This window comes from Vibrio sp. VPAP30, assembly GCF_001188205.1.
GTDB lineage: Bacteria > Pseudomonadota > Gammaproteobacteria > Enterobacterales > Vibrionaceae > Vibrio > Vibrio bivalvicida.
The window spans coordinates 1-57,671 of record NZ_LBLS01000010.1; the positions used below are offsets into that span (position 1 = coordinate 1).

Annotated in this window: 53 protein-coding genes, 1 tRNA gene and 1 rRNA gene (1 of these 55 running past the window's edge); 35 read left to right on the forward strand and 20 right to left on the reverse strand. The window is 45.6% G+C overall.

What is annotated here, in order from left to right; all coding sequences use genetic code 11:
- Window positions 1–135 precede the first annotated feature (135 nt).
- Together rrf and ZX61_RS01525 are read left to right on the forward strand one after the other, a co-directional pair.
- Window positions 136–251 (forward strand): 5S ribosomal RNA (gene rrf / locus ZX61_RS01520).
- Between the two features lie 31 nt (window positions 252–282).
- Window positions 283–359 (forward strand) — tRNA-Asp (locus ZX61_RS01525).
- A gap of 425 nt (window positions 360–784) precedes the next feature.
- On the opposite strand, the gene glpX is transcribed toward ZX61_RS01525, so the two are convergent.
- Entirely contained in the window at window positions 785–1,792 is a 1,008-nt protein-coding gene (gene glpX, locus ZX61_RS01530) for a class II fructose-bisphosphatase (RefSeq protein WP_049842967.1), read from the reverse strand.
- A 313-nt stretch (window positions 1,793–2,105) separates the two neighbouring features.
- Between glpX and zapB the strand changes: the two genes are divergently transcribed.
- Entirely contained in the window at window positions 2,106–2,348 is a 243-nt protein-coding gene (gene zapB / locus ZX61_RS01535) for a cell division protein ZapB (protein ID WP_049842968.1), read from the forward strand.
- Window positions 2,349–2,414: 66 nt separating this feature from the next.
- Here zapB and metF read toward each other — a convergent pair whose 3' ends face one another.
- From metF to ZX61_RS01550, 3 genes are all read right to left on the reverse strand, one after another.
- Window positions 2,415–3,305 carry a methylenetetrahydrofolate reductase gene (gene metF / locus ZX61_RS01540; RefSeq protein WP_049842969.1) on the reverse strand — a complete coding sequence of 297 codons (891 nt, stop codon included), beginning with the start codon at window positions 3,303–3,305 and terminating at the stop codon, window positions 2,415–2,417.
- Window positions 3,306–3,530: 225 nt separating this feature from the next.
- Window positions 3,531–5,942: a bifunctional aspartate kinase/homoserine dehydrogenase II gene (locus ZX61_RS01545; protein ID WP_049842970.1), complete on the reverse strand. Its 2,412-nt coding sequence runs from the start codon at window positions 5,940–5,942 to the stop codon at window positions 3,531–3,533.
- On the reverse strand, window positions 5,942–7,108 hold the full coding sequence (locus ZX61_RS01550; RefSeq protein ID WP_049842971.1) for an O-succinylhomoserine (thiol)-lyase: 1,167 nt from the start codon (window positions 7,106–7,108) through the stop codon (window positions 5,942–5,944). Before ZX61_RS01550 ends, ZX61_RS01545 begins: the two co-directional genes overlap by 1 nt.
- Before the next feature lie 219 nt (window positions 7,109–7,327).
- Between ZX61_RS01550 and metJ the strand changes: the two genes are divergently transcribed.
- Window positions 7,328–7,645: a met regulon transcriptional regulator MetJ gene (gene metJ / locus ZX61_RS01555; RefSeq protein WP_004743257.1), complete on the forward strand. Its 318-nt coding sequence runs from the start codon at window positions 7,328–7,330 to the stop codon at window positions 7,643–7,645.
- Window positions 7,646–7,737: 92 nt separating this feature from the next.
- Here metJ and ZX61_RS01560 read toward each other — a convergent pair whose 3' ends face one another.
- Both ZX61_RS01560 and rpmE read right to left on the reverse strand, forming a co-directional pair.
- A complete protein-coding gene (locus ZX61_RS01560) occupies window positions 7,738–9,015 on the reverse strand; it encodes a malic enzyme-like NAD(P)-binding protein (RefSeq protein WP_049842972.1) in 1,278 nt (425 codons plus the stop codon).
- Window positions 9,016–9,271: 256 nt separating this feature from the next.
- On the reverse strand, window positions 9,272–9,490 hold the full coding sequence (gene rpmE, locus ZX61_RS01565) for a 50S ribosomal protein L31 (protein ID WP_004743259.1): 219 nt from the start codon (window positions 9,488–9,490) through the stop codon (window positions 9,272–9,274).
- A 283-nt stretch (window positions 9,491–9,773) separates the two neighbouring features.
- Here rpmE and priA point away from each other — a divergent pair, with 283 nt between their 5' ends.
- The 5 genes from priA to hslU all read left to right on the forward strand — a co-directional run bounded on the left by priA (window position 9,774) and on the right by hslU (window position 16,156).
- The gene (gene priA, locus ZX61_RS01570) at window positions 9,774–11,975 is read left to right on the forward strand and encodes a primosomal protein N' (RefSeq protein WP_049842973.1); all 2,202 of its coding nucleotides are present in this window, start codon (window positions 9,774–9,776) and stop codon (window positions 11,973–11,975) included.
- A 358-nt stretch (window positions 11,976–12,333) separates the two neighbouring features.
- Window positions 12,334–13,341: a DNA-binding transcriptional regulator CytR gene (gene cytR, locus ZX61_RS01575; RefSeq protein WP_049842974.1), complete on the forward strand. Its 1,008-nt coding sequence runs from the start codon at window positions 12,334–12,336 to the stop codon at window positions 13,339–13,341.
- Between the two features lie 118 nt (window positions 13,342–13,459).
- Window positions 13,460–14,002 (forward strand): cell division protein FtsN, encoded by a 543-nt coding sequence (gene ftsN / locus ZX61_RS01580; protein WP_049842975.1) that lies wholly within the window; start codon window positions 13,460–13,462, stop codon window positions 14,000–14,002.
- A 224-nt stretch (window positions 14,003–14,226) separates the two neighbouring features.
- Complete coding sequence (gene hslV, locus ZX61_RS01585) at window positions 14,227–14,769, forward strand: ATP-dependent protease subunit HslV (RefSeq protein WP_049842976.1); 543 nt, start codon at window positions 14,227–14,229, stop codon at window positions 14,767–14,769.
- 52 nt (window positions 14,770–14,821) lie between these two features.
- Entirely contained in the window at window positions 14,822–16,156 is a 1,335-nt protein-coding gene (gene hslU, locus ZX61_RS01590; protein ID WP_049842977.1) for an HslU--HslV peptidase ATPase subunit, read from the forward strand.
- 62 nt (window positions 16,157–16,218) lie between these two features.
- Here hslU and frdD read toward each other — a convergent pair whose 3' ends face one another.
- From frdD to frdA, 4 genes are read right to left on the reverse strand one after another with little or no spacing between them, the layout of a single operon-like run.
- Complete coding sequence (frdD, locus tag ZX61_RS01595; RefSeq protein ID WP_049842978.1) at window positions 16,219–16,596, reverse strand: fumarate reductase subunit FrdD; 378 nt, start codon at window positions 16,594–16,596, stop codon at window positions 16,219–16,221.
- A 12-nt stretch (window positions 16,597–16,608) separates the two neighbouring features.
- Entirely contained in the window at window positions 16,609–16,992 is a 384-nt protein-coding gene (gene frdC, locus ZX61_RS01600) for a fumarate reductase subunit FrdC (protein ID WP_049842979.1), read from the reverse strand.
- A gap of 1 nt (window position 16,993) precedes the next feature.
- Window positions 16,994–17,758: a succinate dehydrogenase/fumarate reductase iron-sulfur subunit gene (locus ZX61_RS01605; protein WP_049842980.1), complete on the reverse strand. Its 765-nt coding sequence runs from the start codon at window positions 17,756–17,758 to the stop codon at window positions 16,994–16,996.
- A complete protein-coding gene (frdA, locus tag ZX61_RS01610; protein WP_049842981.1) occupies window positions 17,758–19,602 on the reverse strand; it encodes a fumarate reductase (quinol) flavoprotein subunit in 1,845 nt (614 codons plus the stop codon). The genes ZX61_RS01605 and frdA overlap by 1 nt, the downstream gene beginning before the upstream one ends.
- A 403-nt stretch (window positions 19,603–20,005) precedes the next feature.
- Between frdA and epmA the strand changes: the two genes are divergently transcribed.
- The 5 genes from epmA (at window position 20,006) to cysE (ending at window position 24,413) form a co-directional block, all read left to right on the forward strand.
- Entirely contained in the window at window positions 20,006–20,977 is a 972-nt protein-coding gene (gene epmA, locus ZX61_RS01615; protein WP_049842982.1) for an elongation factor P--(R)-beta-lysine ligase, read from the forward strand.
- 288 nt (window positions 20,978–21,265) lie between these two features.
- Entirely contained in the window at window positions 21,266–21,700 is a 435-nt protein-coding gene (locus tag ZX61_RS01620; RefSeq protein WP_049842983.1) for a rhodanese-like domain-containing protein, read from the forward strand.
- A gap of 158 nt (window positions 21,701–21,858) precedes the next feature.
- Window positions 21,859–22,326, forward strand: coding sequence for a protein-export chaperone SecB (secB, locus tag ZX61_RS01625; RefSeq protein WP_004743280.1), 468 nt, complete (start codon window positions 21,859–21,861; stop codon window positions 22,324–22,326).
- Window positions 22,327–22,498: 172 nt separating this feature from the next.
- Window positions 22,499–23,530 carry an NAD(P)H-dependent glycerol-3-phosphate dehydrogenase gene (gpsA, locus tag ZX61_RS01630; RefSeq protein ID WP_049842984.1) on the forward strand — a complete coding sequence of 344 codons (1,032 nt, stop codon included), beginning with the start codon at window positions 22,499–22,501 and terminating at the stop codon, window positions 23,528–23,530.
- A gap of 61 nt (window positions 23,531–23,591) precedes the next feature.
- Complete coding sequence (gene cysE / locus ZX61_RS01635; RefSeq protein WP_049842985.1) at window positions 23,592–24,413, forward strand: serine O-acetyltransferase; 822 nt, start codon at window positions 23,592–23,594, stop codon at window positions 24,411–24,413.
- 196 nt (window positions 24,414–24,609) lie between these two features.
- Here the strand turns inward: cysE and ZX61_RS01640 are convergent, their stop codons facing one another.
- The 3 genes from ZX61_RS01640 to argE form a co-directional block, all read right to left on the reverse strand.
- Complete coding sequence (locus tag ZX61_RS01640; protein WP_049842986.1) at window positions 24,610–25,149, reverse strand: PadR family transcriptional regulator; 540 nt, start codon at window positions 25,147–25,149, stop codon at window positions 24,610–24,612.
- A 422-nt stretch (window positions 25,150–25,571) separates the two neighbouring features.
- Window positions 25,572–28,205 (reverse strand): phosphoenolpyruvate carboxylase, encoded by a 2,634-nt coding sequence (gene ppc / locus ZX61_RS01645; RefSeq protein ID WP_049842987.1) that lies wholly within the window; start codon window positions 28,203–28,205, stop codon window positions 25,572–25,574.
- A 431-nt stretch (window positions 28,206–28,636) separates the two neighbouring features.
- Window positions 28,637–29,773 (reverse strand): acetylornithine deacetylase, encoded by a 1,137-nt coding sequence (argE, locus tag ZX61_RS01650; RefSeq protein WP_049842988.1) that lies wholly within the window; start codon window positions 29,771–29,773, stop codon window positions 28,637–28,639.
- 153 nt (window positions 29,774–29,926) lie between these two features.
- Here argE and argC point away from each other — a divergent pair, with 153 nt between their 5' ends.
- The 4 genes from argC (at window position 29,927) to argH (ending at window position 35,198) form a co-directional block, all read left to right on the forward strand.
- On the forward strand, window positions 29,927–30,931 hold the full coding sequence (gene argC, locus ZX61_RS01655) for an N-acetyl-gamma-glutamyl-phosphate reductase (protein WP_049842989.1): 1,005 nt from the start codon (window positions 29,927–29,929) through the stop codon (window positions 30,929–30,931).
- Window positions 30,932–30,952: 21 nt separating this feature from the next.
- Window positions 30,953–31,744 (forward strand): acetylglutamate kinase, encoded by a 792-nt coding sequence (argB, locus tag ZX61_RS01660; protein WP_049842990.1) that lies wholly within the window; start codon window positions 30,953–30,955, stop codon window positions 31,742–31,744.
- Window positions 31,745–31,861: 117 nt separating this feature from the next.
- Window positions 31,862–33,076: an argininosuccinate synthase gene (locus tag ZX61_RS01665; protein WP_049842991.1), complete on the forward strand. Its 1,215-nt coding sequence runs from the start codon at window positions 31,862–31,864 to the stop codon at window positions 33,074–33,076.
- A 247-nt stretch (window positions 33,077–33,323) separates the two neighbouring features.
- Window positions 33,324–35,198, forward strand: a complete 1,875-nt coding sequence (argH, locus tag ZX61_RS01670) for an argininosuccinate lyase (protein ID WP_049842992.1) — start codon at window positions 33,324–33,326, stop codon at window positions 35,196–35,198.
- A gap of 196 nt (window positions 35,199–35,394) precedes the next feature.
- Here argH and ZX61_RS01675 read toward each other — a convergent pair whose 3' ends face one another.
- Window positions 35,395–35,655, reverse strand: a complete 261-nt coding sequence (locus ZX61_RS01675) for a DUF3624 domain-containing protein (protein ID WP_049843023.1) — start codon at window positions 35,653–35,655, stop codon at window positions 35,395–35,397.
- A 65-nt stretch (window positions 35,656–35,720) separates the two neighbouring features.
- On the opposite strand from ZX61_RS01675, the gene ZX61_RS01680 reads away from it, so the two are divergent.
- The gene (locus ZX61_RS01680; RefSeq protein ID WP_004743292.1) at window positions 35,721–36,068 is read left to right on the forward strand and encodes a RidA family protein; all 348 of its coding nucleotides are present in this window, start codon (window positions 35,721–35,723) and stop codon (window positions 36,066–36,068) included.
- Between the two features lie 64 nt (window positions 36,069–36,132).
- On the opposite strand, the gene ZX61_RS01685 is transcribed toward ZX61_RS01680, so the two are convergent.
- Window positions 36,133–36,864 carry a glutathione peroxidase gene (locus tag ZX61_RS01685; RefSeq protein ID WP_049842993.1) on the reverse strand — a complete coding sequence of 244 codons (732 nt, stop codon included), beginning with the start codon at window positions 36,862–36,864 and terminating at the stop codon, window positions 36,133–36,135.
- A gap of 172 nt (window positions 36,865–37,036) precedes the next feature.
- On the opposite strand from ZX61_RS01685, the gene oxyR reads away from it, so the two are divergent.
- On the forward strand, window positions 37,037–37,930 hold the full coding sequence (oxyR, locus tag ZX61_RS01690; protein WP_049842994.1) for a DNA-binding transcriptional regulator OxyR: 894 nt from the start codon (window positions 37,037–37,039) through the stop codon (window positions 37,928–37,930).
- Window positions 37,931–38,004: 74 nt separating this feature from the next.
- Here oxyR and ZX61_RS01695 read toward each other — a convergent pair whose 3' ends face one another.
- On the reverse strand, window positions 38,005–40,527 hold the full coding sequence (locus ZX61_RS01695; protein ID WP_049842995.1) for a penicillin-binding protein 1A: 2,523 nt from the start codon (window positions 40,525–40,527) through the stop codon (window positions 38,005–38,007).
- Between the two features lie 141 nt (window positions 40,528–40,668).
- Between ZX61_RS01695 and pilM the strand changes: the two genes are divergently transcribed.
- The 12 genes from pilM (at window position 40,669) to trpS (ending at window position 51,932) form a co-directional block, all read left to right on the forward strand.
- A complete protein-coding gene (pilM, locus tag ZX61_RS01700; RefSeq protein ID WP_049842996.1) occupies window positions 40,669–41,664 on the forward strand; it encodes a type IV pilus assembly protein PilM in 996 nt (331 codons plus the stop codon).
- Window positions 41,654–42,211 (forward strand): PilN domain-containing protein, encoded by a 558-nt coding sequence (locus tag ZX61_RS01705; RefSeq protein WP_049842997.1) that lies wholly within the window; start codon window positions 41,654–41,656, stop codon window positions 42,209–42,211. Before pilM ends, ZX61_RS01705 begins: the two co-directional genes overlap by 11 nt.
- Window positions 42,204–42,791 (forward strand): type 4a pilus biogenesis protein PilO, encoded by a 588-nt coding sequence (locus tag ZX61_RS01710; RefSeq protein ID WP_049842998.1) that lies wholly within the window; start codon window positions 42,204–42,206, stop codon window positions 42,789–42,791. The genes ZX61_RS01705 and ZX61_RS01710 overlap by 8 nt, the downstream gene beginning before the upstream one ends.
- A complete protein-coding gene (locus ZX61_RS01715; RefSeq protein WP_049842999.1) occupies window positions 42,781–43,290 on the forward strand; it encodes a pilus assembly protein PilP in 510 nt (169 codons plus the stop codon). The genes ZX61_RS01710 and ZX61_RS01715 overlap by 11 nt, the downstream gene beginning before the upstream one ends.
- A gap of 20 nt (window positions 43,291–43,310) precedes the next feature.
- Complete coding sequence (locus tag ZX61_RS01720; protein WP_049843000.1) at window positions 43,311–44,999, forward strand: type IV pilus secretin PilQ; 1,689 nt, start codon at window positions 43,311–43,313, stop codon at window positions 44,997–44,999.
- Between the two features lie 176 nt (window positions 45,000–45,175).
- Entirely contained in the window at window positions 45,176–45,694 is a 519-nt protein-coding gene (gene aroK / locus ZX61_RS01725) for a shikimate kinase AroK (RefSeq protein WP_049843001.1), read from the forward strand.
- Window positions 45,695–45,723: 29 nt separating this feature from the next.
- A complete protein-coding gene (gene aroB / locus ZX61_RS01730) occupies window positions 45,724–46,812 on the forward strand; it encodes a 3-dehydroquinate synthase (RefSeq protein WP_049843002.1) in 1,089 nt (362 codons plus the stop codon).
- 87 nt (window positions 46,813–46,899) lie between these two features.
- Window positions 46,900–48,387: an SPOR domain-containing protein gene (locus ZX61_RS01735; RefSeq protein ID WP_049843003.1), complete on the forward strand. Its 1,488-nt coding sequence runs from the start codon at window positions 46,900–46,902 to the stop codon at window positions 48,385–48,387.
- A 101-nt stretch (window positions 48,388–48,488) separates the two neighbouring features.
- On the forward strand, window positions 48,489–49,316 hold the full coding sequence (locus ZX61_RS01740; protein WP_049843004.1) for a Dam family site-specific DNA-(adenine-N6)-methyltransferase: 828 nt from the start codon (window positions 48,489–48,491) through the stop codon (window positions 49,314–49,316).
- Between the two features lie 106 nt (window positions 49,317–49,422).
- Complete coding sequence (gene rpe, locus ZX61_RS01745) at window positions 49,423–50,094, forward strand: ribulose-phosphate 3-epimerase (protein ID WP_049843005.1); 672 nt, start codon at window positions 49,423–49,425, stop codon at window positions 50,092–50,094.
- A gap of 4 nt (window positions 50,095–50,098) precedes the next feature.
- The gene (locus ZX61_RS01750) at window positions 50,099–50,779 is read left to right on the forward strand and encodes a phosphoglycolate phosphatase (protein WP_049843006.1); all 681 of its coding nucleotides are present in this window, start codon (window positions 50,099–50,101) and stop codon (window positions 50,777–50,779) included.
- 115 nt (window positions 50,780–50,894) lie between these two features.
- Window positions 50,895–51,932: a tryptophan--tRNA ligase gene (gene trpS, locus ZX61_RS01755; protein WP_049843007.1), complete on the forward strand. Its 1,038-nt coding sequence runs from the start codon at window positions 50,895–50,897 to the stop codon at window positions 51,930–51,932.
- A gap of 223 nt (window positions 51,933–52,155) precedes the next feature.
- On the opposite strand, the gene trmL is transcribed toward trpS, so the two are convergent.
- The 4 genes from trmL to ZX61_RS01775 form a co-directional block, all read right to left on the reverse strand.
- Window positions 52,156–52,632 carry a tRNA (uridine(34)/cytosine(34)/5-carboxymethylaminomethyluridine(34)-2'-O)-methyltransferase TrmL gene (gene trmL, locus ZX61_RS01760; RefSeq protein ID WP_049843008.1) on the reverse strand — a complete coding sequence of 159 codons (477 nt, stop codon included), beginning with the start codon at window positions 52,630–52,632 and terminating at the stop codon, window positions 52,156–52,158.
- Window positions 52,633–52,769: 137 nt separating this feature from the next.
- Entirely contained in the window at window positions 52,770–53,387 is a 618-nt protein-coding gene (locus ZX61_RS01765) for a superoxide dismutase (protein WP_049843009.1), read from the reverse strand.
- A 74-nt stretch (window positions 53,388–53,461) separates the two neighbouring features.
- On the reverse strand, window positions 53,462–54,847 hold the full coding sequence (cpxA, locus tag ZX61_RS01770; RefSeq protein WP_049843010.1) for an envelope stress sensor histidine kinase CpxA: 1,386 nt from the start codon (window positions 54,845–54,847) through the stop codon (window positions 53,462–53,464).
- On the reverse strand, window positions 54,847–55,542 hold the full coding sequence (locus ZX61_RS01775) for a response regulator (protein ID WP_049843011.1): 696 nt from the start codon (window positions 55,540–55,542) through the stop codon (window positions 54,847–54,849). The genes cpxA and ZX61_RS01775 overlap by 1 nt, the downstream gene beginning before the upstream one ends.
- A 184-nt stretch (window positions 55,543–55,726) precedes the next feature.
- Here ZX61_RS01775 and ZX61_RS01780 point away from each other — a divergent pair, with 184 nt between their 5' ends.
- The 3 genes from ZX61_RS01780 to pfkA form a co-directional block, all read left to right on the forward strand.
- Window positions 55,727–56,227 (forward strand): CpxP family protein, encoded by a 501-nt coding sequence (locus tag ZX61_RS01780; RefSeq protein ID WP_049843012.1) that lies wholly within the window; start codon window positions 55,727–55,729, stop codon window positions 56,225–56,227.
- 111 nt (window positions 56,228–56,338) lie between these two features.
- The gene (gene fieF, locus ZX61_RS01785) at window positions 56,339–57,247 is read left to right on the forward strand and encodes a CDF family cation-efflux transporter FieF (protein WP_049843013.1); all 909 of its coding nucleotides are present in this window, start codon (window positions 56,339–56,341) and stop codon (window positions 57,245–57,247) included.
- 258 nt (window positions 57,248–57,505) lie between these two features.
- Window positions 57,506–57,671, forward strand: partial view of a 6-phosphofructokinase gene (gene pfkA / locus ZX61_RS01790; RefSeq protein WP_049843014.1) — the 5' end (the start) only. 797 nt of this gene lie beyond the right edge of the window; 166 of the gene's 963 nt are visible here — the first part of the coding sequence; the start codon lies at window positions 57,506–57,508; its stop codon lies off the right edge, out of view.

Genomic DNA, 57,671 nt, shown 5'->3' on the forward strand with positions numbered 1-57,671 from the left:
GAGGCGTTGAGCTAACCTGTACTAATTGCCCGTGAGGCTTAACCATACAACACCCAAAGGGTTTTGATGGACTCAAAGCAAGAACAGATTGAATGTGTTAAGAACTTAAAACAGCTTTCCGAATTAAAGAATTTGCTTGGCGACCATAGCGATTTGGACCCACCTGATTCCATGCCGAACTCAGAAGTGAAACGAATTAGCGCCGATGGTAGTGTGGGGCTTCCCCATGTGAGAGTAGGACATCGCCAGGCTTTAAATTTAGACTTAGTGTCTAACCAGTGCGGAGCGGTAGTTCAGTTGGTTAGAATACCGGCCTGTCACGCCGGGGGTCGCGGGTTCGAGTCCCGTCCGCTCCGCCACTTATTTAAAAACCCAGTCTTCGGACTGGGTTTTGTCGTTTTAGAAGCCCGCTGCTAACGCAACGGGCTTCTTGCGTTTTAGGGGAAGTGGAACGGACTACGTCCTCGGGAACGTTTCACTCGAGATACGAGAACGGGCTTCGCCCTGCGAGAGGTGAGTGTTGGCTGATAGAGCCGATGGTTTACAATGAACTGAATTACCGGGCTCCCAAAAGAGCTGATCATACAAGTCTACAATCTCTATAGCTTCGGTCATTCCATAGAGTGACGGGGGAGTGAGGATGACAGTAATAAAAAGGATAGTGACACTCTAGGTATCCACCCTTCTATCGCTTTCCAGTTCTCCGTAGGACGGAGTCCCTTCCCGCATCCTAAACAAAAAAGGCCAGCAACTGCTGACCTTCTATCACTTTGATACTTGCTTGTTAAAGAATAATATCTCTGACTTCAGGATCTTTACGCTCTAGGTAGTGAGTCGATTTTATACGGCGAATAGTTCGGCATCGACCACGGATTAACAGGGTTTCCGTAGTTGCGATATTGCCTTGACGAGAGATACCTTCAAGTAGGTCACCTTTGGTAATGCCAGTTGCAGAGAAGACGACATTATCGCTGCGCGCCATATCTTCCATTTTTAGTACGACATTCGCCTTGACGCCCATCTCTTCACAGCGCTTAAGCTCTGCAGCGCCATAGATATGGTTTTCTTCGCTATCTCCTTTCACTTCGTGACGAGGGAGCAATTGACCGTGCATATCGCCATCTAGCGCACGGATTACTGCTGCTGAAACCACACCTTCTGGGGCACCGCCAATACAGTACATTACATCCACTTCGCTATCTGGCATGCAAGTAAGGATAGACGCTGCTACATCACCGTCTGGCACTGCAAAAACGCGTACGCCCATTGCCTGCATTTCTGCGATAACAGCATCATGGCGAGGCTTTGCAAGGGTAATGACCACAAGTGTATCTAGAGTCTTGTTAAGCGCTTGCGCGATATTCTCTAGGTTTTCCTTTAACGGTTTGTTGAGATCAATACAGCCCTTTGCCCCAGGACCTACAACTAACTTCTCCATGTACATATCCGGCGCTTTAAGGAAACTGCCTTTTTCACCTGCGGCAAGCACAGCTAGAGCATTAGATTGCCCCATTGCAGTCATGCGAGTGCCTTCAATTGGATCGACCGCGATATCTACTTCGTCTCCACCGATGCCGACATTTTCGCCGATATATAGCATTGGTGCATCATCAATCTCGCCCTCGCCGATTACGATCTCTCCGCTGATCTCAGTTTTATTAAGTAAGCTACGCATCACTTCAACGGCAGCACCGTCAGCAGCGTTCTTATCGCCGCGGCCAAGCCATTTGTAACCTGCTAGAGCTGCCCCCTCGGTAACTCGAGAAAATGACATTGCTAAATCGCGTTTCATGAAGACTCCAAAGTAGTAGGAAAGAGAGAAAAACAAAAACGGGCGGATCTTATCACATCATAAAGGAAACGTTTGCTTTTTTGCTCAAACAGCCATTGAACTGGATCAATCTAACGGGTTAAATTATTAAATAGATGCCGCTTGCTTGAGAGATGTAAAGCTATTGTCAATTTGCGCTGTTTTTTTAATCGAATGGCAAAAAAACTACAATATAGGGCGTGTTTATCCGCTCTCGGCTGAGTAGAATGGTTACAAATGGTTTTGGAACATAGGTGACCAAAACCTTGTCCGAATAATAGATAGGTAGGCTAAGATGTCTTTTGAAGTATTAGAACAACTAGAAGCAAAAATCCAAACTGCAGTAGATACAATTGCTCTTCTACAAATGGAAGTTGAAGAACTAAAAGAAGAGAAAGAGCAACTGGCGACAGAAGCAAGTGAATTGCGTAACAATCGTGAAGAGCTAGAGCAGAAAGCTCAACAGATGCAGCAAGAGCATTCTGCTTGGCAAGAGCGCATCCGTAACCTGCTAGGCAAGATGGATGAAGTAGAGTAATTGCTACTTATATTTGATAAGGCTGAACTAAGGTTCAGCCTTTTCGCTTTTTAATGGAAGTGAATGTTAAGCTTTAGGGCGAACGCCTAAGGTGTGGCATAGAGCGTAGGTCATTTCAGCACGGTTTAGGGTATAGAAATGGAAATCCTTAACGCCTTCACGACTGAGTGTACGTACCATATCGATAGCTTGACTGGCTCCCACTAGTTGCCGAGTCGTTGGGTCATCATCAAGTCCCTCAAATTGTTTTGCCATCCAGCCTGGAACTTTTACGTTGTTTTGCGCCGCAAAGCGCGATGCTTGCTTGAAGTTTGAAACTGGTAAAATTCCCGGCACGATCTCGACATCAATTCCCGCAGCGACACAACGATCACGAAAACGTAGGTAACTCTCAACATCAAAAAAGAACTGGGTAATTGCGCGGTTGGCTCCTGCATCGACCTTGCGTTTTAGGTTAAGCAGATCAGCTTGAGCACTTTTGGCTTCAGGGTGAACTTCTGGGAAAGCTGCGACTGAAATATCGAAATTATGGCGCTCTTTTAGCAAGGTTACGAGATCAGACGCGTACATATCGGGTTTACCGCCACCTGGTGGGATGTCTCCACGCAGTGCTACGATGCTTTGGATGCCATTTGCCCAGTAGTCGTCGGCTATTTGAATAAGCTCTTCACGAGAGGCATCAATACAAGTTAGATGGGGTGCCGCAACTAGACCTGTTTGATCTTTTATCTCTTTGATAATTGAATGCGTTCTATCACGTTCACCCGAGTTTGCACCATAGGTTACAGAGACAAATTTCGGTTGCAGAGTTTTAAGGCGATGCACCGAGTTCCAAAGTGTTTCTTCCATCTTTTCACTGCTCGGTGGAAAAAATTCAAATGACACATTGATATTGTCAGACAGCTCGGCGATATTCTGATTTAAGGCGTCGATATGACTCGCATGTGTGTATCCCATCTTACTCTCCCTGTGGCCACCTTGTGCCGATAAAGCTCTAAATTTTCAACCGACGTTTAGACGTCTATATGTCTACAGAATGTAATGAATACGATTTAATGTCAATAATGTGATTATGAATATTTTTCAACTTAATCATGAGATGGTTTCAAGTTTAGTTGAAGTTAGTTCATATAGGTGGATAAGGTAGTGAAAAGGGCGCTGAGGTTGGAGCGCCCTTATTGATTACAGTAAGCTTGAAAGTAAGTTTAAATCAGATTGAATCGCGCCAGCGGTGACTTCTCGGCCTGCACCTGGCCCTCTGATTACTAGCGGGTTGTCTTTGTACCACTTACTCTCGATGGCAAATATATTGTCACACGGTAAGAGGTTGGCGAGAGCGTGCTCTTTACTCAACGCTTCAACCCCCACAGTCGAAGAGCCATTTTTCTCTAAACGAGCCACATAACGAAGCACCTTGCCTTCGCGTTGTGCTTTCTCAAGGCGCTCTGCAAGAAGTTCGCTAAGTAGTGTACTCCTATCTAAAAACTCATCTAGGGATAGCTTAGAGAGCTCTACAGGTACTAGGCTTTCTACCTTTACCGCTTCCGGTTCAAGTGCGAGGCCAGATTCACGGGCTAAGATTACCAATTTTCGCATAACGTCTGAACCGTCTAAGTCACTTCGAGGGTCGGGCTCCGTTAAACCTTGTTGCCACGCTAGGTCTACCAGTTCTGCGAAAGGAACGCTGCCATCGTATTGTTGAAATAGCCACGAGAGGGTGCCTGAGAAAATACCTGATAACGCGATAATGTCATCGCCGCTTTCACGTAGGTCTCGAACCGTGTGGTTAATTGGCAGCCCTGCTCCAACTGTTGCGTTGTAAAGCCAGTGACGATTGATCTTAGCGAAGGCGTCTTGAACCTGATGATAGTATTGGCTAGAGGCTGAACCCGCGACTTTATTGGCCGAGATAAGGTGCATGCCCTGTTCTGCAATTTCTATGTAACGCTGGGCCAAGGTTTGACTAGCGGTGACATCCAAAACAACAAGATCATCATAACCTTGGATGGCACCGAGCTTTTCAATCCAGTCGCTTCCTTCATGGCTAATCGCTTCGTCGTCGAAATGAGCGCCGACTTGGCTTGCATCTATTCCTTTAGGGTCGAACCAATAAGTTTGGCTATCTATCACGGCCACTAACTCAAAGTTCATACCATGACGCTTTTCGAGTTCAGTTTTTTGTTCGGTGAACAGTTCCAACCAGCTTGAACCGATATTGCCTTTACCACACAAGGCAATCGCAACACGTTTCTGGGCTTGAAACAATTGGCTATGAATGGCTTTTACTAAGGGCTTTGTATCGGTTGTTCGTAAAACGGCAACTAAGCTAAGTCCAGACAATGACTCGGAAATAAATTCGACAGGTGAAGACTTCAATTGTTGGTAAAAGCCGTAGCAGTGGTTGGCATTTTTGGTCACGCCAGCCCCGACTGCAGCTACCATTGAGTACCCTTCTCTAAGCTTTATTTCCGCTTCAATTGCCGCATCTTGCAGATACTCTAGAGCACCACCGACAATTTCACTTGTGTAAGCTAGGCGGAGACATTGTTGATCGGGTTGAGACTCATAGGCAAGGGGCACAAGCTGTGCACGCTTGAGGCTTGCAAGTACTTCACTTTCAACTCGCTGGAAGTCATGACCAGAGGTGAAATATAATTGAATTAGCAGTACTTCATCGAGTGAGGAGATAATTTTTGCACCACGACCAGACGCGAGAACACGCTCAATGCGTGTTGAACCAGATTCAGGCTGGTAGCTACAGCGTAGGTGTAAGTCCATAGCGCTCTGAGCAACAGGCTGTAGCGTTCGGCTATGAAGCACTGGTGCAGCAAGCCTTGCGAGTTCACTGGCTTCATCTAAACGTAACAACGGTAATAAGCAGGCATCAGAGACTAATCTTGGGTCTGCACTGTATACGCCGGCTACATCGCTCCAAATTGTCACACGGTATGCTTCTGCAAGAGCACCAATAACGGTTGCCGAATAGTCTGAACCATTACGACCTAAGAGAACCGTATGCCCTTGGTCATCTTGAGCCATGAAACCAGTAATCACGACTCTGTGCTGGGCATGCTGGACTAAGACTTCTTTAATCAGTGGGTAAGAAGCTCCAAAGTCGACTTCAGGTTGAGTGCCTGCTTCTGCACGCAGGAATGCACGTGCATCTTGGGTGACAGCAGGTAAAGCATGTTGATTGAGCAGAGCAGCCAATAAGCGTGACGACCAAACCTCGCCATGACCTAAAATAGCGGCTTTTTCAGCATTATTAAGTGGGTAAGTAAGTTCGCCTAAAGTGCTGAATTCATCGTTTAAGATTGCAAGTAACTGCTCTTTTTCCTCGCTTTCAATGAGCGCCTCAACCAGCTCGGTTTGAAATTGACGCAATGCTTGAAGCTCTTCATGGGCGATTCGTCCATCGTTGCTAAGTGCTTCAATAAAGGTGATCAGACGGTTGGTGGTTTTGCCTGCTGCTGAAACCACGATCAGATCTTCGGCTTGGGAGTATTCTTTTAAGATATCGACTACACGACGATAGCATTCAGGGTCAGCAAGGCTACTTCCACCAAATTTATGTAGTTGACGCTGAGTAGACATTAGAAGGCTTCCTTAGCTTTCGAAAAAGCTTGTTCAAGGTCAGCAATTAAGTCATCGGCATCTTCAAGCCCGACAGATAGGCGCAGCAATTGCTGTGAGACACCTGCTTCGGTAAGGGCTTCTTCGCCCATCACCCTGTGTGTCATGGACGCTGGATGACAGATTAGGCTTTCAACTCCGCCGAGAGATTCGGCAAGAGAAAAAAGTTCTAGCTCACCAACAAAGAATTTAAGCTGTTCAAAGCTGCCTGCAAACTCAAAACTTAGCATTGAACCAAAGCCTGACTGTTGTTTCTTGGCGATCTCATGACCTGGGTGCTCCGGCAAGCTCGGATGATAGATACGACCGACTAACTCTTGCGTCTGTAAGAAGCTTAAAATTTGACTAGAGCTTTCTTCATGCACCTTCATACGTGCACCCAGAGTACGGATGCCGCGTAGTGTCATGTAACTATCAAACGGTGTCCCTGTCGCACCGATACAGTTTCCCCACCAAGCGAGCTCTTCTGCATGTTCTTCGGTTTTAGTAATGATGACCCCACCGATAACATCTGAGTGACCATTGATGTACTTGGTTGTTGAGTGAACAACGAAGTCAGCGCCGAGGTCTAAAGGTTTTTGGAACACAGGTGTCAAAAAGGTGTTGTCGACAGCGACCAGAGATCCCACTTGTTTTGCACTTTCACATACGTTGGCAATGTCGACTACGCGTACTAGCGGGTTAGATGGCGTTTCTAGCAGGATAAGTTTTGGCTTTTTGGCAATGGCAGCATTCAACGCTTGCTCATCTGACTGATCGACAAACTCAACTTTAAAGTCACCTTTATTAGCACGAGTATTAAATAGGCGATAGGTACCACCATAACAGTCGTGAGGAGCGACGATTAAGTCATCTGGACCTAAGAAAGCTGATACCCATAGGTTCAAAGCCGAAGTGCCACAGTTAGTCACTACGGCACCTTTGCCGGATTCTAGTTCAAACAGCGCTGTTTCTAGCAGCCCACGGTTTGGGTTACCTGAACGCGTGTAATCATATTTAGGAACATCCCCAAACGCAGGAAAGCCATAATTAGTCGAGAGGTAAATCGGTGGAACAACAGCGTGATGCTGGGTGTCAGATTCGATGCCAGTACGTACCGCGATTGTGGCTGGTTTGCGGGTGCTCATAAGTGTTTCCTTTCGAACTTTAGTGACTTCTATTTGGGAATACGCTATACCTTTATCGTGTTAGATATATGTTATTCCTATCCCATACCTTTCCACTTTACTTGTCATTTTTGTGGCCGTCAACACTTCTAGACGTCCGTATGTCTTTGCTTGTGGCTATAAATACCGCTAAAATTGGGGATTCTATTTTCAACCATAAAAAATAACGAAAGGTGCGCAATGGCAGATTGGAATGGCGAATACATTAGCCCATATGCTGAGCATGGAAAGAAAAGCGAACAAGTAAAAAAGATTACAGTTTCTATTCCATTGAAAGTATTAAAGGTTTTGACTGATGAGCGTACACGTCGTCAGATTAATAACCTGCGCCACGCAACAAACAGTGAGCTATTGTGTGAAGCTTTTTTGCATGCATATACCGGGCAGCCACTGCCGACCGACGAAGATTTACGTAAAGACCGCCCGGACGATCTTCCTGCTGAAGTGAAAAAACTGATGACAGAGATGGGCATTGAGTTCGAATCTTTCGACGAATAATTAAAATAATCGCACCAAATTTTCGCACGCTGACGAAATTGAAATTCAAAAAAACCGCTGTTAAGACAGCGGTTTTTTCATCATTGGTCAGATTACTCAGCCATATAGTTTTCTGGCATCTCAATGCGAGCGACACCTGAATCAACAGCTGCTTGAGCAACGGCTTTAGCAACGCGTGGCAGCAGGCGTGGGTCCATTGGTTTTGGAATGATGTAACCAGGACCAAATGACAGCGCATCAACTCCGGCAGCCGACAGCACTTCTGCTGGCACTTGTTCCTTTGCTAGCAGACGAATAGCGTCTACGGCTGCAAGTTTCATTTCATCGTTAATTTCACTTGCGCGCACGTCTAGCGCACCACGGAAGATGAATGGGAAACATAGCACGTTGTTAACCTGGTTAGGGTAATCACTACGACCAGTACCCATGATCAGATCGCTGCGTACTTCGTGAGCGAGTTCAGGTTTGATCTCTGGATCTGGGTTTGAACAAGCAAATACAACCGGTTTGTCTGCCATTAGAGCTAGTGCTTCTGGGGAGAGTAAGTTGGGACCTGATACACCAAGGAATAGGTCTGCACCATCAATCACGTCTTCTAATGTGCGTTTGTCGGTATTGTTGGCAAATAGCTGCTTGTATTCATTTAGGTCGTCACGACGAGTATGGATAACCCCTTTACGGTCAAGCATGTAGATTTTCTCACGCATAGCACCGCATTTTATCAGTAGCTCCATACACGCTACTGCTGCTGCCCCCGCACCAAGACACACAATGGTGGCGTCTTCTAACTTCTTTCCTTGAAGTTCAATAGCATTGAGCATACCCGCTGCGGTAACAATCGCCGTACCGTGTTGGTCATCATGGAATACCGGAACGTCACAACGTTCAATTAGCTGCTTTTCAATTTCGAAACAGTCTGGTGCTTTGATGTCTTCTAAGTTAATGCCACCAAAAGTATCGGCGATATTAGCAACAGTATCGACAAATTCTTCTATAGTACGGTGTTTTACTTCAATGTCGATCGAGTCTAAACCAGCGAAGCGTTTGAAAAGTAGAGATTTACCTTCCATTACAGGTTTAGAAGCTAGAGGACCTAAGTTGCCAAGGCCAAGAATCGCCGTACCGTTTGAAATAACCGCAACCATGTTGCCTTTTGACGTGTACTTGTAGACGTTGTCAGCATTTTGTGCGATTTCACGTACTGGTTCTGCAACACCAGGGCTATAAGCAAGAGCAAGGTCTTTGGCTGTTTCTGCTGGTGTTGTCAGCGCAACTTCAATTTTACCCGGAGTCGGGTAAGCATGGTAGTCCAATGCTTGCTGACGAAATTGTTCTTCAGGGGATACTTCTTGGCGATTGTCGTCTGACATAGGTGTAGGTACTCATTAATAATTATATGGAAAGGGGGAATCCATTCTAGAGTAACTAAGTCAAGCTGCCTAGGTCGGAATGCGAGCCAAAGCAATAAAAAGTAGTAAATGACTGGAGATAAGACCAGATGAACAGAGATATGGCTAGCGAATATCAAAATTAATAATAGATTACTCTGCAAAATGGCTATTGCTTGAGTGACAGGTAACAAAAAAGGACGCCTGGGCGTCCTTTTTAGATTCGGCTAAGAAGAAATTACTTCTTGCTTGATAGAGCACCGAAACGCTTGTTGAAGCGATCAACACGGCCGCCTGTATCAACGATACGTTGCTTACCAGTGTAGAATGGGTGACATTTGTCACATACGTCTAGGTGGATAGACTCTTTAGCTAGAGTTGAGTTGAACTCAAAAGAGTTACCGCAAGAACAAGTCGCTTTTACTGCTTTGTATTCTGGGTGGATACCAGCTTTCATGGGAGAACCTCTAAATATAGGCCGTGTCGCTATCCGATTCTAAGCCGGACACCACACGTAGTTAATAAAAAACCTTTTTGGATACCGCTGCTCTAGAGCCAGCCATATCACTAAGGCGCGATATAGTAATGAATAGCTGACTTAGGATCAACCAATTTAGGTCTGGAATTGCTACTTTTTTAGCCTAAGTTATTCTTGAGGCTAAAATCACCTTCTCTTTCCACTGCTAGGCTTTTCCCTTAGACTAGCCTACGTAACCTTTCATTGAGCTGTATAGCCTATTATGCGACCAACAATTGCGCGCGTGGCGCTGCCTGTGCCACTTGATAAACAGTTTGACTATCAGATTCCTAGCCACTTATTTCCTATTGTTGGTGGGCGAGTATCTGTGCCTTTCGGGCGTCAAACCTTGGTTGGCGTAGTGACTGCTTTAGTCAATGAGTCTGAGTTTAGCCTTGATAAACTCAAGCCAATTAAGCAAGTGCTTGATAGTCAGCCTGTTTGGCCAGAAAAACTCTACTCGCTACTGTTTTGGTGCAGTCAGTTTTACCAGTACCCACTTGGGGATACCTTGTTTAATGCCATGCCAAGTGCGCTGCGCAAAGGTAAAACGGCTGATTTTGCCGCATTGGTGGAGTGGCAGTTGACTACAAATGGCCGCAATCAACTGATGCAAGGATTTGGGCGAGCGGTTAAGCAAGCTAAAGTGATGCATATGCTTGAGCCAGGCTCAATGCCACATCAACGTTTTGTCGATGAGGAGGTCAGTTCCTCGGTCTTAAAGACACTGGTGGAAAAAGGTTGGATAGAATCAATAGAAAACAAGCCAGTGATTCGGGAGTGGAAACATAACGTTGAAGCTGATGTTGAGAAGCCCAAACTAAATTCAGAGCAGGCGATTGCGATTGCGACGGTCAACAGCAGTGAAGGGTTTGGGTGCTATCTCCTCGAAGGAGTAACAGGTTCAGGCAAAACTGAGGTGTACCTCAACCTAATTAAGCCAGTGCTTGAACAAGGTAAACAAGCTTTGGTACTTGTGCCAGAAATTGGTCTAACGCCGCAAACCATCAATCGATTTAGAAAGCGCTTTAATGTCCCAGTTGAGGTAGTACATTCAGGCCTAAACGATACTGAGCGGCTTAACGCTTGGCTGAGCGCGCGTGACAATGCGGCTGGTATTGTCATTGGTACTCGTTCTGCACTGCTCACGCCTTTTGCCAATCTAGGCATTATTATTGTTGATGAAGAACATGATGCTTCGTATAAGCAGCAAGATAGTCTGCGCTACCATGCGCGAGATGTTGCTGTTATGCGAGCTAATAAAGAACAGATCCCAATTGTACTTGGCTCAGCCACGCCAGCTTTAGAAACTCTGCACAATGCTTTAAGTGGTAAATACCATCATCTAGTGCTTTCTTCTCGAGCGGGAGCGGCGACGCCAACGACCAACAAAGTCCTCGATGTTAAAGGGCTATACCTAGAAAGTGGTCTCTCCGCCCCACTGATTGCTGAAATGCGACGCCATTTAAAGGCAGGCAACCAAGTAATGCTGTTTTTAAACCGACGCGGATTTTCCCCTGCTTTGATGTGCCACGAATGTGGCTGGATTGCTGAATGTCAACGCTGTGATGCTTACTATACCTATCACCAGAGTAGCAATGAAATTCGCTGTCACCACTGTGGTTCACAACAGCCGATCGTTCATCAATGTATGGGTTGTAGTTCGACCCACTTAGTCACGGTAGGAGTTGGGACAGAACAGCTCGAAAAGCAACTCGCAGAGTTATTTCCAGAATATAAAACCATTCGTATTGATCGCGACAGCACTCGTCGTAAAGGCAGTCTAGAGAGCGCACTAGGAGCGATTCGTAATGGTGAGTACCAGATATTGATTGGTACCCAGATGCTAGCAAAGGGTCATCACTTTCCAGACGTAACGCTGGTGGCGCTGCTGGACATCGATGGTTCACTCTACAGTAGTGACTTCCGCGCCTCTGAACGCTTAGCTCAGCTATTTATTCAGGTTGCAGGCCGAGCAGGGCGAGCAAGTAAGCCGGGTGAGGTTGTTTTGCAGACCCACCACCCTGAGCATAGCCTTTTACAAGCTCTTCTTACTAAGAGTTACCGCCACTTTGCAGAAACGGCCTTACAAGAGCGTAAGCTAGCCCAGTTACCGCCTTATTCGTTTCTGACTTTGTTTAAAGCGGAAGCCAATCAATCACAACTCGTCGAGGAGTTCTTGCGCCAAGTCCGCCATACTCTTGAAGCCCATCCGTTGTTTGATGACTATTGCCAAGTGCTTGGGCCAACTCCTGCACCGCTAGCAAAACGTGCGGGGAAATACCGTTGGCAATTGCTGCTGCAAACACAGAGTCGTCCTGTTATGCAAAAACTACTTGCTAGTGCTAAGCCTGCTATTCAAATGTTGCCGAATGCGAAGAAAGTGCGTTGGAGCTTAGATATTGAGCCACAAGATCTGAGTTAGCGAGTTAAAGAGTGAACCTCATTTCGTATGAGTAATTGCGGTAGTTAGCTATTGAGATTATTCACATTCACACCTTTTTCATTTATTTGTGATTCAGATCTCTTATTAACTGCCCATTTTGTTAAATCTCCCGTAACTTTGTGTTTTGAAATGAATAAACTAGTTCTTGTGCAATATGTTGCTCTCAGACCACTGTGTGTGAGTTAAACGTTTGCTCAGTGCCGATAAATGAGAAGATAGGTATTTTTTAGCCTACAAGTCGACATCAATTTGGCCGTTCAACCGATGAGATGCATTTCAACTGAGGCTTAGGTGGCGTTTGAGCTACCAATTTGGAAATGAAGAGGGTTAGTTAAATATGGCGACAATGAAGGATGTTGCCCAGCTTGCGGGAGTTTCAACAGCGACAGTGTCTAGAGCGCTAATGAATCCAGAAAAGGTATCGTCAGCGACAAGGAAAAGAGTCGAAGATGCTGTTTTAGAAGCTGGTTATTCACCAAACTCGTTGGCGCGCAATTTGCGTCGCAACGAATCAAAAACAATCATCGCTATCATTCCTGATATTTGTGATCCTTACTACACAGAGATCATTCGAGGAATTGAAGATGCGGCAATGGAACATGGATACATCGTTTTACTTGGCGATAGCGGGCAGCAGAAAAAGCGCGAAAGCTCGTTTGTAAACCTGGTATTTACAAAGCAAGCCGATGGTATGCTGCTGCTTGGCACTGATTTGCCCTTTGATGTCAGCAAGCCAGAACAAAAGAACTTACCCCCCATGGTTATGGCCTGTGAATTTGCACCAGAACTTGAATTACCAACAGTACATATCGACAACCTGACCTCGGCATTTGAAGCGGTCAACTACCTGACGCAGATGGGGCACAAGCGTATTGCGCAAATCTCCGGTCCTGAAACAGCAGCGCTATGTCAGTTCCGTCATCAAGGTTACCAGCAAGCACTACGCCGTGCAGGGATTGCAATGAACCCTAATTACTGTACGTTGGGTGATTTCACCTTTGAAGCTGGAGCCAAAGCGATTCGCCAACTATTAGCACTCCCCGATGCGCCAACCGCTGTGTTCTGCCACAACGATGCAATGGCCATTGGCGCTATTCAAGAAGCGAAGAAGTTAGGTTTACGTGTTCCTCAAGACCTTTCCATTGTAGGGTTTGATGATATTCACTTTGCTCAATACTGCGATCCGCCGTTAACGACCATTTCGCAGCCGCGTTATGAAATTGGCCGTCAGGCAATGTTGATGATGCTTGAGCTGCTACGTGGACATGATGTTCGTGCTGGTTCAAGGTTGCTTGAAACTAAGTTAGTGGTGCGTGAAAGTGCTGCGCCACCAAGAGTACTTTAGAGTCTAACCTTTACTAGTGGCGCATTTTTGATGCGCCGCTTCCATTTCTACTCTGTCATAAGTCAACAATCTGCATTAACATATCGGCAGTGGTAATTGATGGTATTGATGTTAACTAGTGGCGAATCGAGATTACGTAAAAAGAGGCCGTGGCGGAAGTAGCCGCAAGCCTGCGAAGAAAAAGTCTACCCCACGTCGTAAACCATGGCGCAGTGGTTTATTGGCGATTTTACTGGCGAGCGTATTTGGCTATGGGTTGTATATTCTCAGTAATGACCCAGAACCACCTGTACCAGTTGCTGAGCCAGTAAAACCGAAGCCAAAGCCACAAGCGAAACTGCCACCACCTCCAGAAGAGAAGTGGGATTATGTAGACACCTTGCCAAGTCGCGAGGTTGAGGTAAAAGCCAAAGAGCAGGTAGTCTCAGATATCCCCTATATCATGCAGTGTGGTGCCTATAAAACGGCGCAGCAAGCTGAAACGCGCAAGCTAGATATCGCTTTCCAAGGCATCAACAGTAAGATTCGTAAGAAAGAAGGTAGCAGTTGGTATCGCGTAGTACTCGGTCCTTACAAGTTTAAACGTGATGCAGAACGTGATAAGCATAAATTGCAACGAGCCAAGATTGAGCCGTGTGCGATTTGGAAAGAAACGCAGTAAGAATATTAAAAGCGAACCCTGATGGGTTCGTTTTTTATTAGCTGCGCTGATGGAACGCTCTGCTTGTGGATAACAGGAACGGACTACGTCCTATGGAACGCTTCGCTATGGAAAGGATAAAAAATCCCGCATCCCGCATCCCGTATCCCGCCCCTTGAATTCCTCTATCTTTAACCTCATATAATCCTTAACACTGAGATTAAAACAACTATGAGGCCCTACTCGTGACTACCATTGTATCTGTACGTCGTAATAACAAAGTCGTCATCGCTGGTGATGGACAAGTATCTTTGGGTAACACAGTAATGAAGGGCAATGCTCGTAAGGTGCGTCGCCTGTATAACAACAAGGTTCTCGCTGGCTTTGCTGGTGGCACAGCAGATGCCTTCACGCTGTTTGAAAAGTTTGAAAGCAAGTTGCAAATGCACCAAGGCCACCTGACTAAGGCGGCTGTAGAGCTAGCTAAAGATTGGCGTAGCGATCGGGCGTTACGCAAACTTGAAGCGCTATTGGCGGTTGCCGATGAGACTGCATCATTGATCATTACTGGTAATGGTGATGTAGTGCAGCCTGAAAACGATCTGATTGCTATTGGTTCTGGCGGTAATTTCGCCCAAGCAGCAGCCACCGCACTCCTCGAAAATACCGAACTAGATGCGCGTGAAGTCGCTGAGAAATCACTCAAAATTGCTGGTGATATCTGCGTATTCACTAACCATCATCACACTATCGAAGAACTAGAAATTCCGGCCACTCAAGCAGAGTAACTAAAGGCTGAATAAGCAAAGATAGTAGCTAAAGAATTTAAGGAAATTGACTATGTCTGAAATGACTCCACGCGAAATTGTCCATGAACTGAACCGCCATATTATTGGTCAAGAAAATGCGAAACGTTCAGTGGCCATTGCCCTGCGTAACCGTTGGCGCCGTATGCAGCTTGAAGAGAGTTTGCGAGTTGAAGTGACGCCCAAAAATATTCTGATGATTGGCCCAACTGGTGTAGGTAAAACTGAAATTGCTCGCCGCTTAGCGAAATTGGCAAATGCACCTTTCATCAAGGTCGAAGCGACTAAATTTACTGAGGTAGGTTATGTGGGTAAGGAAGTGGAGACTATTATCCGCGATCTAACCGATGTAGCGATTAAGATGACTCATCAACAAGCGATGGAAAAAGTAAAATTTCGCGCAGAAGAGCAAGCTGAAGAGCGTATTCTGGACGCATTATTGCCGCCAGCACGTGATGCTTGGGGACAAAACGAACAGCAAGATGAAAGTACTTCAAATACGCGCCAAACCTTTCGCAAGAAGTTGCGTGAAGGCAAATTAGATGACAAAGAGATCGAAATTGATGTCGCTGCGCCGCAAATGGGTGTTGAGATCATGGCTCCTCCGGGTATGGAAGAGATGACCAACCAACTTCAAGGTATGTTCCAAAACTTAGCGGGTGACACCAAGAAGAAGCGTAAGTTGAAGATCAAAGAAGCATTCAAAGCACTGACGGAAGAAGAAGCAGCGAAACTCGTAAACCAAGAAGAGCTGAAAGAGCAAGCGATCTTTAACGTTGAGAACAATGGTATCGTATTTATCGATGAGATCGACAAAATTTGTAAGCGTGGTGAAAGTTCTGGCCCTGATGTCTCTCGTGAAGGTGTACAACGCGACTTACTACCACTTATTGAAGGTAGCACGGTTTCAACTAAGCATGGCATGGTAAAAACAGACCACATTTTATTTGTTGCTTCAGGAGCATTCCAAGTAGCTAAGCCATCTGATCTGATCCCTGAACTGCAAGGTCGCTTGCCAATTCGTGTCGAGCTAGAAGCGCTTTCAAGTCATGACTTCAAACGCATCCTGACAGAGCCTAAAGCGTCACTGACAGAGCAATACATTGCGCTAATGAAGACAGAGGATGTTCATATTGAGTTTACCGAAGATGGTATTACCCAGATCGCAGAAGCTGCTTGGACAGTGAATGAGACAACAGAAAACATCGGTGCTCGCCGCTTACACACAGTAATGGAGCGCTTGATGGATGAGATCTCGTTTGAAGCTACGGATAAAGCTGGCTCTAAGCTTACGATTGATTCTGAGTATGTGAAAGGCAAGCTTGGAGATACGATTGAAGATGAAGATCTAAGTCGTTTTATCCTGTAATCGAACTAAAAAGATAAAGCCCGCTCAATTGAGCGGGCTTTGTTTTATCTACAGGTTAGTGATTAGATCATAAAGATAAAAATCACTGCGAGTACAGAAATCAGACCTGCAAAGGCGTAACAAGCGATCTTGCCGACCAAACCCGTGTGGAATTTCAGGTCGTGCATACCATGATGGACACGGTGCATGGCATGCCACATTGGTAGGGCTAACGTGCCAATGATAAACAGTGCGCCAATAATGCTCGTAGCAAAATCTGCCACACGCTCGTAGCTCAATGCTTGCGCGTCAATTACACCAAGTGGTACTAAGATACCCAGTACAAGCACAGTAATCGGCGTGATCATCGCAAACCAAGTGCCGCCAGCGCCAAATAGGCCCCACCAGATTGGCTCATCAGAACGTTTAGGAGCTCTATCTACAGAGTAATTAGGTTTCATCGTTTACGCTCCTTACACCACGACTAAGACGATTAGTGAAATAAATGCCACGGCAGCCCACTGAGTTAGCACAATGATCTTCTTATCCACTGGCTTACCTTTTAAGCGAATTGGCATTACTTGAGGCATCATGCTAAAGAAAGTTTGAGCATGAAGCAGGCTACCAAGCAGGGCAACGATGTTAATCGCTACTACGATAGGGTTTGCCATAAACTCTAGCCAACCTTGCCAAGCTTCAGAACCTTTCACTAAAGAACCCAAACCGAAAGTTAGGAAAATAGTAAAAAGAATCAATGGCAGTACAGTTGCTTCACGAAGCATGTAGAAGCGGTAAAACGGATGGTTCTTCCACCAAGTTCGCTTTACTTCACGAACGTAAGGTTTACGGTTGCTCATCTTACGCCTCCTCTGCTGTTTTTGTTGGAGTGCCATCAGGCTTGAACATTGAAATCACAAAGTCCATAGATGACTCAACTTTACCTTGGTTTACCGCTGCCGCTGGGTCTACGTTCTTCGGACATACGTCTGAGCAGTAACCAACGAAGGTACAGCCCCATGCACCGTTTTCACCATTTATGAGTTCCATACGCTCAGATTTACCATTGTCGCGGCTATCGAGGTTGTAGCGATGCGCTAGCGTAAGTGCAGCTGGACCGATGAACTCAGGATTGAGGCCAAACTGCGGACAAGCTGCGTAACATAGACCACAGTTGATACAGCCAGCGAACTGCTTGTATTTAGCCATCTGCTCAGGCGTTTGAATGTTAGTACCATCTTCTGGCTTGCGATCGTTACCAATGATGTAAGGTTTGATCGCTTCAAGACGCTCAATGAACGGCGTCATATCAACGATTAAGTCTTTCTCAATCGGGAAGTTTGCCAGTGGCTCAATCTTCACGCCATTCGGGTAATCACGTAAGAAGCTCTTACATGCCAGCTTAGGTACGCCGTTTACCATGATGCCGCACGAGCCACAGATAGCCATACGGCAAGACCAGCGGTATGAAAGGTCTTTGTCTAGGTTATCTTTGATGTAGCCGAGTGCATCTAAGGTCGACATGGTTTCATCGAACGGAACCTCAAAGGTTTGAAAATGCGGTTCCGCGTCTTTCTCTGGGTCGTAACGCAGAACCTCTACTTTTTGGATGCGATTTGCTGACATTATGCTTGCTCCTCTGCGTTCTTTTGCGCCGCTTGCGCTGCTTCTTCAGCGGCTGCTTTCTCAGCTGCTTCTTCAGCGGCTGCTTTCTCAGCTGCTTCACCGTAAAGACGAGCTTTAGGCTGTGACTTAGTGATGGTCACCTTACTGTAGTCGATATTTGGTGCGGCATCTTGCTTAAAGAAAGCCAGAGAGTGTTTAAGGAACTCAACGTCATCACGTTCAGTGCAGCCATCGTCTAGACGCTGATGGGCACCACGAGACTCTTTACGCAGAATTGCAGAGTGAACCATAGCTTCTGCCACTTCTAGGCCGTAGCCCACTTCAATAGCGTACAGAAGGTCAGTGTTGAACACTTTGCCTTTATCTTTGATGCTGATGCGCTTGTAACGCTCTTTCAACTCAGTGATTTTATCAATGGTCGCTTGCATCAAATCTTCTTGGCGGTAGATACCACAGCCCGCTTCCATGGTATGACCCATTTCAGTGCGGATATCTGCCCAGTTTTCATCGCCTTCTTGGTTCATTAATGCAGCGATACGCTGCTCAACATCTTTGACTTGAGCTGCAATAGACTCTTCGTTCCAGCCCTTGAATTCCGCTGCACGCTTCACTGCTTGTTCACCAGCAACACGGCCGAATACCACGAACTCAGCCAGTGAGTTAGAACCTAGACGGTTAGCGCCGTGAAGACCAACAGAAGCACATTCACCTACCGCGAATAGACCTTTAATGCGCGTTTCACATTCGCCGTTAGTTTCAATACCACCCATGGTGTAGTGAACGGTAGGGCGAATTGGAATTGGTTCTTTCGCAGGGTCAACGTTAACGTATGCTTTCGCTAGCTCACAGATAAACGGTAGACGCTCTTGCAGGTACTCTTCACCAAGGTGGCGAAGGTCTAGATGAACCACATCACCTAGAGGATGTTTTATGGTGTTGCCTTTCTGCTGTTCGTGCCAGAAAGCCTGTGAAACCTTGTCGCGAGGACCGAGTTCCATGTATTTGTTCTTTGGCTGGCCAACTGGAGTTTCAGGGCCCATGCCGTAGTCTTGTAGGTAACGGTAGCCATTCTTGTTAACGATGATACCGCCTTCACCACGACAGCCTTCGGTCATCAGGATACCTGTACCTGGAAGACCAGTTGGGTGGTACTGAACGAATTCCATATCACGTAGAGGTACGCCATGACGGTAAGCCATTGCCATGCCATCACCGGTTACGATACCGCCGTTAGTATTACAGTGATAAACACGACCTGCGCCACCTGTTGCTAAAACAACAGACTTGGCTTTAATTGTAACGAGTTCACCTTCTGACATGTGGATAGCGATAAGACCTTGCACTTCGCCTTCATCGACAAGCAGATCCACCACAAAGTACTCATCAAAACGTTTGATGTTGTCGTACTTCATTGATGTCTGGAATAGGGTATGAAGCATGTGGAAGCCAGTTTTATCAGCCGCGAACCATGTACGCTCAACTTTCATACCACCAAATCGGCGTACGTTGACTTCACCGTTTTCTTTACGACTCCATGGGCAGCCCCATTGCTCCATTTGGATCATTTCGCGAGTCGCGTTTTCTACAAAATATTCAACAACGTCCTGTTCACATAGCCAGTCACCACCGCCAACAGTGTCGTTGAAGTGGTTGTCTAGACTATCTTCATCCTTGATAACTGCTGCCGAGCCACCCTCCGCTGCGACCGTGTGAGAACGCATTGGATAAACTTTAGAAATGAGTGCGACTTCTAAATCAGGGTTTGCTTCAGCTGCTGCAATAGCAGTGCGAAGACCAGCGCCGCCTGCGCCGATGACTGCGATATCTGTGGTGATAGTTTGCACAGTTATCCTCCAGTGTGAATTTGCGGAGTAATCCGCTTGTTATAGTTAAATGGGGTAATTCCCCAAAAGTGGTAGGGTTAGTGTAGAAGAGCTAGTTTGCAGAAAAATTGATGTATTTAGGTTTTTGCTCCGGTAATGCATTCAAGAGCATAAAAAATATAGGTTATGTGATTGCAATCACGGCAAGAAATGATTGATAGAGCAGTAGATAGTAGAGGTTTGTTAAGGCGCTGTTACATGACATTAGCTTGGGCAATATCTAATACAGGCTAGGCGAATTAATGTTCTGTAATACGTTGAAATCTTGCTTCATTTGTAAGCTTGTTGCTCGGTGGTAATTTGCTAGGCAAATAGCAGGAAACTTGATATTTTCTCAGCCAGATAAAGCAGTGAGATTTGAGTTATGAGTGATCAGTGGCAGCCCACAGCGTCGATAAAGCAACTTAGACAGCGCGCGAATGTGCTTGCGCAGATACGGCAATTCTTTGCTGAGCGAAACGTGCTGGAGGTCGATACTCCGGCCATGAGCCATGCGACAGTGACGGATATTCACCTACATACTTTTCAGACCGAGTTTATAGGTCCGGGATATGCGGATGGCAGTAAACTCTATTTAATGACTAGCCCTGAATTTCATATGAAGCGACTACTGGCAGCGGGTAGTGGTTGTATTTATCAGATAAACAAAGCGTTTCGCAACGAAGAGAACGGCCGTTTCCATAACCCAGAGTTCACCATGTTGGAATGGTACCGAGTCGGTTTTGATCACCATAAACTGATGGATGAAATGGACGCTTTACTGCAAGTCGTTCTTGAATGTGGTCAAGCGGAGCGAATGACCTACCAACAAGCTTTTATTGATTTACTTGGCGTCTGCCCATTAGAAGGCACAATGGCAGAGCTAAAGCTAGCAGCCGAGAAGCTAGGCTTAAGTGATATTGCGCAGCCAGAGGAAGACCGTGATACCTTGCTTCAACTACTATTTAGTATTGGTGTCGAAGGTAAGATAGGCCAAAGTGCCCCGGCTTTTGTTTACGACTTCCCGGCTTCCCAAGCGGCACTGGCTAAGATCAATCAGCAAGACTCACGTGTTGCCGATCGCTTTGAGGTTTACTTTAAAGGCATAGAACTAGCGAACGGTTTCCATGAGCTTGATGATCCGCAAGAACAACTCAAGCGATTTGAACAAGATAATGCCAAGCGCATTGAGATGGGACTATGTCCTCAACCGATCGATCATCATTTAATCGCAGCACTCAAGTCAGGTTTACCTGAATGTGCAGGTGTGGCACTAGGGGTTGATCGCTTAATCATGCTAGCGATCGGCTGCGAGCATATTGATCAGGTCACGGCGTTTCCGTTTCCGATAGCGTAAGGAAATGTGCAACAGATTCTTATTCTGAGTGTAATTGACTCGCGTAGGCATCTTAACCTCGCTATACTTCCAATCTGAATTTTTAGTCTAGAGCTGCAATTCCCTTCATTGTTGAAGCAGCAGCGTTGTTGACTACGCCAATTCACCGGATCGCCGGCCGCCCTAATCACATAGGACTACTATGCTCATAGGGCTGAATTGGCTTGTCGCCTAGCTGCAACTCCAACTATTTTGGGAATACATCCTTCATTGTTGAAGTGGCAGCTCTATTATCAAAGAGCACAGGACATGCAAGAGTACATCGCATTTTTTCAAGAGAACATGATTTTATCTCTGGTATGGGTTGGTCTACTAGTCGCCCTTATCATGAATATCGTTAAATCAACGACAGCTGCATACAAAGAAATCACTGCAGCACAGACTACTCAGCTAATGAACCATCAAAGTGGTGTAGTCGTTGATATCCGCAGTAAAGATGAGTTCCGTAAAGGACACATTACCGATGCACTTCACATTTTGCCGTCTGATATCAAAGCAGGTAACTTCGGAAGCCTTGAAAACCACAAATCAGACCCAATCATTGTAGTGTGTAAGACAGGTCAAACGGCTCAAGAGAGCGCTAACCTTCTTGCTAAAGCGGGCTTTGAAAATGTAAGTCTGCTTAAAAATGGTTTGATTGCTTGGAGTGAAGCAAACATGCCTTTAGTGAAAGGTAAGAAGTAATTCAAACACCAAATGCCTTAAACGCTGATTGAAAAATCGGCGTTTGTTTTAGAGAGATGTGAAGAGTTCCACGAAATTCATTGGAACCCTAGTCATAGCAAGCTCTCTCAGTTAGTCTCCAATCAGACTATTTATCGCAGGATTAAAGGATTTTTAAAATGGCTGAAGCAGCACCACAACAAGAAGCACAAAACTTCGCAATTCAACGTATCTTCCTTAAAGACGTATCTTTCGAAGCACCAAACTCACCAGACATGTTCCAAAAAGAGTGGAACCCAGATGTTAAGCTAGATCTAGATACTCAAAGCCGTGAACTAGGTGAAGGCGTATACGAAGTTGTTCTACGTCTGACAGTAACGGTTAAGAACGCTGAAGAGACTGCGTTCCTATGTGAAGTGCAACAAGGTGGTATCTTTACTGCAGATAAGATGGAAGCTGGCCAACTAGCGCATTGTCTAGGTGCATTCTGCCCGAACATCCTATTCCCTTACGCTCGCGAAACTATCTCAAGCCTAGTGGTTAAAGGTACGTTCCCACAACTAAACCTTGCACCAGTTAACTTTGATGCTCTGTTTATGAACTACCTACAGCAGCAAGCTCAGCAAGAAGGTGAAGCTGAAGCGTAATGACTGATTCCTCTGTGTAACAGAGGTGCGGTATAAAATGCACAGAGCGTCTCTATTTGATGCGATGTGCATTTTTTGTTTATAGGATTGGATTCTTGCCACTGATATTTAGTAGCAATACTAATAGTTAGCGGCAAGATTCTAGTCACCCTAATGACAATCAGGCGGAATAATGAAAGATAAGACCAACAATGCCTACGGGAAAGAAATTGCAATGACCGTACTTGGTGCCGGTTCCTACGGTACTTCGCTTGCCATCTCTTTAGCACGTAATGGTGCCAATGTAGTAATTTGGGGCCATGAAGCTGAGCATATGGCTCGTCTGGAAGCAGATCGTGCCAACCACGAGTTTCTACCTGGAATTGAGTTTCCTAAATCATTGATTGTGGAATCTGACTTAGAAAAAGCGGTTCAAGCCAGTCGTGATTTGCTGGTTGTGGTACCAAGTCATGTATTTGGTATTGTGCTAAATAATGTGAAAGCACATTTAAGAGACGATTCACGTATTTGCTGGGCAACCAAAGGACTAGAACCTGAAACGGGTCGCCTGCTTAAAGACGTTGCAAATGAAGCCTTAGGCGAGGGACACTCATTGGCGGTTCTGTCTGGACCTACGTTTGCGAAAGAGCTCGCAATGGGAATGCCAACAGCGATTTCTGTTGCGTCACCAGACAACGACTTTGTGGCTGATCTACAAGAAAAAATCCATTGCAGCAAAACTTTCCGTGTCTACGCAAACAGTGACTTCATCGGTATGCAATTAGGCGGTGCAGTGAAGAACGTGATTGCGATTGGCGCAGGTATGTCTGATGGTATCGGTTTTGGTGCCAATGCGCGTACGGCTTTGATCACTCGCGGTTTAGCAGAGATGACCCGTTTGGGTGCTGCGTTAGGTGCACAGCCAGAAACCTTTATGGGTATGGCAGGATTAGGTGATTTGGTACTGACATGTACCGATAACCAATCTCGTAATCGCCGCTTTGGCTTAGCACTAGGTCAGGGCAAAGATGTCGATACAGCACAAGATGACATTGGCCAGGTTGTTGAAGGTTATCGCAATACCAAAGAGGTGTATTTATTGGCAGAGCGCATGGGTGTTGAGATGCCAATTGTTGACCAAATATATCAAGTATTGTATCAAGGGAAGGATGCAAACTTAGCAGCGAAAGATTTGCTCGCTCGCGATAAGAAAGCGGAAGCATAGAAGACAACAGCAACACTGGACTTTGTATCTAGATACTAGGGATTCAGTACTAGGATATTTCATGAAACATTGTGAGAAACAGAAGGTTTGGCAAACCATTGTTAAGGAAGCAAGAGAGCTTTCTGAGCAAGAGCCAATGTTAGCAAGCTTCTATCATGCGACCATCATTAAGCATGATAGTTTGAGCGCGGCGTTAAGTTATATTCTGGCGAATAAACTTAATACGGTGTCGATGCCAGCGATGGCAGTCAGGGAAGTGGTTGAAGAAGCCCTAAACTCTGACCCAAGTATTAGTGCTTCTGCGGCTTGTGATATCTGTGCTACGGTTAACCGAGACCCCGCTGTCGCAATGTATTCTATGCCATTGCTGTATTTGAAAGGTTACCATGCCTTACAGGGCTATCGAGTGGCTAATTGGCTTTGGAAGCAAGGTCGTATTGCTCTTGCCACGTATTTGCAAAACCAAATTTCGGTCGCGTGTCAGGTAGATATTCACCCTGCAGCTAAGATTGGTCGAGGCATTATGTTAGACCACGCTACTGGTATCGTTATTGGTGAAACCGCAATTGTTGAGAATGATGTCTCGATTCTCCAAGATGTCACCCTAGGTGGTACAGGCAAAGAGTGCGGTGACCGTCACCCGAAAATCCGCGAAGGTGTAATGATAGGTGCTGGAGCTAAGATTCTCGGTAATATTGAAGTTGGAGAAGGGGCTAAGATTGGCTCTTGTTCAGTAGTACTTCAAGCTGTTCCCGCTCATACCACAGTGGCAGGGGTTCCGGCTAAGATTGTTGGCAGGCCTAAGACCGATAAGCCATCTTTGGATATGGACCAACAATTTAATGGTCGTTCACAAAGCTTTATTGGTGGGGATGGGATCTAAAAGCTAGAACGGACTTCGTCTTTCGGGAGGAAGAGAGTTTGTCATTCCGTAGAGTGACGAAGGAGCGAGTAGGGAATCTCTTACGGTTCTCAACTCGCTAGAAGAGATCCCCAACTCACTCGTCCTTGAGGATGACCTAGAAGAAAAAAGGCTTAGTGCAATACACCAAGCCTTTAAATTTTTCTCGCTTTTCGCTTTAACCTAGAGCGTCTAGTTCAGTAAGAACTTCTTCAGCCCACTCAATCCATGCTTGGCGAATCAGCAGGTTTCTGCGCAATGTTAAGCGCTCTAAACGTTGTTGCTTATCTAGCGTTGCTGTTGTTGAGTAGTAAGCATTTTCGATTTCTTGGTAGTGAGCAACCAGCTTGCGCGATTCTTCTACCAGTTCAGCCAGTTGAGTACGGTATGGAGTTGATGGTTGTACTGCACAAGCCATCAGCTTTGCTGAAAACTCGTCACGGACGGTTGGGTGGGAGGTCGGTTGGTCAAACCATTCACCTAGCGCCGTACGGCCAGAGTCGGTAATTGAATATACTTTACGGTCTGGCTTGCCTTCTTGAGGCTCTAGTACACAGGTGACTAGGTTATTCTGAGCCATTTTATTTAGTTCGCGATAAACTTGCTGGTGGCTCGCTTTCCAGAAATAGCCGATAGTGGCTGAAAATTCTTTAGTAATATCGTATCCAGTCGCATCGCGAGTGCTTAGAACGGTTAAGATAACGTGTGGTAATGACATGTCTTCAATCCAAATGGTCAATAAACTACTAAGTACAACCACTTAATTTCTGTCGTGCTTCTGATTGGCACTGATCATCAGTAGAAAAAGTGGCACCAACAATGTTGGTCATGTCACCTAAAAAAGCCGTTTATCACCTAGGATCGATAATAAAATATCGAAAGCTGTAGCATGTAAGATTTTATAGAAGTTGCCGCAGCGGTGAAGTAGTATATCTAAATAATAAGCATAAAGTAGAATAGAAGGACAAAATATCCCAAAAAACTGACAAAAATCTCAATAGTGCGCATCATTTAGATGATTGTATTGTAAATTGGGTAAAAATGACGCAGTGGTGGTTCTACTTTCTATAACCAAAGCGCGCTAAGAGATAAAAAAAGGTTGGTGATTTCACACCAACCTTCTTGGTTTTAGAGTGAAGATTAACCTGTGTTACGCATACCTGCGGCGATGCCCGCAATGGTTACCATTAGCGCTTCTTCCAGTTCTGGTGCCGTCTGTTCATTTTGACGAGTTCGGTAGAGCAATTCAGCTTGCAGCATGTTCAACGGCTCTACGTAGATGTTACGTAGACGAATCGATTCTTGACCCCATGGATCGCTCTGCATTAGGTTCTCATTGTTTTCTACGTTAAGTACTGACTTGATGTCTTTTTGCAATTGTTCACGTAGACGATCACCAAGTGGCAATAGCTTAGTGTCGACCAAGCGCTCATCGTAGTAACGAGAAATCTCCAAATTACACTTTGTGTAGACCATTTCGAGCATACCTAGGCGAGTCGAGAAGAATGGCCATTCACGACACATCTCTTCTAGTAGCGCTTGATGCCCTTTATCTACCGAGTATTGGATTGCTTCACCAGCACCGAGCCAAGCTGGAAGTACTAAACGGTTTTGGCTCCAAGAGAAAATCCAAGGAATCGCACGCAAGCTTTCTACACCACCCTTCGGGTTACGTTTCGCCGGTCTCGAACCTAATGGCAGTTTACCCAGTTCTAGCTCAGGCGTTGTTTGACGGAAGTAAGGAACGAAGTCGGCTTCACCACGTACTACATTGCGGTAAGCTTCACAGCTAACTTCAGACAGAACGTTCATTAAATCACGCCACTCTTGTTTAGGCTCTGGTGGTGGCAGCAAGTTCGCTTCCAGGATGGCACTTGCATACAAGCTAAAACTGTTGACTGCAACTTCAGGAAGACCGAGCTTAAAGCGGATCATTTCCCCTTGCTCAGTGACACGAAGACCACCTTTCAAACTTTTTGGTGGCTGAGATAGTAGTGCTGCGTGGGCAGGCGCACCACCGCGACCGATAGTACCGCCACGGCCGTGGAATAGAGTCAGTTCCACGCCTTCCTCTTCGGCTACTTTGACCAGTGATTCCATTGCGTGGTACTGGGCCCAACCCGCTGACATAACACCTGCGTCTTTCGCAGAGTCGGAATAGCCGATCATGACCATTTGGTGGTTTTGGATAAAGCCACGGTATAGGTCAATGCCCATCAGCTGTTTGATAACGGACTCGGCATTATTTAAGTCATCGAGCGTTTCGAACAGTGGACATACGTCCATGCGGTAAGGGCAACCTGATTCTTGCAAAAGCAGGTGAACGGCAAGGACATCAGAAGCAGTACGGGCCATTGAAATGACATAGGCACCAAACGCTTCACGCGGCTGCGCAGCAACTATTTTACAAGTATCGAGGACTTCTTTAACCGCTTCTGACGGCTGCCAGTCTCTAGGTAGTAGTGGACGTTTCGATGCCAATTCATTGGTTAAGAAAGCAACTTTATCTTGCTCACTCCACTGGTCGTAATCGCCAATACCTAGGTAGCGAGTCAGCTCGGACAATACATCTGAATGACGAGTACTTTCTTGACGAACATCGAGACGAACTAGGTGAACGCCGAAAGCTTTAATGCGGCGCAATGTATCAAGAAGTGAGCCGTCCGCGATGATCCCCATACCACACTCGTGCAGTGATTGGTAACATGCGTATAGCGGCTCCCAAAGCTGCTCAACGCGTTGCAGTGGTGCTTTGACAGCGAGCTTCTGACCATTGATCTTAGCGTCAAGGATCTCTTTGGTTTCATTCAGTAGTGCGCGAAGCTCTTTAAGTACCGCGCGGTAAGGTTCGTGTTCACCTTCACCGGCTAGGGTGCGTACTGCGTCATTGCACTGAGTCATCGATAGCTCGCTAACCAGTTCATTGATGTCATTGAGGTAAAGGTCAGCGGCTTTCCAACGTGAAAGTAATAACACTTCGCGAGTGATGGTGTGGGTGACGAATGGGTTGCCGTCACGGTCACCGCCCATCCAAGAGGAGAAATGAACAGGTCGCGCGTCGATAGGCAGACCTTCACCAAGGTGGTCTTCTAGACGTAAGTCAAGTTCACGTAAGAAGTCAGGCACTGCTTCCCAAAGTGAGTTTTCAACTACTGCGAAGCCCCATTTTGCTTCATCAAGTGGTGTCGGACGCTGCTTACGAATTGTGTCTGAGTGCCAGCTCTGGGCGATAAGTTGTTCGAGACGGCGCTCTGTTTTCTGACGCTCTTTGACTGAGAGATCGCTAAGCTCTAGCTTAGACAAGCACTTATTGATCTTGACCAATTTGTGGATCATGGTACGACGAGTAATTTCTGTCGGGTGCGCTGTCAGTACCAGTTCAATATTAAGATCGCGCACTGCTTGCGCCGTATCTAACTTGCTAATGTCATTTTGAGCAAGTTTAGAGAACAGGGAATTAATCGCGTCTGGTTCACAAACATGAGCATCACAATGGCGAGAGATAGTGTGATACTGCTCTGCCATATTGGTCAGGTTGAGAAATTGGTTGAATGCATGAGCAACCGGGGTTAGTTGCTCATTTGGCAGGCTTTTAATTTCATCAATCAAGCTATCTCTGTCTTGTTGATTGCCTGCGAGGGCGGACTTAGAAAGTTTACGAATGGTTTCTACTTTCTCTAGAAGTACGTCACCGTGTGCATCCTTGATGGTGTTACCGAGCAAGTGTCCTAGCATGCTCACATTGCTTCTGAGCGCAGAGTATTTCTCGTTCATTATCATCCTGCCTTGTAAAAAAATTACATCCAATGTTCCTTGTTAAGTAGACAATCTAGCGAAAAATATCGCTGTGAGTCAAATACTGTAGGCTAAGTTTGCAATAATTGTGCAAGTTAATGTAACGCTTTGCATGTGATGATAATGACTAAATATGTTGAAATTTTCTTACAGAATGAGAGCTTCGCCTATAGGAACGGACTTCGTCCTGTGGAAAACGAGAACGGGCTGCACCCTATAGAACGCTGCGCTTCGATATCGGACTCCGTCCTTCGAGAGGAGTTCGCTTTTTTTATCCCTCATCTGTAACGAGGCGTTCTCAGCAAAAGGGTTGACGTAATACGACAACCTTCCCAAAATGCCCAACTCTCCATAGGGCGCAGCCCGTTCCCGCTTCCTTCATCCCGCAGCAAAGCGTTAACGCCCTGTATTTAAAAACAATATTTATGCATCGCTTTCGACAATACATCGATAGTTGGGTTAATAAATTCAAAAGCGAGGAATTCATCTGGCTGATGGGCTTGGTCAATTGAGCCAGGACCAAGAACCAGCGTAGGACATAACTGCTGCAAGAAAGGGGCTTCAGTACAGTAGTTAACCGTCTCAGAACGAGTGCTACAGATCTCTTCTACACCACCAATAAATGGATGGTCATGCTGACATTCGTAGCCGGGGATCGGCTCGTGAAGTGACGTGATCGAGATTCTGCCCGGCCACTTGGCTTCGATTTCTTTGAGTGCGCCGCGCAGCATGTTATCTAGTCCATCTAGGCTGATTCCCGGCAAAGGACGAACATCGTAATGCAGTTCACAGCAGCCGCAGATACGGTTAGCACTGTCACCACCATGAATGTGGCCTAGATTTAACGTCGGGCTAGGAATGGCAAATCCTGGATGATGATACTCTTTAATCAGCTTGTCACGTAGCTGCATTAAGGCAAATAAAACCTCATGCATGATTTCGATAGCATTGACCCCTAAAGCAGGATCAGATGAGTGGCCCGATTTACCGGTCACTCGCACCGCATTGGCAACATGACCTTTATGACCTCGAATAGGCACTAGGCTAGTTGGTTCGCCGATGATGCAGTAATCCGGTTTAAATGGGGCGGTTTCCGTGAAGTGGCGTGCGCCGAGCATAGTTGTCTCTTCATCACATGTTGCGAGCACATAGAGAGGTTTGGTCTGTTTGCTCCAATCAACTTTTTTAACCGCTTCTATAATAAAGGCAAAAAAGCCTTTCATATCCGCTGTACCCAAGCCATAAAATCGGTTGTTCGCTTCCGTCAACGCGTGTGGCTCGAAATTCCAACGCCCTTCATCGAACGGCACGGTATCACTGTGCCCTGCCAAAAGCAGTCCGCCTTCACCAGAGCCTTTTTTGGCGATTAGGTTAAATTTGCCCGCTTCTACTTCAGTTAAGTTTACTTCAAAGCCTACGTCTTTCAGCCAAGTCGCTAACTTTTCAATCACTTTTGCGTTGCCTTCATCCCAACCGGAGTCCGTTGAGCTTATAGAAGAGGTAGAAATCAGGCCGCTGTAGACCTCAATAAAACTTGGTAATTGCATATTTAGTTTACATTCCCTGTTGACAGAGTTCGGCTAAGAAGGTAAAACACATATTAAATCACTTTTATTGAATAAAAAACCAATAAAAGCTGAATAATTTAAATTTATAGTCATTATCGAAATGACGTTTTTTACTCAAAATGGATGTCTGAGATGCTCAAAACCACAATCATAGGCGCAAGCGGTTATACCGGAGCAGAGCTTGCTTTGATGGTGCATAAACACCCTGAACTTACGCTATCAGGTTTATATGTTTCCGCCAATAGCCTTGATGCAGGTAAAGACATCGCACAGCTTCACGGCAAGCTGGCTGGAATTATTAGTCAACCAGTACTTCCTCTCAAAGATGTTGAAGCTGTGGCTAATCAAACGGATGTGGTTTTTCTTGCCACTGCGCATGAAGTTAGCCATGACCTAGCGCCGCTGTTTTTGGCGCAAGGTTGCCAGGTGTTCGATTTGTCCGGTGCGTTTCGCGTTAAGAAAGAAGGCTTCTACAGCGAGTTTTATGGCTTTGAACATCAGCATGATGCTTGGTTAGACAACTCAGCCTACGGATTGGCTGAGTGGAATGCACAAGCGATTAAACATAGTCAGCTTATAGCGGTGCCAGGTTGTTACCCAACAGCTTCACAGTTAGCGGTTAAGCCTTTACTCGAAGCGGGTTTGGTGGATACGGCTCAATGGCCTGTGATTAATGCCACTAGCGGTGTTTCCGGTGCTGGCAGAAAAGCATCGATGACCAACAGTTTCTGCGAAGTAAGTCTGCAGCCATATGGTGTGTTTAATCATCGTCATCAGCCGGAAATCGCCAGCCACTTAGGCACTGATGTGATTTTTACCCCGCATCTTGGAAACTTTAAGCGTGGCATTTTGGCTACTACAACCATCAAGCTAATCGCAGAAACATCTGAACAACAAGTAGTAGCAGCGTTTAGCTCGGCTTATCAAAACAAGTCGGCAGTGCGTCTTATCGAGTCAGCGTTGCCGAATATTCAAAATGTAGAGAATACCCCTTTCTGCGATATAGGTTGGAAGGTTCAAGGTGAGCATGTCATCGTTGTTTCAGCGATAGACAACTTGCTAAAAGGTGCATCTAGTCAAGCGATGCAGTGTTTAAACATCCACTACGGATTTCCAGAGCTGACTGCTCTTGTTTAATTGAGCAGAGAAGGAAAAGTAATGACAGATAACAAACTTACTCCATTAGTGATCAAATTAGGCGGTGCTGCACTGTCGTGTACTGAGACATTAAGCCAAGTATTTGGTGCGATTGCCCAATATCAACAGCAAGCTCAGCGACGAATTGTGATCGTTCACGGAGGAGGTTATCTGGTGGACGATCTAATGGCGAAGCTGCAACTTGATACGGTCAAGAAAGAGGGGCTTCGTGTAACCCCTTATGAGCAAATTCCAGTGATTGCTGGCGCTCTAGCCGGAACAGCCAACAAGATGTTGCAAGGTCAAGCGATCAAAGATGGCCTTAATGCAGTTGGTTTGAGTTTAGCGGATGGTGGCTTATGTCATGTCAAAGAGCTAGACCCAGAATTAGGCGCAGTAGGTAAGGCGACGCCAGGAGACTCAACCGTGCTGCAAGCGATTTTACAAACGGGTGCACTACCTATCATCAGCTCTATTGGTTTAACTGAACAAGGCCAGATGATGAACATCAATGCTGACCAAGCTGCGGTTGCTGTGGCAGGAGCTTTAGACGCTGAACTGGTTCTTTTGTCAGATGTTAGCGGCGTACTGGATGGCAAAGGCCACCTGATTAAAAGCCTTGATGAGAAACAAGCACAAAACCTCATCAATGGTCATGTGATTACCGATGGCATGATCGTCAAAGTGAATGCGGCACTAGAAGCAGCCAATGATTTAGGACGACCAATAGAAGTAGCAACATGGCGTTATCCAGAAAAGCTAACTGAGTTATTTGCCGGACAAAGCATTGGAACCCAGTTTTTACCACAGTAGTTGGTAGTAAAGAATTAGAGCTGAATGCATGTCGCATTGAGCGATAAAAATAGATTAAACAGGAAGTAACCCGCAGCACTGACCGCCACGCGCAGCGCCGGGATTTGGAGAAAGAAAATGAGCAAAGTTCAAGTTAATAAAGTAGTTGTTGCATACTCTGGCGGTCTGGATACATCAGTGATCATTCCATGGCTGAAAGAGAATTACGATTGTGAAGTAGTCGCGTTCGTTGCCGATGTTGGACAAGGCGAAGAAGAGCTAGAAGGCATCGAAGAAAAGGCCAAAGCCTCTGGCGCTTCAGAGTGTTACATCGCTGATCTAAAAGAAGAGATGGTGGCAGATTACATCTACCCTACGCTAAAAACAGGTGCTTACTATGAAGGTAAGTACTTACTAGGAACGTCAATGGCACGTCCGATTATTGCTAAAGCTCAGGTTGAAGTCGCGCGTCAAGTCGGTGCTGATGCACTCTGTCATGGTTGTACCGGTAAAGGTAACGACCAGGTGCGCTTTGAAGGGGCTTTCGCAGCACTTGCACCAGACTTACACGTCATTGCCCCTTGGCGTGAATGGGATCTTGTCAGCCGTGAAGAGTGTCTTGATTACCTCGCCGAGCGTAATATCCCATGTACTGCATCATTAACGAAAATTTATTCACGTGATGCGAACGCTTGGCATATCTCTACAGAAGGTGGTGTGTTAGAAGATACTTGGAATGCGCCAGACGAAGATTGTTGGGCATGGACAGTCGATCCTGAGCAAGCGCCAAATGAAGCTGAATACGTGACACTAAAAGTTGAAAAAGGTGAAGTTGTCGGTGTCGATGGAGAAACAATGACGCCATACAACGCACTAGTGTACCTGAATGATAAAGGTGTGAAGCATGGTGTTGGACGTATCGATATCGTTGAAAACCGCCTAGTAGGGATGAAGTCTCGTGGTTGTTACGAAACTCCGGGAGGCACGATCATGATGGAAGCGCTTCGCGCAGTAGAGCAACTTGTACTAGATAAAACCGCATTTGAGTTCCGTGAAGAGCTTGGTGTAAAAGCTTCTCACCTAGTTTATGACGGTCGTTGGTTTACTCCGCTATGTAAGTCAATTCTGGCGGCATCAGAAGAGCTTGCTCAAGACGTGAATGGTGAAGTCGTGGTTAAACTATACAAAGGTCAGGCGACAGTGACTCAGAAGCGTTCTGATAACAGCCTTTATTGCGAACAGTTTGCGACCTTTGGTGAAGATGAAGTTTATGACCAAAGCCACGCTGAAGGCTTTATCCGTCTTTACTCGCTATCAAGCCGTATCCGTGCCCTGAATAGTCAGAAGAAATAACCACTGACGGATAGAAATCTAGAGCCCACTTGGTTAGCCAAGTGGGCTTTTTGCTTTTCAGAGAAGAGAGTTAGTTTAAGAATTTACCTTTGAATAAATATGTTGAAAAAGTGAATTAATACTTTATTTTTGTTCTCATTTGCCGTAACTTTGAACCATCAAACAATACTGAATCTAATTCAGAGTTAACGAAAGCAATTTTACTAACCAGCACGACTAGTGAGCACAGGTAATCAGGAGAAACGCGATGGCATTATGGGGCGGAAGATTTACCCAAGCAGCAGATACGAGATTCAAAGATTTTAACGACTCATTGCGCTTCGATTACCGACTAGCTGAACAAGATATCGTTGGTTCAATCGCTTGGTCAAAGGCTTTACTCTCTGTTGATGTATTAACTGAACAAGAGCAGCAAAAACTTGAACTAGCATTGAATGAACTCAAGCTTGAAGTGATGGAAGATCCTCATCAGATCCTACGTTCAGATGCTGAAGACATTCATTCATGGGTCGAGCAGCAACTAATCAGAAAAGTGGGAGATTTGGGTAAAAAACTTCATACAGGACGCTCGCGTAATGATCAGGTGGCGACAGACTTAAAGCTTTGGTGCCGCCAGCAGGGGCAGCAGTTGTTGATGGCACTTGATCGTCTGCAAGCGCAAATGGTCGCTGTGGCAAAAGAGCATCAAGGCACAGTATTGCCTGGCTATACTCATTTGCAGCGTGCTCAGCCGGTGACTTTTGCCCATTGGTGTCTTGCCTATGTCGAAATGTTTGAGCGTGACTATTCACGTCTTGATGACGCGATTCATCGTCTCGACACTTGCCCACTAGGCTCTGGTGCTTTGGCAGGTACGGCCTATCCAATCGATCGTGAAAAAGTCGCGCACAATCTTGGTTTTCGTCGAGCAACTCGCAACTCGCTCGATTCAGTCTCAGATCGTGACCATGTGATGGAACTGATGTCGGTGGCTTCAATTTCAATGCTGCATTTATCCCGCCTTGCTGAAGATATGATCTTTTACAATTCAGGTGAATCAAACTTCATTGAACTGGCGGACACTGTGACCTCAGGCTCGTCACTGATGCCACAGAAGAAAAACCCTGATGCTCTAGAGCTTATCCGTGGTAAGACAGGGCGCGTTTACGGGTCTTTGGCTGGCATGATGATGACCGTAAAAGCGTTGCCACTTGCATATAACAAAGATATGCAAGAAGACAAAGAAGGCTTGTTCGATGCTCTAGATACATGGAACGACTGTATGGAAATGGCTGCTTTGTGTTTTGATGGGATTAAGGTCAACGGAGAGCGTACACTAGAGGCGGCGAAGCAAGGCTATGCTAACGCGACAGAGCTTGCGGACTATCTGGTCGCGAAAGGTATTCCATTCCGCGAAGCGCACCATATCGTTGGTGTTGCTGTCGTGGGGGCGATAGCCAAATCTTGCGCACTCGAAGAGCTATCGATTGCGGAGTTAAAAGAGTTCTCATCCGTGATTGAGGAAGATGTCTACGATATTCTGACCATCGAATCTTGCCTTGAAAAACGTAGTGCGCTTGGGGGCGTGTCGCCGAAACAAGTGGCTTATGCGGTAGAGCAAGCAGAAGGTCGTCTGATCAAGCGTGACTCTTCAGCAGTGAATGTCCGACCAGCTCGATTAACCGATATTGACTCTTTAGAAGGCATGGTGGCTTACTGGGCTAACATAGGTGAAAACCTCCCTCGTTCACGCAGTGAGCTAGTGCGTGATATTGGTTCTTTTGCGGTTACTGAACACAATGGAGAAATTACCGGTTGTGCATCTCTGTATGTTTATGATTCTGGGTTAGCTGAAATACGTACTCTTGGCGTTGAGGCTGGCTGGCAAGGTCAGGGGCAAGGCAGTGCGATTGTTCAGTACCTGGTTGAAAAGGCACGCCAAATGGCAATTAAGAAAGTGTTTGTTCTAACTCGTACCCCTGAATTCTTTATGAAGCAATCCTTCTTACCAACATCGAAGTCCTTGTTACCTGAGAAAGTGCTTAAAGATTGTGACCAGTGCCCAAGACAACACGCATGTGATGAGGTGGCATTGGAAGTGAACCTTGCCGAGCAAGCAATAGCAAGGGTTAACGTTGCCTAAGTAACTGATTCAGAAAGATCCAAATAAAAGATCAAAAAAGATCGAGGATTTTGGGAACTATTAAGAAAAAGCCCGGTCTATTAAAGTACCACTGCTTTTTCTTAGAAGAATCTAAGAAGGCCCCAAACCATAATTGGTTTTGGGGCTTTTTTCTTTTTAGCGCATAGCAAATATAGGCGAGCGAGTTAGGCGTCGTCTACTTATCTTCTTTTCCATTCCTTTTTCGCCAAGGCAAGATGACAAATCGCATCCAGAGGTGAAGAAACAGCAAACCGTTGAAGGCAAAGCCTGCCATAATGAGCGCGATAGACTCGATGCTCTGAGGGTTGTCACGAAAAGTGAACCACCAGACGATCCAACACAACACGGATAAGACAGTGAGCTGATCCATGCAGCGTTGGCATCGGCCTATTTTCTTCCAGAACCAGTCACTATTTTTGCAGTATTTACATGTCATGATTGCGGTTAATTCGGTAACATACGAGGTCTTAGCATATCTCAATTAACCTCAAAGTGATAAACATGATCGAACGTCAACAAACCAAACAACGAATGAGCCGTATTGTAAAGCACAATGGAACTATCTACCTTTGTGGCCAAGTTTGCGCAGATGCAACTAAAGGCATTACTGAACAGACTCAAACAATGCTAGATAAGGTTGAAGAGCTATTGCTAGAAGCGGGCAGTGATAAAGAGCATATGCTTTCAGCGACTATCTACATCAAGGATATGAAAGATTTCCAAGAAATGAATGCTGTTTGGGATGCTTGGGTTCCGGAAGGTCATGCACCTGCTCGCGCATGTGTAACGGCAGATATGGCGCGTGAAGCTTTATTGGTTGAAATCTCTGTGATTGCTGCAGAAAAGTAACTACAAGAACGACGAAAAAAACGAGCTACTTAGCTCGTTTTTTTGAATACTTCTCGCTCAGTTACTATTGAGCTAAGTAAGCATCTAGCTCTTCACTGCCACCAATGTGCTTACCACCGATAAAGACTTGCGGCACTGTTGTGCGGCCAGAAATAGCGCGTAAACTTACTGTTGTCGCATCTTTACCTAGAATGATCTCTTCATATTGAAGATCGTTGTCAATCAGTGCTTGTTTAGCTTTGACACAGAACGGACAGCCCGGTTTACTAAACACAGTAATCGATTCTTGTGTTTTGAATTCTGGCGCTACGTGTTTAAGCATTGTATCTGCATCAGACACTTTGAACGGGTCGCCCGGCTCGTTTGGTTCAATGAACATTTTCTCCACCACACCATTTTTCACTAGCATGCTGTAACGCCATGAGCGTTTGCCAAATCCTAGGTCATTCTTGTCTACCAACATACCCATACCGTCAGTAAATTCGCCATTACCATCCGGAATAAAAGTGATGTTTTCTGCTTCTTGGTCTGACTTCCAAGCATTCATTACGAAAGTATCGTTAACAGACATACAGATGATTTCATCAACACCGTGGTCTTTAAAAACTGAGAACAACTCGTTGTAACGTGGCAGATGGCTAGATGAACAAGTCGGAGTGAAAGCGCCTGGCAAGCTAAACACAATCACGGTTTTATCTTTAAATAGCTCGTCACTGGTGACGTGAACCCAAGCGTCACCTTGACGAATAGGGAATGTAACTTGTGGTACGTTTTGACCTTCTTTAGATGCAAACATATTGGTTTCCTTAATAGCGGATTATTGTAATTTTATTATTGAGTCTTATCAGTGTAGTGACTGTGCTCTGTCTCGATGGGGTCATTATTGAAGAAATTCTTTGATAGCTCCAATCGTTTAATGTTATGGTTTTGATAGGTAATTTCTATCTTAAAGGTGGGGAGTAGAGGTAATGAATATTCGTGACTTTGAGTATTTGGTCGCGCTTGCTGAGCACAAACATTTCCGTAAAGCAGCGGAAGCTTGTTTTGTCAGTCAGCCAACATTAAGTGGTCAAATTCGTAAGTTGGAAGATGAACTAGGCACGGCACTTTTAGAGCGCAGTAGTCGCCGAGTACTGTTCACTGATGCGGGCTTGCAACTGGTTGATCAAGCTAAGCGCATTTTGTCTGAGGTGAAAACCTTCAAAGATATGGCGAGTGGTCAAGCGGGTGAAATGGTCGGCCCAATGCATATCGGTTTTATTCCGACCGTCGGCCCTTATCTACTGCCTAAAATTATCCCAATGCTTAAAGAGTCGTTCCCTGATCTAGAACTGTTTCTCCATGAAGCGCAAACGCATCAGCTAGTGCGCCAGCTAGAAGATGGAAAGCTAGACTGTTTGGTGTTAGCGTCAGTTGCGGAAACGGCACCATTCAAAGAGATTGAAGTCTATAACGAGCCATTAAGTATTGCGGTGCCTTGTGACCACGAGTGGGCTAAGTTGGATCAAGTCGATATGCTTGAGCTTAATGGGAAAACCGTGTTGGCACTTGGTGATGGACACTGTTTACGTGATCAAGCGTTAGGATTCTGTTTTGCCGCAGGTGCACAAGATGATGAGCGATTCAAAGCTACTAGCCTAGAAACGCTACGTAATATGGTGGCCGCAGGCGCGGGTATTACTTTGTTGCCAGAGCTGTCGTTGCCGAAAGAGAAAGAGAAAGATGGGGTATGTTATGTACCCGCAACCAATCCGGAGCCATCGCGTAGCATTGTGTTGGCTTATCGCCCAGGGTCTCCTCTTCGCTCGCGCTTTGAGCAGTTGGCACAAGCGATAAAAAATCAGCTTGAAGACAACCGCTAAAGTAGAGTGTCGAGACAATAAAAAAGAGGTTGATGTGAAAACACCAACCTCTTTTATTTTCAGTATACTAATGGTTAGAACAGCTCTTCACCGCCATCAGAAGTGTAGATACTGTCAGTAATTTCATTTGTCACATACTCGGTAGGCTCAGTCCCTTCTAAGAAGTACTCGAACATAGAGCTAGAGTCGAACTTATTAGTTAATAGACCCGAGTCTCTGTCAATTCGTACTCGTACTATGCTTTGCGGGATCTCTTTGCTTTGCTGTGGGACACCAGTAAGTGCAGTGCGCATAAAATTAACCCACGCAGGTTGAGCCGTTTTAGCTCCAGCTTCAGCCCCCGTAATTTGGTCTTTGCCTAGGTTGCTGTTCGATTTGGTTCGGCCTAGCTTTCGGTTATGGTCATCAAAGCCAACCCAAGAAATAGCTACCATGCCAGGACCATATCCATTGTACCAAGCATCTTTAGAGTCATTGGTAGTACCGGTTTTGCCACCAATATCACGACGTTTTAATTTCTGAGCACGCCAACCCGTACCGTTCCAGCCAGTACCGTCACGCCAGTTGCCGCCACCCCAAACGTTGCTATACATCATCTCGCGCATTAAGAATGCTGTTTGCTCTGAGATAACCTGAGGTGCATATTGTTGAGGCTCGTTGGTGTCTTCAGTGACAACATCTTGCTCTGCAAATTCATTCTCGTTAGTGACAGGTAGGGTACAGTCTTGATGACAAACCACTTTTGGTGATGATTCGAACTCAAGGTTACCAAATGGTCCTTCAATCCGGTCAATGTAGAAAGGCTCGACATAGTAACCACCATTGGCAAATACTGAGTAACCTTGTGCCATTTTCATCGGGGTTAAGCTCCCCGCACCTAGTGCAATGGTTTCGGATCGAGGCACTTGGTCGATATCGAAACCAAAGCGAGTCAAATATTGGCGTGTTTCATCTAGACCAACTTCACGTAGTACACGCACTGCCATCACGTTCTTCGATTGTGCTAGACCAATACGCAGACGAGTAGGACCAATGTAAGTTGGTGGTGAGTTTTTAGGACGCCATGCTGTACCTTGGCTTTTATCCCATTGGTTAATAGGTGCATCGTTTATCAGAGTGGCTAGCGTTAACCCTTTGTCTATGGCAGCGGAATAAATAAATGGCTTGATGCTTGAGCCTACCTGGCGAACTGACTGAGTGGCACGATTAAACTTGTTATGCACAAAGTTAAAACCACCAACTAATGAGAGTACCGCACCATTTTCAGGGTTCATTGCCACAAACGCTGTATTGGCATTGGGTACTTGGCTTAGATGCCATGCAAAACTTGGCTCTTGACCTTCAACAAAGTTCTCAACCTGACGTACCCAAATTTGTTCACCTTCGGCTAAAATCTCTTTGGCATTCGTTGGTGCTGGTCCTTGACGGTCATCTGTGAGGAACTTACGTGCCCACTTCATACCATCCCATTCAATGCTATTAACACCTTGGTTCTTAACCCAAACGGTCACTTGTTTGCTATCTACCTGGGTGACAACTGCTGGAACAAGTTGACCATAGGTAGGTACGTTATCCAGTGTTTTATCGATCTTCTGTTCATCAAATGCGCCTTTACCTGGTTGCCAAAGTACTTTTTCAGCACCGCGATAGCCGTGACGCTCATCGTAAGTGAGTAGGTTGTCGATAGCAGATTTATTCGCTGCTGCTTGCAGCTTGGAGTCTACAGTTGTGTAGACATTCATACCCGAGGTATAGGCTTCTTCTTGACCATAGCGAGCCACCATCCAAGCGCGAGCTAGCTCAGCCACATATGGTGCACTGAGTTCGATTTCAGCACCATGATAACGAGAAAGGATCTCTTCCTCGCGCGCCTGGTCATACTCAGCTTGAGTGATGTATTTTTCATCCAACATACGTAGTAGCACCACATTACGACGATGTGTAGCGCGCTCGATAGAGTAAATAGGGTTCATGGTCGAAGGCGCTTTTGGCATCCCTGCTAGGGTGGCGATTTCGCTTAGAGTTAGATCTTGAAGCTCTTTACCAAAATAGGTTTGCGCTGCAGCACCAAAGCCATACGAACGATAGCCTAAGAAGATCTTATTGACGTACAGCTCCATGATCTCTTCTTTACTAAGTAGTTGCTCTATATGGATCGCAATGAAGATCTCTTTGATTTTTCGCATGATCTTCTTCTCGTTAGAGAGGAAGAAATTACGCGCTAGCTGCTGAGTAATCGTACTCGCGCCTTGTTTGGCTGAACCTGAGAGTGCAACTACCACTGCGGCACGGGTAATACCAATGGGATCGATTCCTGGATGATCGTAAAAGCGACTATCTTCCGTTGCGATAAGGGCTTCGATCAGGTGCTGGGGGATATCGTCATAGGCGACAGGGATACGACGTTTTTCACCGAACTGAGAGATCAGTTTGCCATCTTGGCTAAACACCTGCATCGGCGTTTGTAGTTTAACATCTTTCAGTGTCGCTACGTCTGGTAGCTCTGGTTTCACATATAAGTAGAAGCCGAATATCGTACCGACCCCAAGAATTATGCAAATCAATGTGAATATAAGTAGGCGCTTTATGAACTTCACCGGAGATTCCCTGATTGATTGGGTTCACCATATGCAAACCCTTGTACTTTAAGCTAAAAATTTAGCTCAATTTGTCTATGTGCTTATTTAACCATCAATTTAAGCGTATGAGCTAAGCAAAAAAGTACGGAGCTAAGCTGCATGGGTAAATCATTAGTTACAGGCATTGAAATTGGACACCACAGTATTAAAGCGGTGGTTCTTAAGCCAAACAAGGGCGCATTTGCTCTTGTCGACTATCAAGAATTGCCAATCGAAGTCGGCATTTTCCCTGATAACCATATGTCAAATTATCAGAAAATTGTAAAGAAACTCAAAGAACTAAGGAAGTGTTTGCCGCGATTTAGTAGCAAAGTTGCATTGGCGATACCAGATAACGCAGTAATAAGTAAGATATTACAGATAGATAGCGTACATGGCAGTCATGAAATTGAATATGCTATTACCCAAGCATTTTCTAATCAATCGCCTTTTCCGATTGAAGAGTTGAACCTAGATTACGTCCAATTATCTCATAGTGGAGACCATTCAAAAGCCAGTTATCAAGTCTATGCGACTAAGAAAGAGGTGGTCGAGCAACAGGCCATGTTGTTCAAAAGCGCATCTTTTCAGCCTATTATCGTCGACACTCGCACTCACGCACTGATTCATATTTGGCAAATTGCTGCACGAGCGAACAACAAATCAGACTGGTTGTTGGTTAACGTCGACTTTGAGTGCAGTTCATTGTGTATTGATTTTCCTGATAAAGCGCCTTACTGCAAAGAAGTGGTGTTAGACAACAATATAGGGAAACATCAAGCTGAAAGATCTATCGCGGTGGGGCAACAAAGCAAACGTTTTGTCACAGAGTTACTTGACAAAATTCAACGTAGTTTACAGCTTATCGCTTCAGTGCATGGTGTCGTGATCAGTGGAGTCTGGCTTTCTGGTCCTGGGGCAAACACTGTAATTTTGGCAGATGAAGTTACTCGGCGTTTACACATTGAGTGCGAGTACCTCAACCCACTTAGTTTGTTGACATTGCCTCAGCGTGGTCAATCTTTCTCAATACTTGCCAACGGATATCGGTTTACTTCGGCAACGGGGATTGCTCTGCGTGGTTTGACTTGGTTGGAGCAGGACCATGCTGCATAGCATTAATATGCTTCCTTGGCGTGAAGAGCTGCGAGCATCGCGTCAAAGGCGCTTTATATTGCTGATGATACTTGGGGGCAGTATTGCTTTGCTTATCCAGTGGAGCATTGGCATGTATCTAGAGCAGCAACGAGCGCAGCAAGATAAGCGCAATAATTATCTCATTCGCCATGAGTCACAGCTTGATGAGCAACTCAACCAGTTGAAAGTCGTCGAAGGTGAGCACCAAGCGTTGCTGGCTCGACTGGTGGTGATTGAACAGCTACAAAACCAGCGCAATAAAACGACCGACTTTATGAATCTATTACCCCAGCTTATTCCTCGTGGAGTGTATGTAGACAAATTAAAGATGGATGGTCGACAAATCGAGTTAGCGGGCATTAGCGACTCTACTTCTCATTTGGCTACCATGCTGGACAACCTCGAAAAGTCCCCGGTTCTGACTAATGTAGAGATGCACTCTATTGTTCACGGTACAGCGCGATTCGCCAGTAAGTATCAGTCTTACAGGGTCTCTTTTTCGCTGTTTGGAGGGGAGGATGAATAAGTTCGAATTTGACATTGAAGAGATTGGTGAGTGGCCTTTTGCTTATCAGCTTGTGGTCGTTGTTCTACTTATTATGATTCTACAGGGCATTGGTTACTGGTTCTATATTCACCCTAAGCAGGAACAGCTTGAGGCGTTAAAACGGCAAGAGAGGCAACATAAGGCGTCAGTTGCGCTTAAGACCAACAAGATCATGCTACTACCGCGATTAAAGGCGCAATTAGACGAGCTTGCACTGCGTTACAACTTTCTTTCTCGCCAGTTACCGGCGCAAAAAGAACTCGCCTCTATGTTGGCGTCAGTCAATCAAGTGGGTTTGAAAAACTCACTCACTTTCACCCGTATTGATTGGGGGCAAAAACACAGTCAGGAATTTCTCTATAAGTTACCTCTCAATATCGAGTTAACAGGTCACTACCACAACATTGGTGACTTTGCTCAAGCAATTGCTACCTTGCCTCGAATTATCAATTTTGACGATGTGTATTGGCACCGCGTGAGTTTAGAAAGTAGTACGCTTCATTTTCGAGTTCGTGGCTATACCTACCAATTGAGACCCGAGGTCAAAGATGAAAGCTAAATCCCTTTTGTGCTGGATTGTTATCGCCTCAGGCTGCAAAGCGAACCAAGAGCCACTTGATGTGTATCTGAAGCAACTAAAACGTGATGTTCAGATAGAACTCAGAGAGCTTGAGCCGATGATTGATGTCCAAATCTCGCGTTATACCGCTCATAACATCAGGCAGCCGTTTGAACTACCTCAAGCGGCTTTATCTGTCACTCAGCAAGCGAGAGAAAAAGAGTGTTGGCAACCCCAATTCCGAGGTAGAGCAAGCCAGCTAGAGTCGTTTTCGTTGAGTCAATTACGTCTCAAAGGTGTGATGAGCCGTTCAGGTAAGGTGTCAGCGCTTGTTGAAGCTCCAACGGGCCACTTAGTGCAACTTAACCCAGGTCAATACTTAGGGCCGAACCACGGTAAGGTAACCAAAGTGGCGGTTGATTATATGGTAGTTCAAGAAGCCCTTCCCGACGGTTTAGGCTGCTGGCATCTGCGTGATACCAAGTTAGCGCTTAAGTAAAATAATGGATTGAGAACAAAATGAATAAAGGAATGAACGCATTTGTCACGGTCTGGTTGCAATGCGTTGTTTTGCTATTAACCTATCTACCTTGCACGACCTACGCGCAAGAGATGAACATCAATCGATTAGAGCAGTTGGATTTCAATCTTAATCAACATCGCAATGCTCAAATTGTGCTTACACTCTTTGACTCGCGCGCTATTGTCGATATCCAGAAAGTGGCTAAGGGACTGAGAATAGATCTACTAAAGACCCAAGTGACAGATGATTTAATCAAGGTATTTGATGTCACTGAGTTTGGCACTGATGTTAGTGATATTGAAGTGTTTCACCACCCAGATAAGGTGGTGCTTATGGTGACCATTGGTGGCGAGTTCAGCTACCAAGATCTTCTAGAAGACAATAAGTTATTCGTGACAGTGATCCCGATTTTGGAACAGACCGCTAATGAAGAAAGCAGCATTGTCGAACAAAAAACCAAAAAGCTCTCACTCAATTTTCAAGACATTCCGGTTCGCAACGTTTTGCAATTGATTGCCGACTACAATGACTTCAACCTCGTCGTCTCTGACTCTGTGACTGGTAACCTGACGTTACGCTTAAAGGAAGTGTCATGGCAGAAAGTGCTTGATATTATTTTGCAGGCCAAAGGGTTAGATAAACGAGTTGAAGGTAATGTGGTGCTAGTGGCCCCAAAACCTGAGTTTGATGCTCATGAGCAACAAATTTTAGAGCGTGTCCGTTTGACTGAGCAGCTAGGAGAGCTGACATCGGATATCATCAAAGTTAACTTTGCTAAAGCTGCAGATATAGCAGATTTAATTGATGGTGGTGAGGAGTTAAGTATGCTGTCTTCTCGAGGCTCGTTAAGTATCGATGAACGAACCAATGCTTTGTTAATTAGAGACTTAGAGGAAAATTTAGTTACTATTCGTTCTATTGTCGACGCGCTAGATGTCCCCGTTAAACAGGTGCAAATTGAAGCGCGAATTGTCACTGTTAATGAAGGAAACCTAGATGAGCTTGGTGTCCGTTGGGGCTTTAGCAACACTAATGGCAGCACTTCTATTGGCGGCAGTATAGAAGCCAACTTGTTTGAAACAGTGCCGATTGATGACATGCTCAATGTCAATCTCGCCGCGACCTCTGCCAATGCATCAACGATAGCCTTTCAAGTCGCGAAACTTGGCTCAGATATGTTACTCGATCTTGAGCTTTCGGCATTGCAGAGGGAGTCGAAAGCTGAGGTTATCTCAAGCCCGCGCTTGATCACCACCAATAAGAAACCGGCTTATATTGAGCAAGGTAGTGAGATCCCTTATTTAGAATCCTCATCAAGTGGTGCAACAAGCGTTTCTTTTAAAAAGGCAGTACTGAGTTTAAAAGTGACACCGCAAATTACGCCTGACAACCGACTTATTCTCGATTTGAATGTCACTCAAGATAGGCCTGGTGATGTGGTGAAAACTGGTACCGGGGAAGCGGTAGCGATCAATACTCAACGCATCGGTACTCAAGTGCTGGTGAACAATGGGGAGACCGTGGTCCTCGGCGGCATTTTTCAACATAGCGTGACCGATGCAGTGGAGAAAGTTCCACTGTTAGGTGATATACCTTTATTTGGGACGCTGTTTCGCCGTACATACCAGCAAATGGGCAAGAGTGAACTGTTAATTTTTGTCACTCCAAAGGTCGTTATTGAGTAAGAATTCGGTTAAGGACGAAAATAAATTTGCATTAATGCCACCTTATCTAGATAATTTCGGGTCTTATCACGAATTATCTGTGAGGAATAGGTGCCACAAGCATCTCCATCGCTAGTATCACACTGGCTTTTCTTGTGGCGATGTCATTGAATTAACGTTGTAAATTACTGCTAAACATGGCTGAGAAACGCAATATTTTCCTTGTTGGCCCTATGGGTGCCGGCAAAAGCACTATCGGTAGACATCTAGCTCAACAACTTCATATGGAGTTTGTTGATTCTGATACCGTTATTGAAGAACGTACTGGCGCAGATATCGCTTGGGTATTTGACGTAGAAGGTGAAGAAGGCTTCCGCGATCGCGAGGAAAAAGTGATTAACGACCTCACTGAAGAGCAAGGTATTGTACTTGCAACAGGTGGCGGTTCAATCAAGAGCAAAGAAAACCGCAATCGCCTTTCTGCACGCGGTATTGTTGTTTACTTAGAAACAACGATTGAAAAGCAGCTTGCGCGCACTAACCGCGACAAGAAGCGACCATTATTACGAACTGATAATCCACGTGAAGTGCTAGAATCGCTTGCAGGCGAGCGCAACCCACTTTACGAAGAAATTGCGGATTACACAGTACGTACAGACGATCAAAGTGCAAAAGTGGTAGCCAACCAGATCGTAAAAATGCTAGAAGAACGTTAAGACTTTTTTTTAGCAACTGGAGAATACCCATGGAACGGATTACGGTCAGCTTAGATGAGCGTAGCTATCCAATCTCAATTGGTGCCGGATTATTTAATGATCCGGCCCACCTCTCTTTCTTATCGGCAAAACAAAAAGTGGTGGTGATTTCGAATGTCACTGTTGCACCACTGTACGCCGATAAAATCCTCTCACTTCTTGAACAGCTCGGTTGCGAAGCGTCCGTTCTTGAACTGCCAGATGGTGAACAGTACAAATCGTTAGAGACTTTCAACACTATTATGAGTTACCTGCTTGAAGGAAGCTATGCCCGTGATGTGGTCGTAGTCGCTCTTGGGGGGGGGGTGATTGGTGATTTGGTAGGTTTTGCTGCCGCGTGTTACCAGCGAGGTGTCGATTTTGTTCAAATCCCGACAACCTTATTGTCGCAAGTAGATTCATCTGTGGGTGGGAAAACTGCAGTCAACCACAAGTTAGGCAAAAACATGATTGGGGCCTTTTACCAGCCCAAAGCTGTAGTCATCGATACCGACTGCTTAAAAACACTGCCGCAAAGAGAGTTTGCTGCTGGCATTTCTGAAGTGATCAAATACGGTATTATCTACGACCAAGATTTTTTTGTATGGTTAGAAGAGAACCTCGATAAACTCTATCAGCTCGATGAGCAAGCCCTTACTTATGCGATTGCTCGTTGTTGTGAAATAAAAGCAGAAGTCGTTGCACAGGACGAAAAAGAGTCGGGAATTCGCGCATTGCTGAACCTAGGTCATACATTTGGTCATGCGATTGAAGCTGAGTTAGGTTATGGTAATTGGCTACATGGTGAAGCTGTGTCTGCTGGTACGGTAATGGCTGCAAAAGCGGCTCAACTTCAAGGTCTTATCAATGAGCAGCAAGTTGAACGAATTATTTCTATACTGAAAAGAGCCCAACTGCCAGTACAGACGCCAGAGACGATGTCGTATGCCGACTTTATCAAGCATATGATGCGCGATAAGAAAGTACTCGCTGGTGAGCTTCGTCTGGTGCTTCCTACCAGTATCGGCACAGCCGATGTAGTAAAAGGTGTCCCTGAGTCGGTCATTGAACAAGCAATCGACTTTGCGCGCACAGTATAATTCTTGTTGTTAGTGGTACCAATCTAACCTAGGCCATTGGCCGTTGAGTTAGTTTGGTATTACGCGTACTTTCATTAGGATAACGCAATGAGCTTGGCGCATGACCCACGTGTGTTGGAGTTAGACTCACAAACAGAACTGCTAGAACGTTTGCAGTTGCTGACTAATTTTGGCTCGAATCTAGTGACACTTGGTGGTGCTCCAGGTGCGGGGAAAACTTGGCTGGCACAATATTATCTTGAGGCGTGGGCACAAGACAAAAACCAGTCTTTACTGATGTGTTATCCCAATCAAGATGAATCTCAGCGTCGTTCTACAATTCTCACTCAGTTGATTTCTGAACCGCTTTTTAATCCGGCAGACTCTTTGGTCGAATCTTTTTCGCGCATCATGCAAGGTGAAACCTGTGATGTGGTGATTGCGATCGATGATGCCCATTTGCTGACCGAATCCTTTGTTTCTGAACTGTGGATGCTGGTTCTCGAAGCACAAGTCAACCCAGGTTGGACGGTGAATGTGTTGTTGTTCGCTCAATCGAACAGCCTAGATGCATTACTGACTCGTTTGGGTTATGGTCAAGAACACAAGCCGATTGATCTTGAAATTGAACCACTTAGCCAAGAAGAGGCGGATCGATTCTTTGAACAATTAGTGATTCGGTTTGTCGAAGATGACATGGAGAAACGCGTTCGTAACGCGTATCGAACAGTTGCTCGCCGTCCGGGCGAAATCATGGCTCTAGGGGATCATAAAGTGGAAAAAAGGATTATTATCCGCTCAATTGTGGGCTCACCCATCAATATTGCGTTGTTGGTTGTCACGCTACTGGTATTCATTGGTGGTGGTTACTGGTGGATGATGTCGCAGCCATCTCCCGATGACAAAGCGCAGCAGATAGCAGAATCTATCGAGCAGACGGTAATTCCAACTTTGCCGGAGGTCACCTCCGGTGCTGAAAGTACAGTGATAGAGCCCGAACACGTGGTTGACCCTACCATGGCTAGCGCTGAAGATGACTCACTCGCTTTACCACCCGATGTGACGGAGCAAGTATTGAGTGTCGGTAACACAGATGACGATCATCAACGTGTGGTGATAGAATCTGATGTGGTGGATGCCTTAATGGAAGGCAAAGCTGAGCAAGTGGATACCAGTAAAATTGAACAAGTTGTTGAGCAATCTAAAGTCGATCAGGTTGTAAAACCTCAGGAACAAGCTGCTCCACAACCAGAAGTACCGAAAGAGGCGGCACCAAGTTCAACGGTGATCAAATTCTCTTTTACCAAAGATGAACTAAAAAGCTTTTCACCACGTAGTTACACTCTGCAATTGGCGGCGGTAAATTCACTTGAAGAAGTACAGAAGTTTATCGATCGTCATCAACTCGCCAATCAAGTCTTTATTTATCCTACTCAGCGCAATGGAGTCGATTGGTACATAGTGACATACCAGAATTATCCAACCATTCAGGTTGCGCGTGATGCCGTTCAAGGTTTATCTACTGAGCTGCAAAACTTAGAACCGTGGGCTAAGTCACTAAGCCAAGTGCAACGAGAGATTGAGCGCACTAACTAAGACAATTAGAAACAAGGTGCAATCGCAAAAATGCCTGAGATTAATCGCAAAATATGTTACATTCCGCAGCCCTAATTTGTGGTTGATAGATAGAGCAGTAGATGAAGAAGCAGCGAGCCTTCCTGAAATGGGCGGGTGGAAAATACGGACTTGTCGAAGATATCCAGCGTCACTTGCCAGAAGCTCGTAAGCTGGTAGAACCGTTCGTAGGTGCCGGGTCTGTATTTCTTAACACTGACTATGATCAGTATTTGCTCGCAGACATCAACCCAGATCTAATCAACCTGTACAACCTTCTTAAAGAAAACCCGCAAGAGTATATTACTGAGGCGAAGCGTTGGTTCTGCCCTGAAAACAATCGCAAAGAGGCTTACCTCGATGTTCGCAGCCAGTTCAATGCCACAGATGATGTGATGTATCGCTCTTTGGCGTTCCTGTACATGAACCGTTTTGGTTTTAATGGTTTATGCCGTTACAACAAAAAAGGCGGCTTTAACGTACCGTTTGGCTCTTACAAAAAGCCTTACTTCCCGGAAGCTGAATTAGAGTTTTTTGCTGAAAAAGCGAAGAAAGCGACGTTTGTCTGTGAAGGCTACCACGAGACATTTAAGCGCGCGCGCAAAGGCAGTGTTGTCTACTGTGATCCGCCGTATGCACCGCTCTCTACGACAGCCAATTTCACCTCGTATGCAGGTAATGGTTTCACTCTTGATGACCAAGCTGCATTGGCTGACGTGGCTGAGAGAGCAGCGGTTGAACGCGGTATTCCCGTGCTGATTTCGAACCACGATACCACTTTGACTCGTCGCCTTTATCATGGCGCAGAGCTGAATGTCGTCAAGGTGAAACGCACGATTAGCCGCAATGGTGCAGGGCGTAACAAAGTTGATGAACTTCTTGCGCTATTCAGACCTGTTGAGAGCAAATAATCACATTTCATCACACTTCTCTATCATCTCACCTCTAGCTTAGGTAGAATTGCGCGCAAAGTTTCTTCAGTGTGCAATGATGCCCAATCAATACTAGAGGTCAGGTATGAAAGATTTCCTTATCGCTCCATCAATTCTGTCTGCGGATATGGCTCGCTTAGGCGAAGACGTAGAAAAAGTACTCGCAGCAGGGGCAGATGTGGTTCATTTTGACGTAATGGATAACCACTACGTGCCAAACCTGACTTTCGGTGCACCAATCTGTCAGGCGCTACGTGATTACGGCATCACAGCACCTATCGATGTACATTTAATGGTTAAGCCAGTTGATCGTATCATTCCTGACTTTGCTAAAGCGGGTGCGTCGATGATCACTTTCCATATCGAAGCATCTGAGCACGTTGACCGTACGCTGCAATTGATTAAAGAGCATGGCTGCAAAGCGGGTGTAGTTCTTAATCCAGCCACGCCGCTATCTCACCTAGAGTACATCATCGACAAAGTGGACTTGATTCTGCTTATGTCAGTAAACCCTGGCTTTGGTGGTCAGTCGTTTATTCCAAAGACTCTCGATAAGTTACGTGCGGTACGTAAAATGATTAATGAGTCAGGACGTGATATTCGCTTAGAGATCGACGGCGGTGTTAAGGTTGAGAATATTAAAGAGATCGCAGAAGCAGGTGCAGATATGTTCGTCGCAGGTTCGGCTATCTTTAACCAGCCTGATTACAAACAAGTGATCGACCAAATGCGCGCTGAACTAGTAAAGGTTAACTGATTCGATGAGCAGTATTAAACTTATCGCTTTTGATTTAGATGGTACGCTGCTTGATAGTGTGCCTGATTTGGCTGTTGCGGCGGACCAAGCAGTACAGGCATTGGGATACCCAGCGGTAACAGAAGAGCAGGTTCGTGATTACGTTGGTAATGGTGCAGACGTGCTTATTAGTCGCTCGTTAAGTCGTAGTCTAACGGTATCTCCTGATCTTGACCCACAGCTACAAGCTAAAGCAAGAGTGCTATTTGACGATTACTATGAGCAAAGTGGTCACAAGCTAAGCCACCTGTACCCAACAGTAAAAGAGACTTTGGCAGAGGTGCATCAAGCTGGTTTTATCATGGCATTAGTGACCAACAAGCCATCTAAGTTTGTGCCAGATGTTCTTACTAAGCACGGCATTGCTCAATACTTTGTAGATGTGATTGGTGGTGATACTTTCCCAGAGAAAAAACCAAACCCAATGGCATTGAATTGGTTGCTTGAAAAGCATGGCTGTCAGCCACAACAAATGTTAATGGTTGGCGACTCAAGTAACGACATCAAAGCTGCGAAAAATGCAGGTTGTCACTCGTTTGGTCTTACTTACGGTTACAACCACGGAGAACCGATTTCTGCCTCTGAGCCAGATTATGTCGCAGATACTCTCGCAGATTTAGCTGAACTCTTAACGGTTTCAGCCTAACAGCGATAAAAGAGCTTTCAAAATACTCGCCAATGAGTACACTGAGTAAACCGTGTGGGTTGAAACCACACGGTTTTTTCATTATTTAGCATAAGAAGTCAAAGGAACTATTCCCATGAGCAAACCCATTGTATTGAGTGGTGTTCAACCATCAGGTGAACTAAGTATCGGTAACTACTTGGGTGCTCTACGTCAATGGCAACAGATGCAAGATGATTACGATTGCCAATACTGTGTGGTAGACCTTCACGCAATTACGGTTCGCCAAGATCCGCAAGCATTGCATGAAGCCACTCTAGACGCACTTGCAATCTGTCTTGCCGTTGGTGTTGATCCGCAAAAGAGCACGCTATTTGTTCAGTCACACGTACCAGAGCATGCTCAACTTGGTTGGCTTCTTAACTGTTACACCCAAATGGGTGAGCTGAGCCGTATGACTCAGTTTAAGGACAAGTCAGCCCGTTACTCGAAAGACTCGTCTAGCCAATTTGGTGATGTAAACGTGGGCCTATTTGATTACCCAGTACTTATGGCTGCAGATATCTTGCTATACGGCGCTCACCAAGTACCAGTAGGTAGTGATCAGAAGCAGCACTTAGAGCTTGCGCGTGATGTTGCCAACCGCTTTAACAACATCTACTCGCCAGAGCAGTCAATCTTCCAAGTGCCAGAGCCGTATATTCCGACAGTGAATGCGCGTGTAATGAGCCTGCAAGATGCCACTAAGAAGATGTCTAAGTCAGACGACAACCGCAAGAACGTGATTACTCTGCTTGAAGATCCTAAGTCGATCATCAAGAAGATCAACAAAGCGCAAACTGATACCGAGACGCCACCACGCATTGCCCATGATTGGGATAACAAAGCGGGTATCTCAAACCTAATGGGTCTTTACTCGGCAGCTACAGGTATGAGCTTTGAAGAGATTGAAGCTCAGTACCAAGGCGTTGAAATGTACGGTCCATTCAAGAAAGATGTTGGGGAAGCTGTAGTGGCAATGCTTGAGCCAATCCAAGCTGAATATCGCCGCATTCGTGAAGATCGCGCTTACATGGACAGCGTAATGAAGCAAGGTGCTGAGAAAGCTTCGGCTCGCGCCGCTGAAACATTGAAGAAAGCATACCAAGCGGTAGGTTTTGTGGCTCGCCCGTAGGGCCGAGCAGACAGCCAGATGCTAGAACGTTTCTCTCCGAGAATCGAGAGCGGGCTTCGCCCTTCGAGATAGAAACGTTGGTAGTTTTTGTTAAGACTTAGATGTTTACGCTGAAAGAGAAAGGGTTGACACATTGCGCCAACCCTTTAATTTTTTCTCGCTTCTCGCTTCTCGCTTCTCGCTTCTCGCTTCTCGCTTCTCGCTTCTCGCTTCTCGCTTCCCGCTACTGAGCCCCTTCAAACCCCATCTGACGCCACGCTTCAAAAGCAATGATGGCAACCGCGTTAGACAGGTTCAAGCTACGCGCATCTGGCATCATTGGAATGCGAATACGTTGTTCCATCGGCATATTTTCAATTAAATCTGCAGGCAGGCCGCGTGTCTCAGGGCCAAACAGCAGTACGTCACCTTTTTGGAAGTTGGCATCGACGTGATGGCCTGTTGTCTTAGTCGTACAAGCAAAGATGCGGTACTCGCCGCGTTCTTTTTCTAGGTACTCGACAAAAGCTTGGTAATTTTTGTGGCGGGTAACGCGTGCTAGGTCATGGTAATCCAATCCCGCTCGGCGTACTTTCTTCTCTTCTAGATCAAAACCAAGTGGTTCGATTAAGTGAAGGTTGGCTCCACAGTTGGCGCATAAGCGAATAATGTTACCCGTATTCGGGGCAATTTCTGGTTCGTACAAGGCGATATCAAACATGACTAACTCTTAACGCTGATGGTTCATAGGCTAGAGAGTATAATACCAATCCAATTGATTTTCTGAACATAAAAATGCTTAGGCATTGTGGCGGCACAGAGCCGCCAAGTTCGACCTTGTTAGTTCAATGCTTGTTGTTATGAGTGTTGAGCTAGAGCAACGGCATAGTTCTCGCTCACGGCGTCCCAGTTGACGACGTTCCACCAAGCCTCAATATAGTCAGGGCGACGGTTTTGGTAGCTGATGTAGTAAGCATGTTCCCATACATCGAGAGCCAAGATGGGCTCACCTTGCTCAGTCGCCACATCCATCAGAGGGTTGTCTTGGTTGCTAGTTGAAGTAATCACCAGCTTGCCATCTTTCACAATCAGCCAGGCAAAGCCAGAGCCAAAGGTATTGATTGCTGCCTGAGTGAATTTTTCTTGGAAGGCTGAAAAGCTACCAAAGGTAGACACGATATCTTCACCGAGCTTTCCTTGAGGTGCGCCTCCACCGTTCGGTGTCATGCAGTTCCAGTAGAGAATATGGTTGTAGTAACCGCCACCATTATTACGTACAGCGGGAGGGTGCTGAGATATATTGGCAAAGATATTATGTAGTGATGCGGACTCTAGTTCAGTCCCTTTAACTGCGGTGGCAAACTTATCAAAGTAAGTGCGGTGATGCTTGCTGTAATGGACTTCCATTGTTTTTGCGTCAATGTAAGGCTCTAGTGAGTCGTATGCGTAAGGAAGTTCTGGAAAAGTGTGAGACATAGTAAATCCTCCATAATTGAAGGATTTACTTTAAATGATAATGAGATCTATTATCAACTATATCTTTTGTCGGGTTATTTATCAGCACCGAGTGGTAGAGTTATTTCGACTCTTAACCCGCCGAGCTTGCTGCGTTTGGCCACAATGGACCCACTGTGTTGGCGTATCGCACTTTCAGTGATAGTCAGACCTAACCCCGTTCCGCCGCTATGCCTATCTCGTGCAGTCGATACTCGGTAGAAGGGTCTGAAAATCGCATCTAACTCTTGGTCGGGTACTCCTTCGCCATTGTCATCAACCGCAATCATGATTTGCTGATGAGATTCAGTAAACTCAATTTCGATACGGTCTCGACCGTAATAGATAGCATTGCGGACAATATTGTCTAAGGCGCTCATCAACAGTTTTGGGTTTCCGGAAATAATACGCTCAGGAATGGCATTGAAGGTAAGCGCTTTCTCCATCTGTTCAGCTTCAAACTGGGCATCAGCAAGAATTGCCTCCCATAAACTAGCCATAGGTTGAGGCTCTCTTGTTAGATGGCTGTCAACCTGCATACGTGACAACTCTAGCAGCTCGGCAATCATCTGCTCTAAGCGCTGTGCTTCAGTATCAATACGCGTTAACTCTGGGCTTTCGCCTTGTTTTCGGGTAGCGAGTGCATTTGCCATTCGTAGTCGAGTTAACGGTGAACGAAGCTCATGGGAAATGTCCGATAGTAAGCGCTGCTGGCCTGAGATCATCTGGTTAACGGCTTCTACCATCTGATTAAAGCTTGCTCCCGCTTGACGAAATTCACTGGTGCCTTTTTCAAGCTCTGGGTCAATAATAAATTCCCCTTTAGCGACGCGTTTTGCCGCACGTTCAAGTTTACGAGCAGGTTGGCTTAGTGCCCATGCCAGCCAGAGTAAGAGCGGGGTACTAACCAACATAACCGCAAACAACAACTGGAATGGCCTATCAAACATACGCAATAAGAAAGGTGGTGGCTGGTTCCATTTCACGCCGACATATAGCAGCAGGTCTTGCTTAGCTATAGTAACGGGGAGTGGACCTGCAAGCATATAGTGACCATAGAGTTTTTGCTTGGGTTGGCTATCGATTTCGACGCTGGTGATAAAGTTTTGCAGTGCGCGATACTTAAAATCTTTGTGGTTTTGCGTGGTGAGCAGGTTGCCTTCTAAGTCAGTGACAAAGAAACGTGGGCGAGGATCTCGTGATGAGCGTTTACCTCCTTCAAGCTTAAACAATACGCGAGCAAGGTTGGTATCTTTAGCGTAGCGCTTTTCGATACTGTTTTTCAGTTCGATCATTCGCTCATAATGCTCAACTGGAATATCTCGTGCTTTTCTTGGATCTAGGTGCGGCAGTGACAGTACCGCCATCAGCACCAAACACATGGTAAACCAAAATATTGCGAAGATACGCCCGTATAAGCTAGTAATTTTAGGCAGACGCATTAATCTTCCTCTACCAATAAGTAGCCACGTCCACGCAAGGTTTTGATCCTCGATTTACCATCTTCTCTTTCTGGCAGCTTCTTACGCAGGTTGGAGACATGCATATCAATGGCACGGTCAAAGGCGGCAAGTCGTTTACCGAGAACATCCAAGCTTAGAGCCTCTTTGGTCAGGGTTTGTCCTGGGTTTTGAATAAAGTGACTAAGCAGAGCAAACTCAGTAGTGGTCAATTCTATTTGCTGACTCTGACAGTAAGCTTCCTGTTTACCTGGGTAAATCTGAATATCTTGATACTCAATACAGTCTGAACTTTTAGTGCTTTTACCTGAACCATTGCTCTGAGTACGACGTAAGATAGCGCGAATACGTGCAAGCAGCTCTCTGTCGCTAAATGGCTTTGGCAGATAATCATCAGCGCCAAGTTCTAAACCAATGACTCGGTCAATTTCTTCGCCCTTGGCGGTGAGCATTAACACCGGTGTTTGCCAGCTCTCTCTTAATCTTTTCAGTGTTTCCATTCCGTTGAGCTTCGGCATCATTACATCAAGCAATATAAGATCAATCTTGTCATTGAGCAGCGCCAATCCTTCTTCGCCATTGTTCGCTTCAGACACGTCAAAGCCTTCAAAGGATAGGACCTCTTTTAATAAGCTAGTTAGCTCGGTATCGTCATCAATCAATAAGATATTTGGCATAGCAAGGTCTCTACATAAGTTGGATATCTATATATTACTGTTAAATGACCAATTGATTTAGGGTCATTGTCGCTCTTTACGATTCTTTACTCTCTCCATACGTTGCTTTACGCAGCAGGTCGTATTCTACACTCAAGCGCTGTGAGAACAGCTCAATCCAATAGATAAAGTGAAAGGTACGATTATGAAAATGACAAAGAAACTTATAGTAGCGGCAGTTGTTCTTCCTCTAACTCTAGGTACGGCCAGCGCATTCGCATTCGGTGGCAAAGATGGTAAGAAAGGTGGTCATGGTGAATGTGGTGGTGGCTTTGACCGTGGCATTATGCGCCAGCTTGATCTCACTGATGCGCAACAAGACCAAATCAAAGAGATGCGCCAAGCAAGTAAGCAAGAGATGAAAGCCGCATTTAAAGATAACTTTGAAGCACGCCACGCAGAGATGCAAGCTCAAAAAGACAAAGTGCAGGCATTAGTTCTAGCAGATAACTTTGACCAAGCGGCAGCTAGCGAGCTAGCTAAGGTCATGGTCGAACAGCAAACGGAGCGCAAAGTGAAAATGCTTGAGAAGCAGCACCAGATGATGAGCATATTAACTCCAGAACAGAAAACAAAGTTTGTCGAACTACAAAAAGAGCGTTCGGCGAAATGCCAAGAAAAAATGCAACAGCGTTTTTCGCGCTAATTAGGAGCGACCTTTTTATTAGGCGGCTAGAGAGCCGCCTTTTTTGTGCCATTTTTATTCAACAATTCTAAGGTTATACTTAGGGGATGTTTGTTTAATAATCAAAGCACTATGAAACAAGAATATGCTCGCTTAGTCACTATGGCTGCATGGACAGCCACTATCGTGGCAACACTCTTACTGGTGGTAAAAGTTGGGGCTTGGTGGGTGACAGGTTCGGTGAGCTTACTGGCCTCGTTAATTGACTCCATGCTTGATATTGCCGCGTCATTGGTTAATTTGATTGTGGTGCGTTATTCACTCCAGCCCGCAGACAAAGAACATACTTTTGGTCACGGCAAAGCAGAGTCGCTAGCTGCATTAGCACAAGCGATGTTTATCTCTGGCTCGGCTGTGTTCTTGATTTTAAGTGGTATTGAGCGCTTCTTTAGACCCCATGACCTACAGTCACCAGAGTATGGTGTTTATGTCAGTTTGTTCGCCATCGTCGTGACTTTCGCACTGGTGCGTTTTCAAAAGCATGTGGTGAATAAAACGGGTAGCCAAGCCATTGCCGCAGACTCACTCCATTATCAATCTGACCTCTATATGAATGCTGCGATCATGCTAGCACTCGGCTTAAGCTGGTTTGGTATAACTCAAGCTGATTCGGTGTTTGCAATCGGGATTGGTGTCTATATTTTATACAGTGCGTTTAAGATGGTTCAAGAAGCAATCCAAACACTGCTTGATCGCAAATTACCAGATGAAGAGCTAAAAGCGATTCGAGAGTGTTGTGTAAAGGTTGAAGGCGTATTGGGTGTGCATCAACTAAGGACTAGAATGTCGGGCCCAACTCGATTTATCCAGCTGCACTTAGAGTTGGAAGACAATATCCGATTAATTGAAGCGCATCGAATCTCTGACGAGGTAGAAGATAAACTACTTGAGCTTTATCCTCATTCAGATGTACTGATCCATCAAGACCCATATTCTGTGGTACTAGGATCAGAAAAAGCTCAGAAGTCGCAAGGTTGGTAACGCAAAAGTGTCAGTTATTGGCTATCTTTTCAGCGATAGCAGTTTTAACTGTGATCCTGATATGTATCAATGATGCCTATTGGTAAAGCTGTAATACTCTTACATAAGTAGAAAAGTTACATAATTTGGCGCAAATATATCTAGTATTCCTGATTAGGAAAGGTAACATATTGCGCAGTTAAAGGAATTTAGTTGGTGGCTTATTGAAAGCGACCAACGTAAAAATTGAAATAAGATTCCCAAAAATCGAGGGTGAGCATGATTAAGAAGATCGGTGTCTTGACGAGTGGCGGTGACGCACCAGGTATGAACGCAGCAGTACGCGGCGTGGTTCGCACAGCGCTCTCTGAAGGACTAGAAGTTTACGGTGTATTCGATGGTTACTTAGGTCTTTATGAAGATCGTATCGAGAAACTAGATCGTT

Coding starts and splice junctions, on each gene's coding strand:
- ZX61_RS01765 (WP_049843009.1), bottom strand. CDS start 53,387: ATGTCTCACACTTTTCCAGAACTTCCTTACGCATACGACTCACTAGAG.
- ZX61_RS01685 (WP_049842993.1), bottom strand. CDS start 36,864: ATGTTTGCATCTAAAGAAGGTCAAAACGTACCACAAGTTACATTCCCT.
- frdC (WP_049842979.1), bottom strand. CDS start 16,992: ATGAGCAACCGTAAACCTTACGTTCGTGAAGTAAAGCGAACTTGGTGG.
- trpS (WP_049843007.1), top strand. CDS start 50,895: ATGAGCAAACCCATTGTATTGAGTGGTGTTCAACCATCAGGTGAACTA.
- ZX61_RS01605 (WP_049842980.1), bottom strand. CDS start 17,758: ATGTCAGCAAATCGCATCCAAAAAGTAGAGGTTCTGCGTTACGACCCA.
- pilM (WP_049842996.1), top strand. CDS start 40,669: ATGGGTAAATCATTAGTTACAGGCATTGAAATTGGACACCACAGTATT.
- argH (WP_049842992.1), top strand. CDS start 33,324: ATGGCATTATGGGGCGGAAGATTTACCCAAGCAGCAGATACGAGATTC.
- ZX61_RS01675 (WP_049843023.1), bottom strand. CDS start 35,655: ATGACATGTAAATACTGCAAAAATAGTGACTGGTTCTGGAAGAAAATA.
- epmA (WP_049842982.1), top strand. CDS start 20,006: ATGAGTGATCAGTGGCAGCCCACAGCGTCGATAAAGCAACTTAGACAG.
- cysE (WP_049842985.1), top strand. CDS start 23,592: ATGAAACATTGTGAGAAACAGAAGGTTTGGCAAACCATTGTTAAGGAA.
- metJ (WP_004743257.1), top strand. CDS start 7,328: ATGGCAGATTGGAATGGCGAATACATTAGCCCATATGCTGAGCATGGA.
- ZX61_RS01720 (WP_049843000.1), top strand. CDS start 43,311: ATGAATAAAGGAATGAACGCATTTGTCACGGTCTGGTTGCAATGCGTT.
- ZX61_RS01560 (WP_049842972.1), bottom strand. CDS start 9,015: ATGTCAGACGACAATCGCCAAGAAGTATCCCCTGAAGAACAATTTCGT.
- ZX61_RS01640 (WP_049842986.1), bottom strand. CDS start 25,149: ATGTCATTACCACACGTTATCTTAACCGTTCTAAGCACTCGCGATGCG.
- ZX61_RS01705 (WP_049842997.1), top strand. CDS start 41,654: ATGCTGCATAGCATTAATATGCTTCCTTGGCGTGAAGAGCTGCGAGCA.
- ZX61_RS01545 (WP_049842970.1), bottom strand. CDS start 5,942: ATGTCTACTCAGCGTCAACTACATAAATTTGGTGGAAGTAGCCTTGCT.
- zapB (WP_049842968.1), top strand. CDS start 2,106: ATGTCTTTTGAAGTATTAGAACAACTAGAAGCAAAAATCCAAACTGCA.
- ZX61_RS01715 (WP_049842999.1), top strand. CDS start 42,781: ATGAAAGCTAAATCCCTTTTGTGCTGGATTGTTATCGCCTCAGGCTGC.
- ZX61_RS01775 (WP_049843011.1), bottom strand. CDS start 55,542: ATGCCAAATATCTTATTGATTGATGACGATACCGAGCTAACTAGCTTA.
- fieF (WP_049843013.1), top strand. CDS start 56,339: ATGAAACAAGAATATGCTCGCTTAGTCACTATGGCTGCATGGACAGCC.
- secB (WP_004743280.1), top strand. CDS start 21,859: ATGGCTGAAGCAGCACCACAACAAGAAGCACAAAACTTCGCAATTCAA.
- frdD (WP_049842978.1), bottom strand. CDS start 16,596: ATGAAACCTAATTACTCTGTAGATAGAGCTCCTAAACGTTCTGATGAG.
- ZX61_RS01620 (WP_049842983.1), top strand. CDS start 21,266: ATGCAAGAGTACATCGCATTTTTTCAAGAGAACATGATTTTATCTCTG.
- oxyR (WP_049842994.1), top strand. CDS start 37,037: ATGAATATTCGTGACTTTGAGTATTTGGTCGCGCTTGCTGAGCACAAA.
- ZX61_RS01680 (WP_004743292.1), top strand. CDS start 35,721: ATGATCGAACGTCAACAAACCAAACAACGAATGAGCCGTATTGTAAAG.
- ZX61_RS01710 (WP_049842998.1), top strand. CDS start 42,204: ATGAATAAGTTCGAATTTGACATTGAAGAGATTGGTGAGTGGCCTTTT.
- cytR (WP_049842974.1), top strand. CDS start 12,334: ATGGCGACAATGAAGGATGTTGCCCAGCTTGCGGGAGTTTCAACAGCG.
- argB (WP_049842990.1), top strand. CDS start 30,953: ATGACAGATAACAAACTTACTCCATTAGTGATCAAATTAGGCGGTGCT.
- cpxA (WP_049843010.1), bottom strand. CDS start 54,847: ATGCGTCTGCCTAAAATTACTAGCTTATACGGGCGTATCTTCGCAATA.
- metF (WP_049842969.1), bottom strand. CDS start 3,305: ATGGGATACACACATGCGAGTCATATCGACGCCTTAAATCAGAATATC.
- rpmE (WP_004743259.1), bottom strand. CDS start 9,490: ATGAAAGCTGGTATCCACCCAGAATACAAAGCAGTAAAAGCGACTTGT.
- aroB (WP_049843002.1), top strand. CDS start 45,724: ATGGAACGGATTACGGTCAGCTTAGATGAGCGTAGCTATCCAATCTCA.
- ZX61_RS01550 (WP_049842971.1), bottom strand. CDS start 7,108: ATGAGCACCCGCAAACCAGCCACAATCGCGGTACGTACTGGCATCGAA.
- argC (WP_049842989.1), top strand. CDS start 29,927: ATGCTCAAAACCACAATCATAGGCGCAAGCGGTTATACCGGAGCAGAG.
- gpsA (WP_049842984.1), top strand. CDS start 22,499: ATGAAAGATAAGACCAACAATGCCTACGGGAAAGAAATTGCAATGACC.
- trmL (WP_049843008.1), bottom strand. CDS start 52,632: ATGTTTGATATCGCCTTGTACGAACCAGAAATTGCCCCGAATACGGGT.
- ZX61_RS01735 (WP_049843003.1), top strand. CDS start 46,900: ATGAGCTTGGCGCATGACCCACGTGTGTTGGAGTTAGACTCACAAACA.
- glpX (WP_049842967.1), bottom strand. CDS start 1,792: ATGAAACGCGATTTAGCAATGTCATTTTCTCGAGTTACCGAGGGGGCA.
- argE (WP_049842988.1), bottom strand. CDS start 29,773: ATGCAATTACCAAGTTTTATTGAGGTCTACAGCGGCCTGATTTCTACC.
- ZX61_RS01780 (WP_049843012.1), top strand. CDS start 55,727: ATGAAAATGACAAAGAAACTTATAGTAGCGGCAGTTGTTCTTCCTCTA.
- ZX61_RS01665 (WP_049842991.1), top strand. CDS start 31,862: ATGAGCAAAGTTCAAGTTAATAAAGTAGTTGTTGCATACTCTGGCGGT.
- aroK (WP_049843001.1), top strand. CDS start 45,176: ATGGCTGAGAAACGCAATATTTTCCTTGTTGGCCCTATGGGTGCCGGC.
- hslU (WP_049842977.1), top strand. CDS start 14,822: ATGTCTGAAATGACTCCACGCGAAATTGTCCATGAACTGAACCGCCAT.
- ZX61_RS01750 (WP_049843006.1), top strand. CDS start 50,099: ATGAGCAGTATTAAACTTATCGCTTTTGATTTAGATGGTACGCTGCTT.
- rpe (WP_049843005.1), top strand. CDS start 49,423: ATGAAAGATTTCCTTATCGCTCCATCAATTCTGTCTGCGGATATGGCT.
- ZX61_RS01740 (WP_049843004.1), top strand. CDS start 48,489: ATGAAGAAGCAGCGAGCCTTCCTGAAATGGGCGGGTGGAAAATACGGA.
- priA (WP_049842973.1), top strand. CDS start 9,774: ATGCGACCAACAATTGCGCGCGTGGCGCTGCCTGTGCCACTTGATAAA.
- ppc (WP_049842987.1), bottom strand. CDS start 28,205: ATGAACGAGAAATACTCTGCGCTCAGAAGCAATGTGAGCATGCTAGGA.